44 protein-coding genes, 2 tRNA genes, 1 other RNA gene and 1 pseudogene are annotated in these 51,745 nt (G+C 44.6%); 1 reads left to right on the top strand and 47 read right to left on the bottom strand.

Features of this window, described 5'->3' with window-relative positions; translation table 11 throughout:
• The 22 genes from PHV44_04800 to gatC form a co-directional block, all read right to left on the bottom strand.
• On the bottom strand, positions 1-5,958 hold a 5,958-nt coding region (locus PHV44_04800), incomplete at its 3' end, for an autotransporter-associated beta strand repeat-containing protein (protein ID MDD5592597.1).
• A 145-nt stretch (positions 5,959-6,103) separates the two neighbouring features.
• Positions 6,104-6,907, bottom strand: a complete 804-nt coding sequence (locus tag PHV44_04795; GenBank protein MDD5592596.1) for a nucleotidyl transferase AbiEii/AbiGii toxin family protein — start codon at positions 6,905-6,907, stop codon at positions 6,104-6,106.
• Positions 6,904-7,542: a hypothetical protein gene (locus tag PHV44_04790; protein ID MDD5592595.1), complete on the bottom strand. Its 639-nt coding sequence runs from the start codon at positions 7,540-7,542 to the stop codon at positions 6,904-6,906. The genes PHV44_04795 and PHV44_04790 overlap by 4 nt, the downstream gene beginning before the upstream one ends.
• A 55-nt stretch (positions 7,543-7,597) precedes the next feature.
• On the bottom strand, positions 7,598-9,304 hold the full coding sequence (locus PHV44_04785; protein ID MDD5592594.1) for a POTRA domain-containing protein: 1,707 nt from the start codon (positions 9,302-9,304) through the stop codon (positions 7,598-7,600).
• A gap of 74 nt (positions 9,305-9,378) precedes the next feature.
• Positions 9,379-9,777, bottom strand: coding sequence for a POTRA domain-containing protein (locus PHV44_04780; GenBank protein MDD5592593.1), 399 nt, complete (start codon positions 9,775-9,777; stop codon positions 9,379-9,381).
• Complete coding sequence (locus tag PHV44_04775) at positions 9,765-10,163, bottom strand: diacylglycerol kinase family protein (protein ID MDD5592592.1); 399 nt, start codon at positions 10,161-10,163, stop codon at positions 9,765-9,767. The genes PHV44_04780 and PHV44_04775 overlap by 13 nt, the downstream gene beginning before the upstream one ends.
• Before the next feature lie 73 nt (positions 10,164-10,236).
• Positions 10,237-11,025 (bottom strand): dihydropteroate synthase, encoded by a 789-nt coding sequence (locus tag PHV44_04770; GenBank protein MDD5592591.1) that lies wholly within the window; start codon positions 11,023-11,025, stop codon positions 10,237-10,239.
• Between the two features lie 128 nt (positions 11,026-11,153).
• Positions 11,154-12,116, bottom strand: coding sequence for an acetyl-CoA decarbonylase/synthase complex subunit delta (locus PHV44_04765; GenBank protein MDD5592590.1), 963 nt, complete (start codon positions 12,114-12,116; stop codon positions 11,154-11,156).
• Positions 12,107-12,853 (bottom strand): AAA family ATPase, encoded by a 747-nt coding sequence (locus tag PHV44_04760; GenBank protein ID MDD5592589.1) that lies wholly within the window; start codon positions 12,851-12,853, stop codon positions 12,107-12,109. The genes PHV44_04765 and PHV44_04760 overlap by 10 nt, the downstream gene beginning before the upstream one ends.
• On the bottom strand, positions 12,850-14,778 hold the full coding sequence (locus PHV44_04755) for an ASKHA domain-containing protein (GenBank protein ID MDD5592588.1): 1,929 nt from the start codon (positions 14,776-14,778) through the stop codon (positions 12,850-12,852). Before PHV44_04755 ends, PHV44_04760 begins: the two co-directional genes overlap by 4 nt.
• Before the next feature lie 81 nt (positions 14,779-14,859).
• Complete coding sequence (gene acsC / locus PHV44_04750) at positions 14,860-16,188, bottom strand: acetyl-CoA decarbonylase/synthase complex subunit gamma (GenBank protein ID MDD5592587.1); 1,329 nt, start codon at positions 16,186-16,188, stop codon at positions 14,860-14,862.
• Between the two features lie 172 nt (positions 16,189-16,360).
• Complete coding sequence (locus PHV44_04745) at positions 16,361-16,783, bottom strand: formylmethanofuran dehydrogenase subunit E family protein (GenBank protein ID MDD5592586.1); 423 nt, start codon at positions 16,781-16,783, stop codon at positions 16,361-16,363.
• Positions 16,784-16,807: 24 nt separating this feature from the next.
• A complete protein-coding gene (gene larB / locus PHV44_04740; protein ID MDD5592585.1) occupies positions 16,808-17,476 on the bottom strand; it encodes a nickel pincer cofactor biosynthesis protein LarB in 669 nt (222 codons plus the stop codon).
• An 11-nt stretch (positions 17,477-17,487) separates the two neighbouring features.
• Positions 17,488-17,799: a helix-turn-helix domain-containing protein gene (locus PHV44_04735; protein ID MDD5592584.1), complete on the bottom strand. Its 312-nt coding sequence runs from the start codon at positions 17,797-17,799 to the stop codon at positions 17,488-17,490.
• Between the two features lie 35 nt (positions 17,800-17,834).
• Positions 17,835-18,338, bottom strand: a complete 504-nt coding sequence (locus tag PHV44_04730; GenBank protein MDD5592583.1) for a polymer-forming cytoskeletal protein — start codon at positions 18,336-18,338, stop codon at positions 17,835-17,837.
• Positions 18,339-18,359: 21 nt separating this feature from the next.
• On the bottom strand, positions 18,360-18,806 hold the full coding sequence (locus PHV44_04725; protein MDD5592582.1) for an MgtC/SapB family protein: 447 nt from the start codon (positions 18,804-18,806) through the stop codon (positions 18,360-18,362).
• 34 nt (positions 18,807-18,840) lie between these two features.
• Positions 18,841-19,839, bottom strand: a complete 999-nt coding sequence (gene tsaD / locus PHV44_04720) for a tRNA (adenosine(37)-N6)-threonylcarbamoyltransferase complex transferase subunit TsaD (GenBank protein MDD5592581.1) — start codon at positions 19,837-19,839, stop codon at positions 18,841-18,843.
• Entirely contained in the window at positions 19,839-20,624 is a 786-nt protein-coding gene (locus tag PHV44_04715) for a divergent polysaccharide deacetylase family protein (GenBank protein MDD5592580.1), read from the bottom strand. Before PHV44_04715 ends, tsaD begins: the two co-directional genes overlap by 1 nt.
• A gap of 36 nt (positions 20,625-20,660) precedes the next feature.
• Positions 20,661-21,917, bottom strand: a complete 1,257-nt coding sequence (locus PHV44_04710; GenBank protein ID MDD5592579.1) for a S41 family peptidase — start codon at positions 21,915-21,917, stop codon at positions 20,661-20,663.
• The gene (gene gatB, locus PHV44_04705; GenBank protein MDD5592578.1) at positions 21,910-23,340 is read right to left on the bottom strand and encodes an Asp-tRNA(Asn)/Glu-tRNA(Gln) amidotransferase subunit GatB; all 1,431 of its coding nucleotides are present in this window, start codon (positions 23,338-23,340) and stop codon (positions 21,910-21,912) included. Before gatB ends, PHV44_04710 begins: the two co-directional genes overlap by 8 nt.
• Positions 23,341-23,428: 88 nt before the next feature.
• Positions 23,429-24,889, bottom strand: a complete 1,461-nt coding sequence (gene gatA / locus PHV44_04700) for an Asp-tRNA(Asn)/Glu-tRNA(Gln) amidotransferase subunit GatA (protein MDD5592577.1) — start codon at positions 24,887-24,889, stop codon at positions 23,429-23,431.
• Between the two features lie 37 nt (positions 24,890-24,926).
• Positions 24,927-25,214 (bottom strand): Asp-tRNA(Asn)/Glu-tRNA(Gln) amidotransferase subunit GatC, encoded by a 288-nt coding sequence (gatC, locus tag PHV44_04695; protein ID MDD5592576.1) that lies wholly within the window; start codon positions 25,212-25,214, stop codon positions 24,927-24,929.
• A gap of 468 nt (positions 25,215-25,682) precedes the next feature.
• Here gatC and PHV44_04690 point away from each other — a divergent pair, with 468 nt between their 5' ends.
• Positions 25,683-28,985 (top strand): cellobiose phosphorylase, encoded by a 3,303-nt coding sequence (locus tag PHV44_04690; protein ID MDD5592575.1) that lies wholly within the window; start codon positions 25,683-25,685, stop codon positions 28,983-28,985.
• Between the two features lie 149 nt (positions 28,986-29,134).
• Here PHV44_04690 and PHV44_04685 read toward each other — a convergent pair whose 3' ends face one another.
• The 25 genes and pseudogenes from PHV44_04685 to PHV44_04565 form a co-directional block, all read right to left on the bottom strand.
• Positions 29,135-31,924, bottom strand: a complete 2,790-nt coding sequence (locus tag PHV44_04685; protein ID MDD5592574.1) for a tetratricopeptide repeat protein — start codon at positions 31,922-31,924, stop codon at positions 29,135-29,137.
• A 240-nt stretch (positions 31,925-32,164) separates the two neighbouring features.
• A complete protein-coding gene (locus PHV44_04680; GenBank protein ID MDD5592573.1) occupies positions 32,165-32,518 on the bottom strand; it encodes a PilZ domain-containing protein in 354 nt (117 codons plus the stop codon).
• Between the two features lie 34 nt (positions 32,519-32,552).
• Positions 32,553-32,888, bottom strand: coding sequence for a hypothetical protein (locus tag PHV44_04675; protein MDD5592572.1), 336 nt, complete (start codon positions 32,886-32,888; stop codon positions 32,553-32,555).
• A 347-nt stretch (positions 32,889-33,235) separates the two neighbouring features.
• Positions 33,236-33,880 carry a glycerol-3-phosphate 1-O-acyltransferase PlsY gene (gene plsY, locus PHV44_04670; protein ID MDD5592571.1) on the bottom strand — a complete coding sequence of 215 codons (645 nt, stop codon included), beginning with the start codon at positions 33,878-33,880 and terminating at the stop codon, positions 33,236-33,238.
• Complete coding sequence (locus PHV44_04665; GenBank protein ID MDD5592570.1) at positions 33,849-34,412, bottom strand: CDP-alcohol phosphatidyltransferase family protein; 564 nt, start codon at positions 34,410-34,412, stop codon at positions 33,849-33,851. Before PHV44_04665 ends, plsY begins: the two co-directional genes overlap by 32 nt.
• 89 nt (positions 34,413-34,501) lie before the next feature.
• A complete protein-coding gene (lepB, locus tag PHV44_04660) occupies positions 34,502-35,095 on the bottom strand; it encodes a signal peptidase I (protein MDD5592569.1) in 594 nt (197 codons plus the stop codon).
• A 37-nt stretch (positions 35,096-35,132) separates the two neighbouring features.
• Positions 35,133-36,929, bottom strand: coding sequence for a translation elongation factor 4 (gene lepA / locus PHV44_04655; GenBank protein ID MDD5592568.1), 1,797 nt, complete (start codon positions 36,927-36,929; stop codon positions 35,133-35,135).
• A gap of 151 nt (positions 36,930-37,080) precedes the next feature.
• The gene (gene cmk, locus PHV44_04650) at positions 37,081-37,731 is read right to left on the bottom strand and encodes a (d)CMP kinase (GenBank protein MDD5592567.1); all 651 of its coding nucleotides are present in this window, start codon (positions 37,729-37,731) and stop codon (positions 37,081-37,083) included.
• A gap of 82 nt (positions 37,732-37,813) precedes the next feature.
• On the bottom strand, positions 37,814-38,644 hold the full coding sequence (locus PHV44_04645; protein MDD5592566.1) for a prephenate dehydrogenase: 831 nt from the start codon (positions 38,642-38,644) through the stop codon (positions 37,814-37,816).
• Positions 38,645-38,706: 62 nt separating this feature from the next.
• The gene (gene aroF, locus PHV44_04640; GenBank protein MDD5592565.1) at positions 38,707-39,723 is read right to left on the bottom strand and encodes a 3-deoxy-7-phosphoheptulonate synthase; all 1,017 of its coding nucleotides are present in this window, start codon (positions 39,721-39,723) and stop codon (positions 38,707-38,709) included.
• Between the two features lie 65 nt (positions 39,724-39,788).
• Entirely contained in the window at positions 39,789-40,871 is a 1,083-nt protein-coding gene (hisC, locus tag PHV44_04635) for a histidinol-phosphate transaminase (GenBank protein ID MDD5592564.1), read from the bottom strand.
• Between the two features lies 1 nt (position 40,872).
• A complete protein-coding gene (gene pheA, locus PHV44_04630; protein MDD5592563.1) occupies positions 40,873-41,934 on the bottom strand; it encodes a prephenate dehydratase in 1,062 nt (353 codons plus the stop codon).
• Positions 41,912-42,532: an SMC-Scp complex subunit ScpB gene (gene scpB, locus PHV44_04625; protein MDD5592562.1), complete on the bottom strand. Its 621-nt coding sequence runs from the start codon at positions 42,530-42,532 to the stop codon at positions 41,912-41,914. Before scpB ends, pheA begins: the two co-directional genes overlap by 23 nt.
• Before the next feature lies 1 nt (position 42,533).
• Positions 42,534-43,160 (bottom strand): helix-hairpin-helix domain-containing protein, encoded by a 627-nt coding sequence (locus PHV44_04620; protein MDD5592561.1) that lies wholly within the window; start codon positions 43,158-43,160, stop codon positions 42,534-42,536.
• Positions 43,157-43,639: a crossover junction endodeoxyribonuclease RuvC gene (gene ruvC / locus PHV44_04615; GenBank protein MDD5592560.1), complete on the bottom strand. Its 483-nt coding sequence runs from the start codon at positions 43,637-43,639 to the stop codon at positions 43,157-43,159. Before ruvC ends, PHV44_04620 begins: the two co-directional genes overlap by 4 nt.
• A gap of 3 nt (positions 43,640-43,642) precedes the next feature.
• Complete coding sequence (locus PHV44_04610; GenBank protein ID MDD5592559.1) at positions 43,643-44,398, bottom strand: YebC/PmpR family DNA-binding transcriptional regulator; 756 nt, start codon at positions 44,396-44,398, stop codon at positions 43,643-43,645.
• 106 nt (positions 44,399-44,504) lie between these two features.
• Positions 44,505-44,937, bottom strand: an RNA gene (gene rnpB, locus PHV44_04605) — RNase P RNA component class A.
• Between the two features lie 35 nt (positions 44,938-44,972).
• A pseudogene (locus PHV44_04600) lies at positions 44,973-45,347 on the bottom strand (ribonuclease HI family protein).
• Positions 45,347-46,057: a C4-type zinc ribbon domain-containing protein gene (locus PHV44_04595; protein MDD5592558.1), complete on the bottom strand. Its 711-nt coding sequence runs from the start codon at positions 46,055-46,057 to the stop codon at positions 45,347-45,349. The pseudogene PHV44_04600 and the gene PHV44_04595 overlap by 1 nt, the downstream one beginning before the upstream one ends.
• Positions 46,058-46,182: 125 nt before the next feature.
• Positions 46,183-46,256: transfer RNA gene (locus PHV44_04590), tRNA-Val, on the bottom strand.
• Positions 46,257-46,264: 8 nt separating this feature from the next.
• A tRNA-Ile gene (locus tag PHV44_04585) sits at positions 46,265-46,338 on the bottom strand.
• A gap of 415 nt (positions 46,339-46,753) precedes the next feature.
• Complete coding sequence (gene rpoD, locus PHV44_04580; GenBank protein ID MDD5592557.1) at positions 46,754-48,313, bottom strand: RNA polymerase sigma factor RpoD; 1,560 nt, start codon at positions 48,311-48,313, stop codon at positions 46,754-46,756.
• A 5-nt stretch (positions 48,314-48,318) separates the two neighbouring features.
• Positions 48,319-50,082 carry a DNA primase gene (gene dnaG, locus PHV44_04575; protein ID MDD5592556.1) on the bottom strand — a complete coding sequence of 588 codons (1,764 nt, stop codon included), beginning with the start codon at positions 50,080-50,082 and terminating at the stop codon, positions 48,319-48,321.
• 2 nt (positions 50,083-50,084) lie between these two features.
• The gene (locus PHV44_04570) at positions 50,085-50,951 is read right to left on the bottom strand and encodes an NGG1p interacting factor NIF3 (GenBank protein ID MDD5592555.1); all 867 of its coding nucleotides are present in this window, start codon (positions 50,949-50,951) and stop codon (positions 50,085-50,087) included.
• A complete protein-coding gene (locus PHV44_04565) occupies positions 50,948-51,532 on the bottom strand; it encodes a CvpA family protein (GenBank protein MDD5592554.1) in 585 nt (194 codons plus the stop codon). The genes PHV44_04570 and PHV44_04565 overlap by 4 nt, the downstream gene beginning before the upstream one ends.
• Between the last annotated feature and the right edge of the window lie 213 nt (positions 51,533-51,745).

Genomic DNA, 51,745 nt, shown 5'->3' with positions numbered 1-51,745 from the left:
CAGAGTCACGGCATAGTTATTGCCGCCGTTGCCATCATTTATTGTCACAGCCGGGTTCAGGGTTTTGCCTGTGCCGGCATTTCTGTTGCTGAAGGTCTGGGTAATGGATGTGATGCTGTCGCCGGCTTGTATGGCGCCTGAGGTGACCGTAGGAATTCCGGCGGATGTGGTGTCGCCGTTATAGCCTTTGGTATCGGTAACCGCGGTGATGGTGATCGCTTCTTGGTTAATAACACCGGTAGTGTCAGCAACCAGAGTCACGGCATAGTTATTGCCGCCGTTGCCATCATTTATTGTCACAGCCGGGTTCAGGGTTTTGCCTGTGCCGGCATTTCTGTTGCTGAAGGTCTGGGTAATGGATGTGATGCTGTCGCCGGCTATCAGGTTACCGCTTGTGACCGTAGGCACGCCTGCCGAAACAGTAGTACCGTTATAGGGCTTACTATCAGTCACCGCTGTAACCGTGATCAAAAACTTACCGTTGGTTAAGGTGAGCGTGCCGCTAATCGTCGGACTGCTACTTAAAATGACGCCATTAATATTGTCAACAATAAGGTTAGGAATTATAGCCGCCAATTCCGGCCCTGTTGTTTGAACGGCGGTTCCTTTGTACTCTAACGTAGCAGAGCCACCATAGGTAAGAGTGTATGTGCTAAGCGCCAAACTGGCTGTACCCTGCATAGATAGCAGATCATTTACCGTAGTATTGCCGCCCAATGTCTTTGTGCCGTTGCCTGAAATAACCAAATTACTATAACCCGTAGGAGCCATATTATCTATTTCTTGATTACCGAGCCTGCAATAATTTACAGTTGAGCCGGACTCTAATGTCCCACCGCTAAATGCGTAATTATTGCCAAATAAATCTGCATCTACCTTAATCGTGCCGAAGATATCCGCGGTGCCGCTGCCGGTAAGAAGATTTCCAGCGGGATCAAATGTTGTATTGACTCCCACTATCACGTTGGTCACAGTAGCAGGCCCGCTAAGGGTCTTGGTACCGCTACCTGAAGTCTCTAAAGTTGCATTTGTATAGTCTAAGGTGCTATCAATGTCCTGATCAATAAGGCTGGAGGAATAATTTACGGTTGAGCCGACGTTAAAAGTTACGGTACTAAATCCTGAATAATTACCGGAAAAAGTTGCCGCATCTACCAAAATAGTCCCAGAAATATTAGCAATGCCGCTGCCGGTAAGATAATATCCATTGGGGTCAAAAGTCGTACCTGCGGACACGGTCAGATTGTTGGTTATTAAAGAATCATCGACAAGTAAATAAGTACCCCCTCCTGACAATACGAGGTTGTCATAAGTATATCCTGCTATCCAATTAAAATAAATGCCTGCATTATAGTATTCTACAGTGCCGGTGCTTATGCTGGAAAAAGTGCCATTACTACCCTCAAGCCTAATTGTGCCGTTATTAGTCACACTGGACACATCAAGATCATAAGTGCCCATATCTAAAGTTCCGGCATTTGTAAGGTCAGTGGCTGTGATTGCACCATTAGGAGTATATGTTGATATCGCAGTAAGATTAATGGTCTCGTATAGACCAGTGGCTACGGTTTGGTTTGTGCCGTAGTACTCCACTGTGCCGGTTGGTATGGCAAGGCCGTTAGATACCCCGGAGAAACGTATAGTGCCACCGGTGTTTACGATAGACCCGGCGCTGAGAGTATACCCAGCCATATCTAATGTAACAGAGTTGGTAAGAGTGCCGTTAACTGTAAGAGCACCACCTGCAGTCTTAGTGCCGCTGCCGGAGAGCGTAAGATTGTAGTAAGTAGTACTTATTATGGTCTGCGCGCCCGCAAGGCTGTAATTGACTGTATTGCCTACTGCTGTTGCTGTTAGGGCGCCTGTACCGAGCGCATTAGTATTATTAACACTCAGTGTACCGGCGTTAACCGTCGTGCCGCCTGCGTATGTATTGGAGCCGCTTAAGGCAAGTGCGCCTGTGCCATTTTTAGTGAGGCTATTATTGGCACTGCCCGAAATCACGCCGCTGATAACAGCATAATCAGCTGTAGTACTAGAATTATCATTGACGGTAATGGTACGAGTATTGGTGCCAATGGTACCTAAAGAGAAATTACTTATCCAAGTAACGACATTATCAGAAAGGGTGCTGTCGCCAAAAATTAACGGTGCCCCACTTTGAAGAAAGTTAGTAGAATTCCAAGTCAGAGTACCAGTAATGGTAACCGAAAGCGAACCACCATAGGCAGAAAAACCACCGCCGTTGGTGGTGTTGGTGAAGCGAACTTTACCGGTACCAGTGCTGCCAAGTGCGCGGCTGAAGGTGCCGTTTGTAGCAAGTACGCCACCGTCGAGTATGAGGTTACCGGACGGAATGACGCTAACACTACTAAAACCAAGCGCGCCTGCGGAGATCGTGGTAGTGCCAGTGTAAGTGTTAGTGGCTGAAAGGACTAAAGCGCCTGAACCATCTTTAGTGAGGCTACCGCTGGTGCCACTTGAAGAAATCACGCCGCTGATAATAGCATAATCATCAGTGGTATTGGGATTATCATTAACAGTGATGGTGCGGGCAGCATTACGCAGAGAGAAATCGTTTGTCCAGGTGACGACATCATTAGAAAGAGTGCTGTCACCAAAAATTAACGGTGCTCCGGACGGAAGAAAGTTAGTAGTGTTACTCCAGACTGGGGTACCAGTAAAGCCGGTAATTGAAAGCGCGCCACCGTAGGCAGAAAAACCGCCGCCATTGGCTCCAAACTGAACCTGGTTATCGCCAGTGCCAAGTGCGCGGCTGAAAGTGCCGTTTGTGGCAAGTACGCCACCATTAAGTATCAGGTTACCGGACGGAATGGCGCTAACGCTACTGAAACCAAGCGCGCCCGCGGAGATCGTGGTAGTGCCAGTGTAAGTGTTAGTGGCTGATAATATGAGGGCGCCCGTGCCTTTTTTAGTTAAACCGCCGGTATTACTATTGTCAATTACACTAGAAAAAGTAATAGTGTTTGCGCCGGTATCGATATTGACCGCGCTAGTGCTATTCTTTATACGACTAGAGATATCTTGTGTGCTGGCGCCTCCATACCTTAGCGTGCCGCCGCCAAAGGTGATGTTACCGCTACCGCCTAACGAGCTGTCGGCTAAATCTAACGTGCCTGCGGTCAGTGTAATAGTACCACTGATAGTATGCGTTCCTGTTCCAAGATTCAGCGTCCCACCGTTACCATTAATGGTCAGCGCACCAACGTTCATATCACCTGTGAATGTGACCGTGCCAGCAGTCTTGGTCATTGAAACTGTACCAGTGGTTATAAAACTGGCAATGTTATTCGTTGCAACATTCCCGCTAAGCGTTACATTATTAACACCAAAATCTAATGTCCCACCGCCTGTATTGGTAAGATCTCCTTGAATCGTTAATGTTCCATTTACATCTGCTGTACCTGCGCCGCTAAATTGTAAGTTTTGATAGGTCAAACTAGCGTCAATGGTAGGATTAGCATTCTGATAATCGATAGTACTCCCAGCATTGATGGTTCGAGTATCCCAATCTACATAGTTACCGGTGAATGTTACGGCATCAACTATTAACTTGCCTGTTACAGTCAACGTGTTTGTTCCGCTACCGGTAATCGTAAAACCATTAGGATCCAGGGTTCCGGCAGAAACAGTAAGGTTATGGGTTAGGGTAACATTATTGGTAATAATTTGCAGTATGCCTGCTCCCGAGTGAGTAATATCGTAGAACTGTTTTGCAGCAGCAGTACCACCTGAATTTAAGGTTTGTGTCCCTGATGCTTTGTTAAACTCTATTGCCCCGATATTGCGATTTAATATTCCCAGATTAGTATAATTCCCGGCCATAATCACCTTTTGTCCGGTTCTATTATCATCAAAGGTAAGCGTTCCGGAAGTACCTATATATAGGCCACCGGGACCGGCGTTACCGCCTATCGTATTATCCGTATCTACTATTGTCAAAGTTCTATTAGCATTGTCACTAAACAACAAGATCCCGTCTAATATCTCGAGTCCACCAATGGTAATATTGGCATTTAAAGTAACCGTTATGCCAGCGGTATTTATAACAGCGCGCTCATTAGCCGCATTAGGAACACCCGCGCTCCAGTTACTAGCGGTATTCCAGTTGCTACTACTAGGATTAATCCAGGTAGTTACGCTTTCATCTTCAGGATTGGTAATAACATCGTAGTCTATGGAGATAATGCGTCCGCCGCTTCCATCCATAAGCGTTGATGTCCATAAACGTACAGTTCCGTAGGGAGCTGAAATTAACCCATAGTTATTAATTATGCCTGTAGTTGCTTCAAGGTTAATATATCCTATTTCGGCAGCCACTATCGCATTCTGGCCACGCACATCAATCATGCCTGTGCCAGAATAAATATTTATATCGCCGTGGGCGCGGACTTCGCCTATTATATAGATATCAGAATTATTTGAATCTATATATATAGAGCTGTTATAGGATGTGACTTTGATTAGAGCGTTAGCTGTAAAATATACGTGTTGGTTAATCGACCCTATGTTTTGATTTGCTATCAAAGAAAGATTATTGGCACGAATAATGGCGGAATCATAAGTTGTTATACCTCCGGCTTGTGCCTCTAAGGTAAGATTTGTATCGCGGTTATAGACAATTGCGCCGAAGCCATCCGGAGGGCCGCGCAGCAATACGCTCGTTCCGATACCTAAACTCTCTAATATATTAATGTCACCTTGCGTCCTATATATATAGGTAAGGGCTGCGTTGATATTTAAAGGCGTGGTCCTGCTGCCAAACTGCTTGGCGATTATCTTAACTTCAGGCGCCTGGATAATTACTCCCGGGCTGATATTTAACAAGGGGTCAATTTCTAAAGCCAGTGGGCCGTCTAAAACTACCTCCACCCGCTCTGCTTCTACGGTCACTATTCTATCCGCGGAAATCAAGCCGCCCTGCACCAGGCTGCCTACCTGGATAGCAATCTTGCCGCTGTCAGGCAGGGTAGGTTCAGAGCCGGCAATAAGCTTACCTTTATTGATGAACGTTGTGTCTTGGGCATTGACCCTGATGGCGCCGGCTTCTAAAGTGCCGGTATTTACAATTGGTGCGCCGCTGGCGGTCAGCTCAATTACGCCGTTATGGTTAGCTACAGACTGAGCTTCAATGATTCCGGTATTATTAATGGCATAATTAAAGACATTGTTTAAGACCTTGGCGGTTAGAATTACCTTGCCGCCATTGGCGCTAATCGTGCCGCTATTTTTCACCGCGCTGACAATTCTTTCTCCGTTTTCTCCTAACACTACATCTTTTACTGCCTCATCAATGACTACGGAAATTTCATTGATGTCATCTAGCGCCAGAGTCATCTTTTCGCCAGATGCCAAAACTACCCTGCCTAAGTTTGCCAGGATCACTCCTTTATTTTCTACTGCCTGGGAGAGTAAAGCCACATACCCGCCATTACGCACAATAATTTTTCCGCGGTTGATGATGAATGCGTTGTTACCGGCTACTTTATAGAAATTATACCTGTCGTTTAAAAAATCATCATTGGAGATATTTAAGGTTGAGGCAATAAAAGAAGCGGCCTGAATGTTAGCATTCGGCCCGATGATGATACCGCGAGTATTAACTAATACTGTGTTGTAATTTGACTCGTATGTGCCGCCCCAGTACGAGGCATTGCCGCTGGTATCGCGTAATAGTGCCGCTGGGTCAGAGATACTTCCGGTGTAAGTAATTCTTAGCGTGTCGCCATCCGGGATATTCCAGCCTGCGCTGGATTCCAGGATTAATCTGGCTTGGTCGCTTTCAATGACTCTTTCTGCGGCATATAAAAAATGGGGAGAACATAATAGCACAGCTATTACGCTCGCCCAAATTTTCAGGTTTCTTTTATAAATAGGAGGAATCAAGTTTTTGAAGGTTATTTTAAAATAGGGGTTATTTATTTTACAATTAAGCATAACCGATAAATAAGGTTATGTCAAGGAAAATTTTTAAAAACTTTCAGAAACCTGCCCCGGGGCCGTAACCCTAACATTATCATATAGTTTTGCTCGTGAAAAAATAACCTTTATATCCCTGAATAGGTAGTGCAGAAATCTTTTATTAATGCTGCAGGAGCTGCATTACATTTTCCCTGGTAACAATATTCAAATCCGATGGGTTTTCTAGAAACTGCTCAACATCCTGTTTAATCTTTTTCCAATCCGCACGCTCAACAACCTTATAAATTAACCCTCTCCAGTTATTTTTATCAGGCAGCTCACTACTCCATCCTGTCTGCTGGAGGCCGTTTTTAAAAAGTAAAAAATTCGGTTCTATTCCTTTCCATTTTGATAAATACCAGCCAAGGTCAAAATAGTCCCTGCCTTTTGCATATTTTCTGCATAGCAACGCATGCAGTTTTCCGGTAAATAGCGACTTGGTATCATAAGACAAAAACGAAATAGGGAAGTATTTATTTACCAGCTGGGTTTCAAGGACAGCCCCTTGTGGAGGATTGTTATCAATCTCAATCTTAATAGAAAATTTCTGGCTTTTTAAAGGCGAAACCCCCGCTTCAAACATCAGGTTTGAGAATTTAATAAAAGCTGAATTTACGGCCTTCTTATCGTTATAACTGAACGTAGTATCATATCCGGCTGAGGATAATTCCAGCATAATCTTCTTAAGTAATGCCTCAAACCTAACCTGTGGTTTTTGGACCAAAGAAAAATCAAGGTCCTCGGAAAATCTCGGCAGGCCATGCAGGAATCTAAGCGCTGTGCCGCCCAAGAATGCAACCGAACGGAATACGCCTTCGTCGTGCATTACTCTTAAAATATATGCCTGCAGGTATTCCCGCATAATATTAAGCTTAGCGTTGTACCCTTCTTTGCCGGATACCAGTTCCAATACATAATCTTTCATAAATGCTTTTCCTCACTTCTGCGCTTAACAGCGTATTTCTTAATGACCAAAGCGGCCCTTAGAATCCCGGGGCCTTGGAATTTCTTGGCGTATTCTATTAGCTTGTTGAAATTGATTTTTCTCGTATTTTGCAAACGCATTTCTTCCAAATAGCCGTCATCAACCTGCAAACCCTCTAAATAAAAAAAATCAAGAAGTGCCTTTTCAGGGCTAGCGATAAATGCCAGCTGTTTATTCACCGTAAATGAATCGTACCCCCAAAAAAGGCTATTTTTAATATGCCGGTAGTCAAATGTGCCGATTGGAGTAATAATTTTCCCGGGGCGCTTAGTGGTAACGCAGGTATAAACCGGCACCCCCTCAGGAATGAGCCCGTGATATTCAAATGCCTTCTGGAGGCTGATATACGAAGGTTTCTTAAGCACTGAAGCGATATAGGGCTCATAAATATCCACCTTACGGAAACTTTCGGCTAATAGATAAATATTATTTTTGAGCTTAATCAGTTTGCCGGATTTACGCCAACGGCTCAATTGCACTTTGACCGCCGCCGGGTTAGTGACGCCGGCAAGTAAATTCTCGGCGTCTATTACCGACAGACCCCGTACGCGTTTAATGAACTCTTCTAGTTTCATAGCAAAAGTTTAACATATTTGTTAATAAATTGCAATATAAATTTTTGGCTGAATTTTAGAAGGTCTTAGAGACTTGCACCCAGGTGTGCGCGTGGTCGCCGTCAGAAGGAGTATTATCTAACGGCCAGGCAATATCTAAACGCAGGGAAAAATCTTCCGGCAGGTTAAAACGCAGGCCGCAGCCTAATGAACTTAAGGTCTTATTCTTCTCTTCGGTTGTAGAAGGCCTCTTCAGGCGTGTATTCGCCAAATCATAAAACATCGCAAGCCTAAGGGCATCATAGAGCTTTGCCTGCGATAAAGGGACTTTTATCTCTTTGGGGCAGGGATAAAAAGGAAATGACCACTCAAATGTCGTAGCATAGCCCCTGTCGCCTACTGCCTCTGCAGGCGGATATCCGCGCACATTGGCAATGCCGCCGATCTGAAATTCTTCAGCAGAAGTCAGGATATTAGGGCTAAACTGAATCTGATTCTTCCATAATAGCTGCGAGGAAAAAGGCATCTTCTGCAGCCTGATCAGATTAACGACGTCTTTGATAAAAGTCCCGCCAGAGCCGCTGCGGCTGGCTTGGGTGTCCTGTTTTTTTAAGCCGCCCATAATATTGGGGATACCAAAATCCAGTTCATTAGTGAACACTGTGCGGCCGAAATTATCCGTTAAGTCTGTATCCAGGCCAAAGCGGGCAACCCTTAACTTATCGTGGCTGGTAATGGTACTGGCCTGGTAATTGGCGATGTCTTTGTAATCAAACCCGAAGCTGATGTTGAAATTAAAGTTCTCCTCATCTACCAGCGACTGGTTAGCGAATAAACTGTAAATCTGGGTTTTACCAAAGACGCCTGAATCTTCCAGTTCCTGCCCTAATTTCACGCGGCTAAATGCCGCGTAAGCGCCGGCTTCCAAATCAGAAGTTACGGGGAACAGATAACGTATGCTTTTAAAAAAATACCTGCTCGCCTGGCCGAGCTGATATTGAAAAGCCAGTTTATCATCAAGCCCGAGAAGGTTATTGTGGGTAAACCTGACGCTATAACGCTGCTTATCGATATAACGCGAGCCGAAATTGTCCCCGTCAAAACCCACATGTATAGGCAGCTTATCTTTTACCTCCAAGACTACGTCTGTTGCCCCGGGTTCCCTGCCCGGAGTAAGCACTGTGCGCGCGAACCTGTCCGGCTGCTCATTGATTTTGGTTAAGCCCTTCCTCAAAATATTATAATTAAAAGGCTCGCCTTTCTTCAGGGCAATCTTACGCTTCAGGAGCGCGGTTTTAAAATAACGGTTGCCTCTTACCTCTATATCTCCGGTAGTACCTTCCATTACCCGGACTTCTACTACGCCCTGCTCAATCCTCTGCGGGGGCAGGTAGGCGCGCGAAGTGATGTAGCCTCTTTGACGGTAAATATCGGTAATCAAATCCGCAGCCCTCTGTAATTCTCTTAGGCTAAGGTCCTGATTTTCAAAAGGCAGGACTATCTTATTGATTTCTTTTTGGGCAATCAGGGTTACGCCGGTAACATTAATCTTTTTGACGGAGACTTTTTCGGTAGATGTGGGGGCAGCGGGAGGCGCTGGTAGTTCTTCTTTAACTTCCGGGGCTTTCCTGGGGGTTTCTATTTTCTCCCTGAGCGCCTGATCTTTTTCCTGCAGTTCCTGCGAGCGCATCTCCTGTTCAGGAGTAGTAGCTGCCCAGGCATAACTCTTCGGGAAAAAGAGTAAGCACGCTAAGAATAAATAAATAGAAATCTTACTTGCCATAGTTAGTTTATTATGCCCCAACCTAATGTTATTGTCAAGTATTTTATAGACGAAAATATTGTAAAATGAATAAATTATTTATCTTCTAAAACGTGGATTTTTAAAGTATTATTCTTTATCCGGAACGCAGTTTTACGGGGTTGCTGAGGATAACCTTTCTCCCTATAAGCTGTTTTCAATAAATCGATGATTGCCTGTATATCGCTCTTAGAGAGCCAGTGGTTTTCATAAGCCAGGGTCATCTTTTTTATTTCCTCCGGAGCCAGTAAATCCGCGCCTTCAACAATAATTTTTTTGATGAGGAATTTTTTTTCCTGCCCTATCCGGTTTCTTAATGCCTCTTCGTCCTGGATAATCTCCTGCGACCTTTCTATCTGGCCGGGGTTAACTTGGGCAAAACAAACGCCCTTAAGCACTGTTATGAAATAAAGGAAGATTATAGACAAAAGAAGGATTTTTTTTAATTCTGCCATTTAAAGAGTTTTCTGATAAAAAGAATGTAGCCTATGGCAACGGCGTTTAGCGAGGCGAGTAAGACTACTGCTGCGGCAATATCTTTGACCAGCTTGATTAAGGTGTGGTATTTGACCTTGACCATATCCATGGTCATCTCAATGGCGGTATTGAATATCTCCGCCACAAATACTAATGTAATGGTGATGCACAGCGCCACCAGCTCAATAGCGCTCAACTTAAAAAAATATAAGCCCAGGATAAAAGCAAAAATACCCAGTGTGAAAATGATGCGCATGTTGCGATGGTATAAGAAAAGATAGGCAATACCGTTTATGGCAAGTTTGAAGCTCTCCGCAAAACCGCGGAACCGAAAGATATGCCTGAGGATTTTTCTGGGCGTCATAATCTTGATTTCGCACCAGGTGCAAACCCAATCTCGCACCTGGTGCGAAACTGAGATTGTACCTGTCCCTTTTCTACTTTTTCCTGTATGCCTCTAAAAAAGAATCACAATAGATGTGTTTATTCAAAATCAATTCCGCGGTAATAGCCGCGTCCATCAGGTCTTTATCATTCGGGTCAAGTATGGCTGCGTCTAGGCCGGAAGCTATAGCCATAGTCAGGAAGGTGCGGTTGACTAAGCTGCGCACGCAAGTGCCCTGGGAGACATTGCTTAAACCGACAATACTCTTAGGCGCGGGTTCGGAAATAATCTTGAATTCACGGATGACCTCTAAGATATCTGCCATCTGCGCCTGGGCCACATTTACCGGAAGCACTATAGGGTCAAGGTAAAGGTCTGCGACGGGAAATTCCTGCTCGCTACAGCTGGCAACAATAGCAGCTGCTAATTCCAGGCGCTGGTCCTTATTCTGCGGGATGCCTTTGGCGCTAATGGTCAAGCCGATCAGTTTGGTATGGTATTTTTTTGCCAGGGGCACTAATATATCCAACTTCTCGGGGTCAGCAGTAGTGGAATTGATAATCGCCTTATTTTTAATAATTTCCAGGCCTGATTCAATAACCTGCGGCTTGCTGGAATCTAAAACCAGGGGTTTGTCGGTTACCTCCTGAATGGTTTGCACCAGCCACTGGATATCATCTATGGGTTTACGCGATGCCGGGCCGCAATTGACATCCAGAGCGTCTGCCCCTGCCTGAATCTGCTCCAGCGCGCACTTCTGGATTGTGGCCTTATCCTTTTCTTGAATGGCCTTACCTATATTCTGATACATCCCGTTGATTAATTCGCCAATAATAAACATTACCCTCGCTCCTTCTGTCGCTCGGGAGTTATTTGAGTTTGTTGAGTTGCTTGAGTTTGTTGAGTTTTTTGAGTTAAACCATAGATAACTCAATGAACTCTACGAACTCAATAAACTCAATGAACTAATTATAAATTAACCATCAGTCTCTTAATATAACCATCTACTTTCTCTATCGCCTTGGGATGGCGCATCACAAGGATATCCGCTCCTGCTTGAATCAAAGCAGTAGCAGTAATGGCTTCCCAAACTATACCGCGTTCAGCTTCCGGGCCCCATGCCGGAAATTCAACCGCTGTTGCTTTTGCTTCCTTTGCCCGCCAGGCCTCCTGCCCGATTAAACAGATAAAAGGCGAGGCCACGGTTTTGTCGCCGGCTAAAGCAGCGAGGCGCGCGCGCTCCATAATGGAATAAGCATATTCCAGGCCATAACCCAAAGCGCCGATGGTCGGATTAATCACAATGCGCTCTAAAGGCAAGCCCATATCGGAAATTAAAATATTCAATTGTTTGGCGATATTTATATCAATGGGCGATTCGGCAATGATATTATGCCCGTCGGCTAAAACCGCGGCAGTCAGGGTCTTATAATTATCCTGTACAGCGCTTCCGATAAGGCAGCGTTCTCCTTTGGCTGCCTGAGAACAGGCAGGTAAAATCAGATTATCTTTCGTGTCGTCTCCACAGCCTAAAATAATCAAGGGCACATCTACTTTCTTTAAGAGCTGGCTGATAAATTTTGCCTCTGCATCAGGCGATTTATTCGCGAAATCCGGGTGCGCCCCTTGCAATTTCACGCATAAGAGCTCGGCTTTATATTCTTTTACGCACATCTGTGCCCAGGCAAAGGGATCGCCGAAAACATCTCCGTAAGATTTATTTAATTCCTGCGGCCAATCATTGGGCGCCACATCCCAGATTTCAAAAGCCACTACCGGCTTATGGGGCAGAGCGCCTTCGGCAAATAAAAAAGGCAGGGTTGCCTGTCCGCCGACTTGGATGGTTTTAGAGCGCGTCCCGCCCTCTTGGCGAGTTGCGCCGATATTAACTACTGAAACCGCGCCTGACCATTTCTCTAACATTAACTCCATATTTTTTCTCCCAATTTACGCAATGCACTTAAACTCGGCGCATCATTTTTAAGCGCCATTAAAGAAGCGCCGTTTAAACTGATTTTTTCAACCTGCGGATCTTCGGGCATATTACCGATATAATCCAGGCCCGTCTTCTTTATCTTTTCCGCTTCTATTTTTTTATCGCAATGATTGATAACCAGAAGGCTCTTTTTAGCTTTTATCTCTAACTCCTCAATCAAATCGCTTATTCTCTTTGCCGCCTTCAGGCCCACGGCTGTATCGTCGGAAACCACAATTAAAGTATCGCAGGCGCGGGTAGTGCGCCGCGATAAATGTTCAAAACCTGCCTCATTATCAATGACAATGTAATCATAATCCGCGATGAGTTTGCCCACGATGTTCCTTAGAATATTATTTACGTAACAATAACACCCCGGGCCTTCGGGCCTGCCCATGGACAAAACATCAAAACCTTCTCCCTCGGCAACCGAAGTCTGCACGCGGTATTCGATGAATCTATCTTTAGACATTCCGGCGGGGATTTTATCCAGATGACGAGAAACATCATCGATTATTGAGCCGATGGTTTCTTTGGTTTCTATGCCTAACGCCTCAGCCAGATTATTATTCGGGTCAGCATCCACGGCTAATATGGAACCGGCCTTATTTTCTTTAAGTAACCTTACGGTAAGCGCGGCAATAGTAGTCTTTCCTGTGCCGCCCTTGCCTGCGATTGCAATCGTATAGCTCATATTTTCACAGTTGGGAACTTATTCAAATCCGTATGCGGAAAAAAAAGCGCTGCTATATATTCGTCCATATAACCCGGCTCAACGGATAATTCAAAATAAGTAATCTTTTTGGCTATTTCATCGGCTTTCTTCATTGCCTCATAAGATAAAAGTATCTGACGGGCGCCGGCCAAGGAACTATTGCCCACAAAAATAAACCTCGAGCGCTCTAAATCCGGCAGTAAACCTATGGTGACAGCATTATCCACGTCAATATAGGTACCGAACCCTCCGGCAATAAAAATCTTCTTTATTCGGGAAAAATCCAGGTCCATATGCCTGACTAAGGCCGCTACGGCAGAATAAATCGCTGCCTTTGCCCGCTTAAGGTTTTCAATGTCTGTTTCGGTAATGACAATATCAGCGCCTGTGTCGGTTTCTCTTTTAAAGGCAATGATGAATTCGCTGCCTTCCTGCCCTTCGCGGATACGTTCATGCTTTATCTTCTTTATCTTGCCGTTTTTATCCAGGAGGCCTGCGCGTAACATCTGGGCGAGGATATCAATGTATCCTGAGCCGCAGATACCGCGCGGCTTTGTCTCTGCAATACAATTATAGGTAACTGTAAAATCCTTGGGTGTAACCTTTACTTTTTGGATTGCGCCGCGGCTGGAACGCATACCGCAGCTTACCCCTGAACCCTCAAAAGCAGGCCCGGCAGAGGCAGAGGCAGAAATCAGGAAATCGCGGCTGCCTAAAACTATCTCTCCGTTTGTGCCGACATCAATTAATAAGCTTAAATCCTCCGTGCTATCCAGGCCACAGGACAAGACTCCGGCGGTAACGTCTCCGCCGGCGTAACTGGCCACACCCGGCACACAAGACAGGAGCCCGCGCGGATTTATTTTAATGCCTGCCTCGGCAGCGCGGATAGTCGGGACAAAATTAGCCGTGGAGACATACGGCTCCCTCCTGATATAGGTAGGGTCAACGCGTAAAAGCAGGTGTATCATCGTTGTATTACCGGCGCAGAGTATGCAATTTACATCGTTTAAATCTATATTATGCTCCTGAGTGAGCTCATGAATCATCTGGTTCATTTCATCCACCACGGCATGATGCAATTTCTCCAGGCCATCCTCTTCCTGCGCGTAAATAATGCGGGTGATGATATCGCTGCCGAAACTTGCCTGCTTATTATAGCTGGCTTTTGTGCCCAGGACTTTCTTAGTGTTTAAATCCACTAACTGGCCTGAGATAGTGGTTGTGCCGATATCAAAAGAGAACCCGAAATTTTTACTTGAGGTATCACCCGGCTCAATCAGGACAATCTCGGCGGTGCCGTTTCTGTCGCCTAAGGTCACCGTAACTTTCCAATCCGCAGAGCGCAATAATTCTCCCAGCCGCCTGATATTACTTAAGCCGGTTTGCATTACCGGTATCTTTTGAATACGGTTTATCTGGCGATAAAGCCTCTCTAAATCGCTGATTTTATCTTCCAGATCCGGCGGCGGTAATTCCAAATATAATTTTGTGGCTAAGGGCGAATGCGTAAAGATTTCTTCACCCAGCACAGAAGCTACGGATTCTATCTCTTCGGATTCTGAATAAAGCCCCTTTAACCTTAAGCTGATTTCTTCGGGGCTTAATTTATCCAAATCCATCCTTGACTCTGCGGGGATCTCTACTCCCAGATCGCTCTGTATAGTAGTAAGGCAGGCCAGATAAACCCCCTGCCTTTTCTCTTCATGGCTTATCCTGCCGCTGGGCTGGGTAATGACCTGGCCTTGTTTTAAAATGACCTTGCACCTGCCGCATACGCCATCGCCCCCGCAGCTGGAATTAAGATAGGCCCCGGCAGAAATAGCCGCAGAAAGGATAGTCGTATCCTTGGCCACCTCTACGCTCTTATTTTCCGGATAAAATGTAACCTTGAATTTTTCCATCTCCCCTGTCAGGGACGGTTCTTAACTACGGTTAAAAGTGTCCCTCTTGGGGACAGTTCTGTGCTCGTTTGAGAACCGTCCCTAAAGATTTTTTAAGAATGATGGTATGCCGGCGGCTTCTTTCGGCCCCACTACTACCTGCCAGCCGGATTTCTCTTCCAGATCTCCGCTCATTACTGCCACGTAACCGGGGATAACCAGCCTGTTGTGCGCTACCGCGTCTTTCACGGAAAACTTATTTAACGTGTCCGCGACTTTTTCCGGCGTAAATTTCTCCGCTGCCCAGGCAGTCAATACTGACATACCTTCAGTATCCACGCTTAAGATATAAGAAGGCACCTTGCTTGCCTCCACTTCGCCCAGCACCGTATAATAGGTAAGCGAGAAATTAGTAGTTACCAATACCGGTGATTTTTTATCAGCCGCGCCCACAGGATAAAGTTTAGGCTCAATCTGGAGGGGCTTCTGGGGGTCAGTATAAATATTTTGCCTTAAGGTTAAAAGCGATAAAATCTGCCAGGCCTCTATCCCCCGCATCAAGACAATACCGGCATATTTAGAAATATAGGTAGCTGCCTCTATCGCCTCTTCATAGGGGTCCTTAGAATCTATAATTGCCAAAACAGGATAACCTAAACTGCGGTTTGATTTTTTTAATGCCTGCCTTCTGATCTGGGTAAAATCCCAAATTTTATCTTTAGCCGGTTTTGCGCCGACATCCAGAATAAGTCCGCTTACTCCCTGGCTGCTCAATTCCTTAGTCAAGTTTGATAGCGTTTCTAAATCCCCGTCCGAAACCACAAGAGCCGCCTGATACTCTTTGGCTAATTTTGAAAACTCCGTAAGGTTATCTTTGGTCGCAGAACAGATTAACGGCCTTCTCTGTTTAGAAATTTCCAATGCCTCTTTCAGCGCCTCGGCGTCATTACTCATCAGCGTAAGCGCAAGCGGCGTATTATTTAAAACTATCTGTATTGCGGCAGCAAATTTATTTTTATCGCCCGCCTGCTTTACGGCGATAAGGTTGACATTCAACTCTTGGCCGATGCGTTCAAACTTCAGCTGATTAATTCTATGCAGTTTCTCCTTGATTTCTTTCTCCGATAGATTATCTTCAATAATAAAACCTATGCCGGTAGGGCGATGGAATTTTTCTTCGTGCCGAAAGAGCACGGTCTCGTTACCCGTCTCCAGCTTGTTTTCGCCTTCGCCGATACTCACCAGTTTTATAGGCGGCTGGCTTGAGGCCTCTAACGCCCTTTTGGACTCATCGCTTAAGTAAGGGCATTTATCGATGCTGACTGCCTTTTTGGCCAGCTGCATGGCAAAGGCCAGGCAGGTGACAAATCCGCACTCGCGGCAATTTGTTTTAGGCAACAATTTATAGATGTCTAATCCGGAAAGCGCCATTGTTTTAGTCTCCAGTTGTTTCGCACCAGGTGCGAAATCTCTCTTGTACCGTCTGCGGATTCAATCTTGTACCTGGTACAATCTTAAAAATAGGACAGGTACAATCTTAAATTCACACCAGGTGCCCGATTGGGTTTGCACCAGGTGCTAAGTAATTCTCCAGCTATAAGCTTTAAGTTATAAGCTTTAAGTTAAAAAGTTTAGAATAGCCTATTTTATATAATTCTTTTGCTAATAATTCTGAATCTTTATGAGTCTTTGCTTCATTTAATTTCTTAATAAGCTGATTATTAAATGTTAGTGTAATTTTTTTTTGATTTATCTGATTTTGGAATTCAATCTTCATTTTAGAGCCATTTAATTTATTTATATTTCCCTTACCATAGGTTGCTCCTGTGGACAACTGTAAGCCATCTATAAGGCAAGATTTTGGCTTCTCATGCGCTTGCCAAATTCTAACATTCAAACCAAAATACTTTTTACATCTCAATTTTTTTAATGCTAATTCCCCTGCTAAAATTCCCAATACTAAATATGGACCCAGGTGCCCGTGAAACTTTACTGCCTCTTTTAATGTTACCCTATTTTTGTCCATAGCTTACAGCTTACGGCTTACAGCTTATTTATTAATCAGGCCGGCGAAATACCCGGCTCCGAAACCATTGTCAATGTTGACCACTGATACGCCCGCAGAGCAACTATTCAACATAGTTAATAATGCCGACAGCCCGCCGAAATTCGCGCCATAGCCGCAGCTGGTGGGCACGGCAATTACCGGAGAGCTTACCAGGCCGCTGACTAAACTTGCCAATGCCCCCTCCATACCCGCGACTACGATAATCACCTTTGCCTTTCTTAAAACGCCCATATTGCCCATAATGCGGTGTACGCCGGCTACACCCACGTCATAGAGCTTGACCACGCGGTTACCCATTGCCTCTAAAGTAACCACTGCCTCTTCAGCCACGGGTATATCCGAGGTGCCCGCGGAGACTACCGCCACTAAACCTTTTTTAGGCGCCTTCTGCTTCTTTAACAGATAACCTATTTTGGCCAAGGCATTATATTTTAACCCCGGGAGCGATTTCTTAAGATAACTAAAAATCCCCTTCTCTAACCTGGTCAAGAGCAGGTCCTGTTTGCCTTTGATTAATTCCCGGGCAATCTTTTTAAGCTGCTCTTTTGTCTTACCCGGGCAATAGATTACTTCCGAATAGCCCCTGCGCGTTTTCCTCTCCATATCCAGATGCGCAAACCTAAGGCTACAAGCTTCATTTTTATAACGCATATATTGGGGGCCTACCACCGGAATATAATAATGAGAATCAACAGTATAACCAGAATAGATAATATATAGAAATCATAAAAATACAATAAATCGCCCAACCTATCTCTAAACGGATATTTATGCGGGGTATTAATTTTATCGGGGAACTGCCTTTTCAGGGATTTCTTAAACTCATCTATATGCTCGCGCTTAAACCTTAAATATACGCCGCCGACCTTATAAGCAATGAGCTTGCCGTTTTCTACCAGGTCCATAACCTCTCTTTCGGAAACGCCTAAAATCAGAGAGGCATCCCTTATGGTTAAAAGTTTTATTTCTGCCATGAATTAGTTATTGGTCGTTGGTTATTAGTCGTTAGTTATTTGCCGACTTTGCCTGCGGCTACCCAGGAATCAATGGTCTTTCTTTCAAACCTCCACTTATCCCCTTCTTTCAACCCCGGTATCTTGCCGGAATTGGCCCATTCCATGACTGAATTTAAATCCACTTCCAGGTAATGCGCTAATTCGTCGGCGCTCATAAAATCACGGAGCATGGAACACCTGCCTTCCAGTATCGCGCCTTCGGCCACATTCAGTTTTGCCGGATATATCTCTCCCTCGACAACCGCTGAAGGCAAAAGCGTCAGCCGCTCCTTGGCCACTATTTTTCCTCTGACCTTGCCGTCAATAATAATATTATCGCCCATAATATCCGCAGCCACCACGGCAGTAGCGGCGATAGTGAGGTTGCCTCTTGTTTCCAAAATCCCTTCGAATTTACCGTTGATGCGAAGGTTTACGGGGTCTTTAAAAACCAGGTTGCCCTGCATAGCTACATCCACATCCAGGACCTTTTCTTCTAATTTCTTTTTAAAAGCCATGGTTTGCCACCCCCTTTCTCCCTATTGTACATGTTCTTCTTTACCAAACATCATATCTTCTATATGCCTTAAAAAGAAAAGCGTCATCAATGCCAGCAGGGTAGTGACAACAGCTGCGCTGTATAAACCGCAGCCCGTGCTCAAACCAATACCCGCAACTACCCAAAGGCTGGCTGCCGTAGTCAGTCCCTTCACCCCGGCCCTGTCCCTGATAATAGTCCCGGCACCCAGAAAACCTATACCGGTGATTACTCCTGCGGCAATACGCGCCGGATCAACCGGGGCCTCATTTTTATATATAGCAAAAATGTATATTGATGTCAACATGATAAGGCAGGAACCCAGGCTCACCAGGATGTGCGTGCGTAACCCTGCGTTGCGGCGGTGCATCTGGCGTTCCAACCCGATAAAACCGCCCAATATGACCGATAAAACTAAACGTATAACCACCTGCATGTTACTTACCATCCTCCTACCTCCCTGCCTGCTTAGTAGACAGGCTTTAATGCGACAGGTTCAACTCTAAACCTGCCCTGTGCCCTTTCTTGAACAACTGGTATCCTAAGCCAGCGACCATTGCGGCATTATCCAGACAAAATTCTTTAGGAGGAAAATAAATCTCCAGGTTCCCTTTCTCTGCCTCCCGATAAAAACTCTGCCTTAACCTGTTATTTGCCGCTACGCCGCCGCCGATTACAAGCCGGTTTATCTTTTTTAACTTACAGGCTAAAAAAGATTTTCTAATTAACGCATCGATTACTGCTTCCTGAAAGGATGCGGCTATATCTTCTGTTTGCCTATTCTGTAACCGGCGAACCGGCCAACCGGCCAACCGGCGAACATAATACAACACTGCCGTCTTTATGCCGCTAAAACTAAAATCCAGGGGTTTTTCGGTATTAGAGCAGCTGAATTTTATTTTCTGCGGATTGCCTGACCTGGCTATGCGTTCAATCACCGGCCCTCCGGGATAACCCAGGCTTAAAATCTTGGCCACCTTATCAAATGCCTCGCCGCAGGCATCATCAGAGGTAGCGCCTAAAGTTTTTATTTTATCGAAATCCTGCACGTAGAATAAACTCGTATGCCCTCCGGAAATAACTAAAGCTACAAAAGGCAATTTCGGCCCCGAATGATTTAAAAAACTGGCATAGATGTGGGCATAGAGGTGGTTAATTCCTAATAAAGGTATGCCGGAACTTAAATTAACGGCTTTAGCAAAAGATAAACCTACCAGCAGAGAACCTGTAAGGCCCGGCCCGGATGTTACGCTCAATAGATTTATTTTCCTTAATCCCAACCCTGCTTTTTTCAGGGCAGAATCCGTAACCTCGCTAATAGTTTCCAATTGTTGACGGAAAGCTACCTCCGGGATAATCCCCCCGTATTTCTTGTGTTCATTAAGGCTTGAGCTCACTACGTTAGAAAGGACCTCCTCACCGTCTTTTACTATGGAGGCAGCGGTCTCATCGCAGGAAGTTTCTATGCCTAAAACATACATTATTTTATTAACTCCGAAAGGAAAACGAACTTATACCCTTGTTTTTCTAATTCCGGCATTACTTCCTTTAAAACCTCCAGTGTAACCTGCCGGTCATGCCCGATACCTATGGCCTCACCGTAAGCCTTTGCCCTTGCCTTTAATTTATAAATCTGCTGTTTTATGTATCCGGGTTCTTCCTTATTATCTAAAAACACATCTCTCCTGGCAAAACCAATGCGCATCTTACGGGCCAAAGGAAAGCAGACGGTCTTAGGGGATACAAAACTATCCAGAAAAAAAAGGTTTCTTTTCTTTAATTCTTCAAAGACGATAGTCATTGTCCTTGAATCCTCGGTAGCCTTAGAACCCATGTGGTTAGAAACGCCCTTAGCATAATATATATCGTCTAAATCCCGGTTGATGATTCCCCTTATAGCCGGCCCATCCATAGTGGTCAGGATAGTATCTTTTTCCAGCCTTATTTTTTCGCGCGGCTCCATCGGCAGATGCAGGATTACTTCTATGCCGCGCTTATTCAGCATTGCGGCAATGGTCCGGGAATAAGCTAAATCCGGCAGTATAGACATAGTCAGGGGATACTTTATCTGGTCTAAAATATAGAGGTTATTTAAATTATACCCCCAGTCGTCGATGACGATGGCTATCTTTCCCTCAACCCTAAGGGGCTTCTTGGCTATTTTTCTGGGCCGGCCGAGCCATAGATAAATAACCAACGCGGTTTCTATTATTACTACGGCCGCTAAAATTAAAACTGCTATTTTATACCCTTGCCATTTTTTCATAACATTGAAACATTACAACATTAAAACATTCAAACATTATTTAACCCCTTTATATATCTTGATTGCCTTTAAAATATCCACTGCCCGCATCAACTGGTTATCGGATTTATAATCTAAGGGTTTATTTTCCTTGTTTACATTTGCCTTTTCGTCCTTATCTAATTTTTCAAATATGTCCTGTGCCTTCTGCGTAATCTCTATCTTGCCTTCTTCCACGACTACATCCGGGATCACGCCTTTTCCGTGGATCTCCTTACCCAAAGGCGTAAAATATTTGCTCGTGGTCAAACGGATGGCCGAACCGTCGCTTAAAGGGATAACCGTCTGCACCGAACCCTTGCCGAATGACTTTACGCCTACGACGATGGCGCGTTTATAATCCTGCAGGCACCCGGCGACTATCTCGCTGCCGGAAGCCGAGCCCTCATTGATTAAAACCACCATGGGCAGGTTAACCAGAGGCTGCCCCGCAGAAGAAATAAATTCTAAATTCTGGGAGCTAAGCCTGCCCTTGGTATAAACCACCATCTTCCCTTTTTCTATAAATCTTTCCGCTACCCTTACTGCCACATCCAATAATCCTCCGGGGTTATTGCGTAAATCCAGGATGATGGCGCTCATTCCTGCCCTGGATAAATTCTGTAATGCTGCGTTGATATCCTGGGGCGTGTTCTCCCTGAATTCAATCAGGCGGATATAACCGATACCGTCTTCTAATATCCGCGCTTCTTTGACGTCCTTAACCTTGATGATATCACGCACAATCTTGAATTCTAAAAGCTTGTTTTCGGATTCCCTTAAGACCGTGATATTTACTGCCTCACCCGGCCTACCCCGCATTTTTTTTACGGCATCAGTAAGGCTCATATCCCGCGTTAATTCATTATTTATTTTTACGATCCGGTCATTGGCTTTGATGCCTGCCTTCCAGGCCGGGGTATCTTCTATGGGTGTAACCACAGTCAAAAGGCTGTCCTTAATGGTAATCTCAATCCCCAGTCCGCCGAATTTTCCTTCTGTATCAACTTTGAGTTCATTGTAGGTATCGGGATCCATAAACTGGCTGTGCGGGTCTAAAGATGAAAGCATGCCTTTGAGCGCACCGTAAATCAAATCTTTGGGTTTTGTCTCATCTACATAATCCGTCTCTATAATGGCTAAGGTGTCTGAGAAAAGTTGTACCTCGCGGAAGAGTTCATTCTTTTTATTTTTATCTATGGCTGAAATCGCCAATGAAGTAGAAACAGAAACTACTAATACTATGGCGAAAACGAAAATAAGTTTTTTACGCATGATCAAGCCTCCCCTTTAATATCTCCTGGACCACCTGCGGGTTTGCCCTGCTCTTGGTCTTACGCATGACCTGGCCGACCAAAAACATCAGGGCATTACTTTTACCCTGTTTATAATCATTCACGGATTTGGCATTTTCCTTAATCGCCTCTTCTACCGCGTCATTCAAGCCGGCGGAGTCGGAAATCTGCACCAGGTTCTTTTCCTGGATTATGGCTGCCGGCGATTTCTTCGTTTCAACCATTTCTGTCAAAACCGATTTTGCCGTGAGGTTTGAAATCTGACCGTTCTCTAAAAAATTAACCAATTCCGTTAAATATTCCGGGCTCACCTTTAAATCTACCAGGGCGCAATTGCGGGTGTTCGCCTCTCTAAGTAAAGGCCCAATCAGCCAGTTGGCTATGGGTTTCTTATCTTTACCTGGATACTTTTTAAAGCACTCTTCGGCATAATCCGCGCCCTGCCGGGAGGCGACTAAAATCCCGGCGTCATATTCCGATAACCCGTAATCTTTTATAAAACGCAGCAGTTTTTCCTGCGGTAACTCGGGTATTGACTCTCTTAGTTCTTCGATTTTCTCCTGCGTAATCACAAAGGTGGTGAGGTCCGGCTCAGGAAAATAACGGTAATCCTGCGCCTCTTCTTTTGCGCGCATAGAAGATGTCTTTAATTCCTTAGCATCCCAGAGCCGCGTCTCCTGGATAATGGCCCTGCCTTTATTTAATAATCCTATCTGGCGCTCTATCTCAAAACCCAGGGCTTCTTTTACGCCTTTAAAGGAATTCATATTCTTTACTTCTGTTTTTACGCCCAGCTCCTTGGCGCCTTTTTTTCTTATAGAGACATTGGCATCACAGCGTAAGGACCCTTTCTCCATATCGCAATCAGAAACCCCCAGATACTCAATGATACTTTTTAGTTTGGTCAGGTATGCATAGGCCTCATCAGGAGAATTTATATCCGGCTCAGTGACTATTTCTAAAAGGGGCATGCCGGAACGGTTAAAATCTACGAGGCTCTCCTCTTGCTGGTGGATAAGCTTCCCCGCATCCTCTTCTAAATGCGCTCGGCGGATCTTGATATGTTTAGTTTTGCCTTCCAAATCTATATCCAGGAACCCGTCTTTGGCAATAGGCAAATCGTATTGAGAAATCTGATAATTCTTAGGCAAATCCGGATAAAAATAATTCTTCCGGTCAAACTTTGTATATTCCTGCACCCGGCAGTTCAAGGCCAGGGCGACTTTGATAGCGTAATCAAAAGCTACTTTATTTAAGACAGGAAGAGACCCCGGAAACCCTAAGCACACCGGACAAGTCTGGGAATTCGGCTCCTGGCCGAATTCGGTAGAACAACCGCAGAATGCCTTAGTCTGCGTTTTTAAATGCACATGAACTTCTAAACCAATTATTGTTTCATACATGTCTTGTTGTTTTAATGTTAGAATGTTTTAATGTTAGAATGTTATCTATAACATTTAAACTTTTTAACTTTCGAACATTTAAACAAAATTAAATTTTAGGTTTCATTCTATGCCAGGGCGTATTCTGCTCATAGGCATAAGCTACCCTAAAGAGCATTTCTTCGTTAAAAGGCTTAGCTAGAATCTGCAAGCCCACCGGTAATCCCTTTTTAGTAAATCCACAAGGGACAGATATCGCGGGGATACCTGCCAGGTTTGCGGAAATAGTATAGATATCCGAAAGATACATTTTTAAAGGGTCCTCTATCTTTTCCCCGATTTTAAATGCCGGCGTAGGAGAAGTAGGCGTAACAATACAATCAAAATCCTGAAACACCGCATCAAAATCCTGCTTTATCAGGGTCCGCACCTTCAATGCCCCGAGATAATAAGCGTCGTAATAACCGTGGGATAAAACAAAGGTCCCTAAAATAACCCTTCTCTTCGCCTCTTCGCCAAAACCTTCGCCGCGTGTCTTCTTATACATATTGATCAATTGGTCGTTGGTCGTTGGTCGTTGGTCGTTGGTCCTAAAACCATACTGCACGCCGTCAAACCTGGCCAAGTTAGAGCTGGCTTCTGCGGTAGCAATAATATAATAAACCGGCACGGCGTAATCAGCGTTCGGCAGAGAAACCGGTTTATAACTGGCGCCTAAATCTTTCAATTTATCTATGGCTTCTTCTACTATTACCCTGACTTCTTTATCCATACCCTCGATAAAATACTCTTTAGGTATGCCTACCTTAATGCCTTTAATATCATTAACCAATGCCCTGGCATAATCCGGCGTTTCAATATTTACGGAAGTAGAATCGTTCGGATCATAGCCCGAAATAATATTCATCGCCAGGGCGCAGTCCCGCACATCTTTAGCGAGGGGCCCGATCTGGTCTAAACTCGAGGCAAAGGCAATTAAACCATAACGGGAGACCCTTCCGTACGTAGGCTTAAGCCCGACTACGCCGCAAAATGCCGCAGGCTGGCGGATGGAACCGCCGGTATCCGAGCCTAAGGCAAAAATAGCTTCATCTGCAGCTACGCTGGCAGCAGAACCTCCGGAAGAGCCGCCGGGGACACACTCTAAATTCCAGGGATTATGCGTGGGCCCAAAACAGGAGTTCTCCGTAGATGAGCCGAAGGCAAACTCATCCATATTGGTCTTAAGGCTAAAAATTGAAGCGCCTGCTTCTTTTAATTTACGGATTACCGTAGCGTCATAAGGCGGCTTAAAACCTTCCAGAATTTTAGAGCAGCATTCGGTATGATAACCTTCGGTGCAGATGTTGTCTTTTATCGAAACGGGAATACCTTTTAAAGGAAGCTGTAAGCTGTAAGCTGTAAGCTGTAAGTTTAAGGAATTAGAATCCGAAAGTCTCACATAGGCTTTAACTTTAGAATCTACTTCTTTCGTCCTTTTTCTTAAAGAATCAAGTATCTCCTGGGGCGTAATTTCTTTCTTATTTTGCTTCTCGATTAATTCATGCGCAGATAACGTATTAATTTCCATTTTTTTACCGCTTATAGCTTAAAACTTAAAGCTTGAATTATTCAATTACCTTCGGCACACCGAAGAAATTGCCCTCTTTTCGGGGAGCATTTTCAAGGGCCTTGCCGCTGGATAAAGATTTACGCGCGGCATCCTCCCTAAAGACATTCTTAAGGGGTAAGATGTGGCTGGTCGGTTGGACCTCTTTTACATCCGCTTCCTTAAGTTTATCGATAAACTTAAGGATATCCCGAAGCTGATGGGATAGTTTTTCTAACTCCTTTGGTTTTAGGTCGATACGCGCCAAATGCGCCACATATTTTACCGTATCTTTAGTTATTCCCATGATTAATTCTCCTCAATTAGCTTTTAATCATAACACTCTTTATCCCAAAAGTCAAACACAATCCCCCCGTACTCATCTTGTGTAAATTCCCATGAGGCAGCGGGTCCTGCCGCGGGGGCGCCTCTCGTCAAATTTTCCTCGAGGCATCCCCCGCGTCACCCGCTGAACATCATAAATAAAATTACTCTCCCTTTTCGATTCGATATTGTCGATACTATGGTCTAGTGGTGGCAAGGCTGTTTTCGAACAGCATGTAGTTTATGCGAGCGGCCAGGGTTCACCGGCTAATACGAAGTCAGTGAGAGCGAGCAAAAACTTCAAGCGAGAAATTCCTCGGTGGGGAATTTCGAGCGGTGCTGTGAGAAAATAGCCTTGACAGGACCCACTACCTTGGAAAAGAAAATAAAATTCTGTGGACAAATGCAGGAAAATATGTAGAATATCTTAGATAATATAAAAGGAGTATCTATGGCTAGCTGTTTCCGGAACAAACAACCGAAGTATTACCTCAACCCCAAAGGCAAGGAATTCGTTATTGAGAATTATAACTTTGCCAAACCCTTTGCCAACTTCTTCCCCGGCATTGCCGGTAAATACGGCATACCCATGTGGGTCTTCTATGTCAACCGCGGGCAAGGGATAGCCAGTTTCGGCACTAAGGACAAGGACCATGCGATATTAGAATTCTTCCCGGCGAATAAGGCCTGGCAGTTAGTGCCTCTGCAGGGATTCCGTACCTTCATAAAAATATACACGGGTAAAAAATTTACACTCTACGAACCCTTCCATAACGGTTTTACTAATTCAGGTTTCTCCCTCACTAACCGCATGCGCATCACCTCTTCTGGCTTAACCCTGGAGGAAGAAAACTTATCTCTGGGCCTTAAGGTCACAGTAGAATATTTCACCATCCCTCAAGATTCTTATGCCGCCCTAAGCAGAACAGTCACTGTCAAAAACACAAAATCAAAACTTAAGGATATCCAGCTTATAGACGGCCTGCCGCAAATCATTCCTTACGGCGTAAGTAATCTATTTTTGAAGAAACTAAGCCGCACTATTGAAGCCTGGATGAATATAGAAAACCTGGATAAGGGCGTGCCCTTCTATAAACTTGACATTGACCCTGCTGACAGGCCGGAAGTAATCCATATAGAAGAAGGCAATTTTTATCTGGCGTTTCATTATGAAGGAAACAGGCCAAAAATCATCAAACCCATAGTTGATCCGCAATCCGTATTCGGGCCGGTCACCGACTTCTCCTGTCCCCGCGAATTTCTCACCCGTAAGAATTTCACTCTCCCGCGCAATAACCTCACTAAAAATAAAACCCCCTGCGCCATGAGCCTCTTGAATTTCAAGCTCGGAAAAAACAGCGAAAAAAAGTTTTACTCCCTCATCGGTTATATGCGTAGCAGAGAGATATTGAATTCCTCGGTCCCGCGGATCATCAAACCGGAGTACCTCTTGGCTAAAAAAGAAGAAAACAGAAAGATTATCGAGGATTTAGAATCTGAGATTACTACCCTAAGCAGCTGTGATGAATTCAACCTTTATGCCCGGCAGACCTATCTGGATAATATCATGCGCGGCGGCTATCCCGTCATCTTTGAGTCCGGCGCCTCGGAATCCGTATTCTATCTCTATGGCCGTAAACACGGCGACTTAGAAAGGGATTACAATAAATTCCACATCCAGGCGGCATATTTTTCCCAAGGTAACGGCAATTACCGCGATATAAACCAAAACCGCAGGTGCGATACCTGGTTTAACCCCGAGATTAAAGATGAGAATGTAATTAACTTCTTTAACCTTATCCAGGCCGACGGCTTCAATCCGCTGGTAGTCAAAGGGATAAGCTTTACGCTTAAGGACAGGGAAAAACTCAAAACAGTATTAAACGCTTTTATGGCAACCGAAGATATCCCTGGCCTTATTTCCTTTTTAAGCAAACCTTTCACTCCGGGAGATGTTATCCTTTTTATTAAAGAAAACAAAATTAAACTTCTGCCGAAGGCAGATCCGCCTCTGGCGAAGGCAGACCAGCCTGTGGCTGATGCGGCGGAAAAGCCATCGTACGATGAATTCCTGAACGTGCTGCTTTCGCATTCCCTGAAGAACCAGGAGGCTGAGCACGGCGAAGGTTTCTGGACAGACCACTGGACTTATAACCTGGACCTCTTGGAAAATTATCTGGCTGTTTATCCGGAAAAATTAAAAGAAATAATCTTTGAGAAAAAGGCCTTTACCTTTTACGATAACACCGAAACGGTTAAGCCGCGACAGGAAAAGTACCTGCTTAAAGACGGCAAAATAAGGCAATTGCATTCGGTTTCACCCTGTAATGCCAAAAGAGAGATGATTAAAAAACGCCCATTGCAGCAACATCTGGTGAGGACACAATACGGCCAAGGTTCAATCTATCAAACGACTCTCATCAATAAACTTTTTTGCCTATTGGTTAATAAACTGGCATCTCTTGACCCTTTTGGCTGCGGCATCGAGATGGAAGCGAATAAACCTAACTGGTTTGACGCGCTCAATGGCCTGCCCGGATTATTCGGCTCTTCATTAAATGAGACCCTGGAATTAAAAAGGCTGGTCATCCTGATAAAAGAGGCGATAGAAAAATGCGCCATAGAAAAAATCTACGTCACCGAAGAAATATACGCCTTTTTGATTAACCTGGGGAAATTAATTCAGGAAAATACCAGCGTTGATTCTGACGAAAAAAATTACAAATACTGGGATAAGAGTTATGCCTTGAAAGAAGATTACCGCCAGAAAACGCGCATGGGTTTCAGCGGAGGCGAAGTAGAAGCTGCCGTTGAACAGCTGATTACTATCTTAAATAATGCATTAAAAAAAATAGGCTCGGGAATCGAAAAGGCATATGATAAGAAAAAGAATATTTATTACGCTTATTTCATAAACGAGCCTAAGGAATGGATACCGCAGGGCGCATCCTTTGCGAAGCCGACAAGATTTGCGCAGATAAAACTGCCCTTCTTCCTGGAAGCGCAGGTGCATGCCTTAAAATTAACCGATAACGTAAACAAAGCGCGGGTATTGTATAGGGCCATCAAGAAGAGCAGCCTTTACGATAAAAAACTGAAGATGTATAAGTCCACAGTTTCTTTAAAAAGCATGCCCGAGGAGATCGGCAGGTGCCGCGTATTTACTCCGGGGTGGCTGGAGCATGAGTCAATATGGCTGCATATGGAATATAAATATATGCTGGAGATTTTAAAGAGCGGGCTCTATGAAGAATTTTATGCGGATTTTAAGAACGTGCTTATCCCCTTCCAGAGGCCCGAAAGGTATGGCCGCAGCATCCTGGAGAATTCCTCGTTTTTGGTCAGCAGCGCCTTCCCGGATAAAAACCTGCATGGGAACGGTTTTGTCGCACGGCTCTCCGGTTCTACGGCAGAATTTTTACAGCTCTGGCTGGTGATGAACACGGGTCTAGAACCCTTTATCCTGAATGACAAGGGCGAACTCAATCTACAGTTTAAGCCAATATTGGCGTGTTGGCTCTTTAACGCAAAAAATAAGAGTTATGCTTTTAATTTCTTAAGTAAGGTCAGGGTTATCTATCATAACCCTAAAAGAAAAAATACCTTCGGTAAAGATGCGGCGCAAATACAAAGGATTATCTTTAACGATAAAGATGGCAATTCCGTTGAAATTCCCCAAGGTACTATTCCCTCACCCTATGCCCAACAAGTAAGGGCCGGACAAATAAAACAAATCGATATATACCTTCAATGAGCACATAACTTACGAACACGATAGTGTGAGTAAGTTATTGTGCGAATTGAACCCTTGACATTTTTATATTTTATTTCTCTTGAAAATGTCAAGGGTAAGTTCGTGCAGACAATTTACGTCATTGTCGTTTCCGTAAATTGTGCACTCACTTAGAATTTCCTGCGGTAATATAAGCGGACGATATGCTGGGTATCTATTGTCCTAAGGCTTCCGCCATAAGGATCCCAGCCTATATCAAGCACTCCGCCCATATAGGGGTCGCGGCTGGCCTCGCCGTATTGGAAGGTAAAATCTTCACTGTCGGATTTACGGTAGATCAATTCAGTAAAGAAATTATGGTGGCCGAATACTTTGGTAATACCCTTAGTCAGTTTATCCAAATCCTGCCAGCGGGAATAGCTGTACTTAAAAAAGAGGCTTAACTTCTCGGTCGGCAGATACCCGATCTGAAAACCCATGTGGTTCATATTATCATCAACCTGGCCGGCTTTTTCATAAGGGTTACGCGTATAATCCAGATAAATCTCTATTTTTTCTGCAGGGTTAAACCTTAAGCCGGTTTTAAATATATTATAATAGGGATAAGGCGGCTTAGGAAAATAATTCTGGCTATAAAGGAATTGCCTGATATCTCGGTATTTATTATTATTCTCGTAATAGGTATAATTACGTGTAGTGTCATTTAATAATACCCCCCGAGGAAAATTATCATAACCCAGCGTAATATCATTGGTGTATTCCCATACGCCGTTTAAAGCGAGCCAATCAAAAAACTTATATTCCGCGCCTAAAGAACCGGTTGCTATTGAAGGATCTTTATTGCCTTCTATCTGGTCGTTATCAACATAGCGCCTTGAGCGCGGGTCAAAAATAAAGGGGTCAGTCCCTGCCTTTGTCTTCGGCAGGCGATGGTATATCCCCAGGAGTTTAGTGGTCAACCGCTCGTTCATATTCCAGGCGAATTCTTCGCGGCTTACGTTTTCTATGAATTTACCGTTAGTCCCGTGGACATTGCGCACATCAAAAAGGTTATCTATGGTTTTATCCCATAGCGAAGATTCTACGCGTAGCGACAATACGTTGCGGCCGATATCAATGCCGTTTCCTATCCTGAAAGATTTGATATCGTCCCAGCTTAATAACTGGCCTTCACCCTGATAATAATATTTAAAAGGCGTGCGAAAATGCAGATGCCTGGACCAGAACTCATCGTCGCGCGTTTCTACATAAGAAGAAAGGGGCTGATCAAAAGACTCATCCATACGGGAAGCGGTAAACTTGAATTTGTTAAATGAAGTATCGTATTCTCCGGGCTTTAAGCTGTCATAGTTATAATTTGCTTCGGAAACAGTCTGAAAAGGAAACCTTCCGAAAACAGAAACATTATAGGCATTGCCGCGCCCTTTGGTCTCATAATCAGAATTAGTCAGGTCATATTCTGACTGCGAATACGCGATTTCCGCGGTAGCCCTTAGGCCGTCTATGATCTCATACCCTAAGTCTGTCCCTAATACGTAATTCTTGGCGTCAATTTTATCTCTATTTTCCGTATTATAGCCCATACGCGTGGTAGCAGTCAGGCCTAACATTAAATCCTGTGTTAAATTCTGTTTTATGCGGGTAGCGGAAAGAAAATTATCAACCTCTGCGTAATCCTGCCAGAGGTTCTTAGGAGTGGCAACGCTTGTAGCTATAGAGGTCTCTTCCAGAGGGTTGAATTCCAAAGAAAAGCCGCGTAGGGCAGTTAAACGCTGGCCTTCGCTGTCTCTGGTAGAAAAAGACAAACTATTATCCCAGTAACCCTTGGTAAAATCAGCGGGTATTGCGGCTAAATTGTATATTCCCTGTTGCCAACCATGTAACCACGGGCTATCCTCCCACCAGGTACGGTTATTGGATAATCGTAAAGGGTCATCAAAAGTCAAAGCCTGATTTTCATAGGCCATGGGATACACCACCAATTTTAAGCCATCCTGCTTATAATCAAACATAAGTTCGCGTACCGGCTGGAATTGACGGGAAATTTTTGTTTCCGGCAGAGTAAAAATATTATTATAAGCAGATTTTACGGAAACCGGGGTTGAGGTGTGGCCGTCTACTACTTTTATTTCCGGCAGGTTAAAAGAATCGCCGTTTTCATAGGTACTGATAGTTTGATTCAGGGTATAGCCTGTATTAGACCAATATTTTAATTCTACCTGCGCAACATCCCCTCCGGAACCCTTTAAATTCACCTTTTCGCTCTTTCCGGTAAAACTCCAGGGGTCAACGGTAATATTACTATGAAAACCCAGCCCTGTCTCGTTATCAGTATCCAGGTTGACCCTTAATCTATCGTAAATCCTTGGGTCATAACTATTTTCGCGCCTGTTTAAGGCATCGTTAGAAGTTGTACGCCAATTCTTTTCATTCAAATCCCAGTTCGCCCGTTTCCAATAAGTGTCCTTCGGAGCTATTCCTAACCGGGCCTGTGCTTCACCCGTTATCTTTACTCCCGCGATTTCCATCCCGGAAGCAGCTTTTTCTTTAGGCTCCTCTCTTTTATCAAAAACATTCAAAGCCTGATTTATGATTTCTTCCCTATTTGACCTTTGTTTGGGCTGTTTGTATTTTGGCGCGGCAGGAGGAACCTCTGTATGAACAGGAGCAATAACTTTTTTAGTTATCGGCCTGGTAGAAGGAACTCCTGTAACTGGCTGGATAGGCTTGTCCTTAAGAAAGATAACGGTGATATAATTTTTGGCCACCGCATTATTCGGGTCTACTATTAACGCCTTATTAAATTCCCGCAAGGCCTCGTCGTATCTGCCGTTACGATAAAAATTGACCCCTGTTTCGCACAAGTATTCTACTGTCCGCATAGCGCAAAAGGCAGGCGCGGTATTTACAAACAGGAATAATACGCAGAAGAAAGACACCCCTATGCTATTTTTTTTCACTAAGTTATGCATACCTTATTAATTATAAACCAAATACCATAAATTACAATATTAATTTATTAAAAAAATAGAAAAAGCCGGACTGACCCTTTTATCGTCAATCCGGCTTTCAAATTTACCGTGGCAGTTCCGATACCCCCTCCCTAGCTTATATTTCTTATCGGACAATGCCGGACCTAAAATTTACAAATAAGTATACCCTATTATTTAAGTTATGTCAAGGTTAAATCTTATCGGGAATTACTGGATGGAAGGTTTATTTGCCTGCGAGCGGGTCTCCTGGAACAACCAAACCCGGCCCAATTCCATAAGCTTTTCTTTCCCTAGCTGGATCCCTACGCGTTTTAGGCCGTTCTCGCCTAAATCTTTAGACCAAACGACCCTTCCCGTAAGATGAATGGGCCCATGATGATCAGGTAGATTAATCCATATATCTAAAGGTGTCTTGACCGCAATATTTTCTTTAGTTATAAAACCTATGCCAGTGGCACTGATATCTACCGCTTCTGCCTCTTTTGCCGTATCGCTGCCGGACTTGAGGAATTTTAAGGGAATTTTTATCTTGATCCTGGCGAATACCCTGCGCTCCTGCATATCTTACGCCCTTTCTTTTAAGCGTATTTATGGCTTATATTTCACTGACCCCTTGAGGCACAGGAACAAGGCTTATCCTTAAAGAATGCATAAAGAGAATAAGAAATAACCTCCCGTTATTTACGGCGCATAAACTCCCTTTTACACGGCAAAAAAACTTCTCTTCTTGTTCTTTACTGTCCCGTTTTCTTAAAACATACATATAAGGTGAAGGCTTAGCGACTTGTTTATCCTTAATCTCTCTGACAATACAGACAAAATGGCGGTGGATAATGTTGCGCACGCCATCCTTATCTACTACCTCTGAACTGGCCAGGATCCTTCTTTGTTTCTGCGGCGAAGTGATATTCCTGAAAACCAAGTCGCGCATTATCTACCTCCTAAAATACCTGATTTTATCCAATAATAAGAAGCCGGGCTGCCTATAAAGTTTTTTATTCCTCCTATTTCTTTCGGCAACCCGGCTATCCCCTTTGCCTTCCTTTCGTGCCTGCCTATCGGCAGGCAGGGCTGGTGGGGATCCTATGGGCTTTGCCCTCCTATATTTCTATAAGAGAGCCCTTATCGGGAAAAGGCCGTTATTAATACTTTGATAAATTTTTCAGAAAGAGCTCAAAAAAATAAATTTCACCTCTATACTACGTAAAGTATAACACTCTAACTTACTTGTTTTCAAGGCTATAAAAGGATTTTAGGAAAGCGTTTTCTTGGTAACTTTTAAGCGGATTTTCGAAAACTCAGGCGGGGTTCTTTACCCTGGAATAATCTTTTGAGGTTATTTTTATGCCGCAGGAGAATGAATATACAAAGGAGGATACTGGCGGCAACCAGAATGGCGGATTCTTTGGGGCCAAATAAAAGCATATATACCGGCAGGCCGATAGCCGTAAAAATTGAGGATAGAGAAACTATCCTGGCCATAATAAATACTACGAGCCAGGTAAGGACCAATAAAACGAATATTAATTTTAAACCCGCTACTTTAAAGGCGAGGCCTAATAATACGCCCAGGGTCGTAGCCATACCCTTGCCGCCTTTAAATCTTAAAAAAACTGTCCAATTATGCCCACAGATACAACTCAATCCCAGAAGGATGCGTGTTGCCGTATCCGGAATGGCCCCTGCTTTTAGTAGAATGATGTTACCTAAAAAAACTACTGCCACGAATCCTTTCAGGACATCCAGGGCTAATACGGTTATCCCCGGGGCCTTGCCTAAAACCCTTAAGGCATTCGTGGCGCCGACATTGCCTGAACCAAACTGGCGGATATCTATACCCTTTAAGAGACGGCCGAATATATAAGCCGTAGGTATTGACCCGATAAGATAGCTAACGAGGATTCCGGGAATTATCCAAAGCATAGAGCGTCCTTGACCCCCTTCTTACGTAATCTACCCCTGAGATAATGGTAAAAAATACTGCCAACCACCACAGGATTACTGAAATGCGTAACTGTAAAAGCACTCCCATCACCGAGAGCATCTGGAAGGTAGTGGTAAGTTTACCCCATCTGGTCGGAGCGATATTCATATCCTGCCTGACGATATAAATTATCAAGGCCCCTAAAAGTATAATCAAGTCTCGGCTGATTACAATTAAAGTAACCCAGAGGGGAAAATGTAAAGGAAACCCGCTCATAAAGGTAAGGCAGATAAAAGCGCTCATCAAGAGCAATTTATCCCCCAGCGGGTCTAAGACCAGCCCTGCCTTGGAGTATTGCTTAGATTTTCTGGCAATATAGCCGTCAACCGCATCCGAAATAACCCCGAGGCCGAAAATAACCAAAGCTACGAACCTCAAATAGTTCCTCTCAGGAGAATAATAGATTAAGGTAGCGACAAAAAAAGGCACGGTTAAAATCCTGAAAGTAGAAACTTTATTGGCGAAATTCATATTTGTCTAACGTTAAACGAATAGTTTGTGTCAAAGTATCAAAGTTTTTTCTTTGACACATTGATACCTTGATACTTTGATACGCCTTATCACTTTATAATACGAATGCGTTGCGGCGGCCAATAGATGACTATGGCCTTACCTAATACATTTTTATACGGCACGAACCCCCAGTAGCGGCTATCCTGCGAAGAGGCGGAATTATCGCCCAGGACAAAAAAACTATCTGACGGGACTTTAATCTTCTGGCCTTCCTTGGCAAATTCTCCGCGGTTATAATAATATCTCTGGTTAAAAACAGGCTCAAGCAAGGGGGCTTCGTTGACATATATCGTGCCGCCTTTAATCTCTACTGTATCACCCGGCAGGCCGATTAACCTTTTGATAAAATCTTTTTTGGGGTTCTCGGGGTAAATAAAAACAATGACATCCCCCCTCAAGGGCTGCCTAAGGCCAGGCAGATTCCAGTTGCTAAGGGGCACCTTTGCGCCATAGATAAATTTATTTACTAAAATCAGGTCTCCCTCCAAAAGCGTAGGCCGCATAGAACCCGTGGGGATCTTGAAGGCCTGTATTACAAAGGTGCGGATAAACATTGCCAGGATAAAAGCCACAACAATTGACTCTACCCATTCCCGAATTACTGATTTTTTATTATGTTTAACTTTTAAATTTTTAAACATTTAAACTTTCAAATATTTTAACATTCAAACATTCAAACTATATTCTCAAGACTTCTAAGAAGGCTTCCTGCGGAATTTCTACTTTCCCAAACTGTTTCAGCCGTTTCTTGCCTTCCTTCTGCCCCTCCCAGAGTTTACGCTTACGCGTAATATCGCCGCCGTAGCATTTACTCGTCACATGCTTGCCCACGCTCCGCACTCTTTCGGAGGCAATAACCTGTGCGCCTATCTTTGCCTGTATCGCCACCTCGAATAATTGCCGCGGTATCAACTCCTTGAGCCTGGATACCAACGCATGCGCCTTATGCGCTGCCTTATCTTTATGTATCAGGCAAGAGAAGGCATCGCAGGTTACGCCGTTAAACATGATGTCCAATTTTACCATATTGGCCGGGAGATAACCTTTAAATTCATAATCCAGCGAACCATACCCTTTAGTAAGGGATTTCATCCGGTCATAAAAATCTACGATAATCTCAGAAAGCGGGATCTCAAAAACCAATTTCACTCTATCTACGCCCAGATATTCGCTGGATTTAAAAGTCCCCCTCCTGGCCTTAGTCATTTCGCATACCGGGTCAATGGTGTCTACGGGGATAATCATCAACAGGCTGACATAAGGCTCCTGAGATTCCTGTATATCCTGCGGGGCAGGAAATTTTGCCGGCGTATCTACGTCCAGAATCTCACCGTCTCTTTTTCTTACCCTATAGACGACATTGGGCACGGTCAATATCAGGTTTAAATCATATTCCCTTTCTAAACGCTCCTGCACTATCTCCATATGCAAAAGCCCCAGGAAACCGCAGCGAAAACCCGAACCAAAAGACTGGCTGTTTTCCGGCTCAAACACAAATGAGGCGTCAGAGAGTTTCAGTTTATCCATCGCGTCGCGTAAATTCGGAAAATCTCCCGGGTTGACAGGATATATACCGCAGAATACCAATGGTTTTAAGGTACGGTATCCGGGTAAGGCCTCCTGGCAAGGGTTCTTTGCGTCAGTCAAAGTATCTCCGATAATAATCTCACGGGGGTCGCGGATATTCGCGGTCAGATAACCTACTTCGCCGCAGGACAAGCCTTCTACGGCAAAATATTTTAAATTTTTAAATACCCCCAACTCCTCTATTTTATAGGTCTTGCCTGAATGCATCATTTTTAACTGCGTATGCGGATCGATTTTACCGTCCATAATCCTGACAAAGACCACTACGCCCTTGAATATATCAAAACGGCAGTCAAAGACGAGCGCCCTTAAAGGATGCGTGTCTTCTCCGGAAGGCGCAGGAACGGCTTCCACAATCCTCTCCAGTATTTCTCTAACACCGGTGCCTTCCTTGGCAGAAGCCAGGATTATTTCTTCTTCCTGAAAACCCAGGATGCCGGTAATCTGATTTTTGGTGCGCGGGATATCTACCTGAGATAAATCAATTTTATTTATCACCGGTATAATTTTTAATTTATTATCTTTGGCTAAATGATAATTAGCCACGGTCTGGGCCTCTATGCCCTGGCCGGCATCTACCACCAAGAGTGCTCCCTCGCAGGCAGCGAGGGACTTAGAGACTTCATAGGTAAAATCAACGTGGCCCGGGGTATCAATTAGATTTAAGGCGTAGTCTTTACCGTCTTTGGCGCGATAGGACAACCTCACCATGGAGGCCTTAATAGTTATACCCCTTTCCCTCTCTAAATCCATATCATCAAGTAACTGGTCGCGGCTGTGCTTCTTATCCACTGCGCCGGTTATCTCCAGTATCCTGTCGGCCAGGGTGGATTTGCCGTGGTCGATATGGGCGATGATTGAAAAATTACGAATTAAGGATTTATCCATCTAATATTTCGTATTTCGCACCTGGTGCAAAGCTAATCTCCTACCGTTTCTAAATCCGATCTTGTACCTGTCCCTTAATTATATCCGATTAAAACGGGACAGGTACAATCTCAATTCCGCACCAGGTGCCCGATTGGATTTGCACCTGGTGCTATATATAGCTAGAGATTTTATTTACTACTTCCTCTATAGTCAAATTGGTAGTATCTATATAAATTGCATCATCTGCTTTTTTCAGGGGCGCGAATTCCCGGGTAGAATCAATGGTATCGCGGTTACGCAGGTCAGCGTCTACTTCTTCAGGAGTAATCTCCTGCCCGGATTCTCTCAATTCTTTATGCCGCCGCTTCACCCTCTCTGAGAATTGCGCATCTAGATAGAATTTCTTATCCGCATCCGGGAAAACTACGGTCCCTATATCGCGGCCGTCTAAAACGCTATTTTCCGCCTCACCCAGTTTTCTTTGCAGGCCCAGCATCACCTGCCTTACTTCCTTAATTTTAGCGATATCGGAAACCAGTCTGGTGATACGCGGCTGCCTGATCTCTGCGGTCACATCCTCTCTATCTAAAAATATTTTTAAAGACCCATCCGGGTTATTGATCAAATCAATGCCGGCATTATGCGCCATTTCGATAAGGCCAGCGGTATTTTCTATTTTTATTTTTTCCTTCAGGGCTTTTAAGGTCAATGCCCGGTACATCGCTCCGGTATCGATATAAAGAAAGCCCAGTTTCTGGGCTATTAATCTGGCGACAGTGCTTTTGCCTGCGCCAGCCGGGCCGTCAATAGCGATAATCATATTAAAGTATCATAGTGTCAGGGTATCATAGTGTCAGGGTAAAATCTTTGATACTCTGACACTTGACACATTGACACAAATCCTAATTTAAGATATCTCTTTTTTTCTTTGCCTCTTTTAGGATTTTAATCAACATTTTCCTATCTTTTTTCTGAATTGCCGACTTTATCCTAAAGAGGCTGCCCTGAAAAGATTCTATGGCTTCCAGCATATTTTTCCTGTTACTCAAAAAGATATCCGCCCAAAGGCAGCTGTCTGAAAGGGCAATGCGGGTAGTATCCTTTAGGCTATTTGCGCCCAACTTTAAATATTCGCCGGGTATAGCACCGATTAAAGAAAAAGCAATAGCATGCGGCAGGTGGCTGACAAAGGCAAGGGCCTTATCGTGAATATCGGGCCGTAAAAAAACTATCCTTGCCCCTAACTCATGCCATAATCTTCCTATCTTTTTTAATGCCTTCGGGTTCGTTTTACCTGTAGGAGTCAGTATACAGAGGGAATTTTTAAAAATACCGGCGCAGGCGTTATTCACCCCGCGTTTTTCCGAACCGGCCAAAGGATGGCTGGCCACATAATTAGGAAAAATCTTACTCAAGCAGGCAGCTATCTCCTTTTTTGTGCTGCCTACATCCGTAACGATAGAGCCCGCAGGGATAAGCCGGAAAATATCCGGCGCTAGCCTTAAGATGGTATTTACCGGCGTAGCTAAAATCACTAAGTCCGCGCCTTTAATAATATCTAAACCCTGCGAACCCCTATCTATTACCCTGTTCTTTTTGGCTAACGATAAAGTGCTCTTATGGCGGCTCACCCCCACCACCTCACGGGCCAGGCCCTTCCTTTTTATAGCCAAGGCCATAGAGCCGCCTATCAAACCTACCCCCACTATCGCCACTTTATTAAACAATTTCATCTTCTATCCACCACCTAACCTTTAACATTAAAACATTAAAACATTTAAACATTCAAACAAAACTAAACCTCTCTCCCTATTGCTTTTGCAATTACCCTCAGTTCATCCATGAGTTGTGCGAAATTATCCGGTATCAATGATTGCGCGCCGTCTGAAGCAGCATCTTCGGGATGGCTGTGCACCTCAATAATCAGGCCATCTGCGCCGGAGGCGACTGCTGCCTTAGAAAGCGCAGGCACCATCCCCCATTTACCCGCAGCGTGGCTGGGGTCTACAACTATAGGCAGGTGCGAAAGTTGCTCCGCGGCAGGCACTGCGCTTATATCCAGGGTATTACGCGTAAAATCTTCGAATGTCCTGATGCCGCGTTCGCATAATATGACGTTGAAATTGCCCCCTGACAAAATATATTCCGCAGACATAAGCAATTCCTTAATGGTAGAGGACATGCCGCGTTTTAATAAAACCGGTTTTCTCGTCTGCCCTACCTCCTTAAGCAGGTTGAAATTCTGCATATTGCGGCAGCCGATCTGTAAAACATCCGCATATTTAGCGACTAATTCTACGTCGCGCGGATCCATTACTTCGGTTATGGTAGCTAACCCTAATTCATTGCCTACCTTGTTTAATATCTTCAAACCTTCCTCGCCTAACCCCTGAAAACTGTAAGGCGAAGTCCGCGGTTTAAATGCCCCGCCGCGCAAAACCGTTGCCCCTGCTTTTTTTACTTCTTTGGCTACTTCGTATAAGGTGTCCAGATTTTCTATCGTGCAGGGGCCAGCCATAACCACAATTTTTTTACCGCCCAATTTTATGCCTTTGCTTAAATCAATAACTGAATCCTCTGCCTTGAATTCCCGCGAAACTAACTTGTAGGGCGCTAACACCGCTATGACTTTTTCTACGCCCTGGAATACTTCCAAAGGAGTGACGCGTAATACATCTTCCGGCCCGATGACCCCGATGATGGTACGCTCGGTACCCTTAGAGACATGGGGCTTTAACCCTAATTTCTGGACTTTTTCAATAATATGATTTATCTGTTCGTCTGTAGCATCCGGCCTTAGTACAATAATCATCTTCCCCTCATCTTTATTTTATATTTAAACATTCTAACATTTCAACATTAAAACATTCAAACAAACTACAACACTTTCTTTAAGACTTTAATGAACCTCTCGTTTTCTTTTTTTGTTCCGATGGTTACCCGGATAAAGTTTTTCAGGCCGTATTGTTTTAACTCTCTGATAATGACGCCGTATCTGAGCATCTCTTTAAAAACAGCGCTGCCGTCTCTGCCGACGTCCAGAAGAATAAAATTAGCTACAGAAGGCACATAGGCTACGCCCAGTTTATTCAGGTTATCGTAGATGTAGTTTTTTCCTTCTAAAACGGCTTTGCGGGTTCTGCTCAGGAATTTTTTATCTTCCAGGGCCGCTATTGCCGCTGCCTGGGCCAGGGAATTTGTATTAAACGGCTGCCTGGCGGTCTCCATATAAGAAATCAATTCCTGCCCGGCGACAGCATAACCTATCCTTAATCCCGCAAGGCCGTAAGTCTTAGAGAAGGTCCTCAGGAGAATCACATTATTTTTGCCTATATAACTTAAGCTTCCCGGGAAGTCATCGACATCTATAAAGGCATCGTACGCCTCATCCAAAACCAAAATTACATTCTCCGGGAGGTCTCTAAGGAAATCTTCTATTTCATATTTAGTAACGTATGTGCCCGTAGGGTTATTCGGATTGGAAATAAAGACTACCTTGGTTTTTGCGTCGATTCTTTTCCTGATGGCCTCTAAGTCATATTTAAAATATTTTAAAGGCACGGTCACGACAATGCGGCCCTTCACGTGAGAAATAATTTTATACTCCAGGAAGGTAAAATCCGCGGTGATGATATGCTCATCCTCCTCCACGAAGGTCTTAACGATAATCTCGATAAGCTCATCGGAGCCATTGCCTAAGACCAAATTTTGCGGTTTAACATTGAGGAATTTAGAGAGTTTATTCTTCAGGTAAAAACCACTGGAGTCAGGATAACGGTTAAGCGTAGCCAAATTCTTCCTGATTGCCTCTAATGCCTTAGGGGATGGACCCAGTGGGTTCTCATTAGAAGCAAGCTTTATCACCTGCTTAAGCCCCAGTTGCCTCTTAATCTCCTCTATAGGCTTACCGGCTTCATAGGGGACGATGTTGACTATGTGTTTTCTTACTAAAGAACTCATTTTATTCTCCGATAGGATACGAACCCAAAACCTTCAGGAACCTGCATTTATTCTCTAACGCCGAAAGCGCCTTTTTTATGCGCGGGTCGTCTTTATGGCCTTCTAAGTCCACAAAGAAGTAATAATCCCAGGCCTTCTTTTTAGAAGGGCGAGATTCGATTTTGGTCAGGTTAATCCTGTTTTTCTTAAAAGGTATGAGCATATCATGCAAAGCACCCATCTTATCCTTGATGGAAAACATAATAGACGTGCGGTCTCTTCCGGTAGCAGGCACATCGTTATTGCCGATGACCAGAAAGCGCGTAATATTATGCGGCGAGTCTTCAATATGCGCGGCGATTACTTTTAATTTATAAACCTTTGCCGCTAATAACGAAGCAATGGAGGCGCTGTATTTTTCCTTTGCGGCGATCTGCGCAGCGCGGGTAGTGCTGGAGACCTCGATTTCTTCTATGCCCGGCAGGTTCTCCTGCAGCCAGAGACGGCACTGCCCAAAGACCTGCGGGTTAGAATAAACAAGCTTAATCTTATTTTTAGGGCAGTTGGCTAACAGATAGTGCGCCACATCCAGGATTATCTGGCTGCAGATTTTTAATTCCGAATCCACAAACATATCCAAGGTATGGCTCACTGCTCCTTCCACGGAATTCTCTATAGGCACTACGCCGTAATCCGTATTTCCTTTCTCTACATCAAGGAAGATATCAGCAATATTATTGCAGGCGATATATTCCACCTGTGAACCAAATCTCTTCAAAGCAGCTAAGTGCGTAAAACTGGCCTGCGGCCCTAAATAAGCTACTCTCAAAGGGCCCTCCAGGGAAAGGCTGCAAGACATAATCTCGCGGTATATCGCCTCGAGGGCATCAGAAGTCAAAGGGCCTTTATTGATGCTGGCTATTCTCTTTAAAACCTCCCTTTCGCGCTCAGGCGAATAAACGCTCTTACCACCCTCCCGTTTTAGCCTGGCGATATCTAAGGTAGTCTCAGCGCGCGTATTCAAAAGCCGGATTATTTTTTTATCTATGTCATCTACTGCATCACGCAGATTCTTTAAGCCCATCTTTCTCCTCCTTTACCCCCGCCTCCGCAAGCGCTACGGCCCTGTTATTTGCGTCAGATTTTTCTTCTTTAGACTGCGAAGCTATAAAATCTTCTATTTTAGGCAGCTCATCCAAAGACTTTAAACCAAAATGCTCTAAGAACTGGCGCGTTGTCCCGTAGACCTTCGGCCTTCCGGGGGCTTTTTTTCTGCCTGCCACGCGGATGAGGTTTTTTTCCAAGAGGCCGCTGACCATACCATCCACATTTACGTTCCTGATGGATTCTATTTCCAGCCTGGTCACAGGCTGTTTATATGCCACTATCGCCAATGTCTCAAGCGCTTGTAGGGATAATTTCTCCGCGCGTTGTTTTTTATATAGTTTTTTCAGAAAAGTTACGAATACGGGCGCGGTAATCATTTGAAAACCGCCGGCTATTTCAATAATACGTATGCCGCGGTTATCTCTTTCATATCCCCTGCTCAATCCTGCTATGTTTTTGCGTATTTCATCCGCGCCGATATTATCCAGCGCCCCCCTGATCTGCTCTAAGGCCAGGGGCTTTTCACTGGCAAAAAGCAGGGCCTCTATCGCTGCCTGTATATTATTTTCCGTCATCTTACTTCAATCTCTTCTGCTTATAAACTTCATTCAACAATTCTTCCGTGGTCTGTATATGAGAATCCCTCTCCAGCGCTTTTTTTATCATAGAGTGCGCTTCGGATTTTTTATATTCTAACTGCGCCAGCACAGCCAATGCTTCTGCTTCGATATCGCTGGTTTTAATTTTTTGCTCTCCTATTTTATCATCCTGTATCAAACCGAACTTACCTACTTTATTCTGGAGCTTTGCCACGATCTCCTTTGCCCTCTGCTGGCCTATCCCGGGGAGGGATTGCAGGAAAACGATGTCTGCCTCGTCTATTGCCCTGGCCACCTGCGATATGGGTTTATTCAATGCCTTCAATGCTGCCCGGGGGCCGATACCGGAAACAGTGATAAAGGCCTCAAAGAACTCTTTTTCCACTTCATTCAAAAAACCGATTAGGATAGGAGTGCTCTTTGCCGGCTCCACCTGAAAATAATGATAAGTTATGAGATTGATCCTGCCGTCTTCGGAAATATTCTCCTCTAACCTTTGCATTACTGCCACAGGAATAAATATTTTGTATGTAAGGCCGTTGATATCAATAAACAGGAAATTAGTGCCTTTCTCGGTTACCTTCCCGCAAATACGCGCGATCATATTCTGACTCTCATAATATAACTATGGGCAATGGCTAAAGCCAGGGCATCGGTCACATCAGTATATTTAGGCAAGGTATTCAGATTAAGGATGCCTGCTACCATGCGTTGCACCTGATATTTAGAAGCTAACCCGCGCCCCACAATCGCCTTTTTAACGCGGGTAGCGGCGTATTCGGCTAATAGGATATTTTCTTTTGCGCAGGCAAGGCAGATCACGCCGCGCGCCTGGCCTAAAAGATAAGCAGTAGTAGGATGGCGGTAATGCGCGTATAATTTTTCCAGGACCATCACCTGCGGCTTAGTATCCCGGATTAACTTCGTTACTGAACCGTATATTTTATCTAACCGTTTAGTTATTGCCTCTTGGGATTGAGTCGTAATTATCCCTGCCTCCAAAAGTAAGGGTTTGCCATTTTTTATATCGATTACGCCGTATCCGGTAACGATTAAGGCCGGGTCAATGCCCAATATCCGCATATTTTATTCGCTGGCGGCGATCTGCTCCATAATTTCATCCGGTATATCAAAATTAGCATAGACCTGCTGCACGTCATCGTGTTCTTCCAGCGCATCTATCAACGCCAATAATTGCTTTGCATCGCCACCCGTTAATTTGATGGTTGAAGATGGTATCATGGTCAATTCGGCATCCTGCCATTTTATGCCCTTACTCTCTATGGCCTGCTTTACTTTTTCAAAGTCCTGTACGGAAGTTGTAATTTCGTAGTTCTTATCGTCTGACTTAAAATCTTCTGCCCCGGCATCCAAGGCAATAGTCATCAGCGCTTCTTCTTCGGCCTGGCTCCTTTCAATAAGGAGATAGCCCTTTTTGGTAAACATCCAACTCACCGCACCTGCGCCCGCGAGGTTACCGTTTTTCTTGGACATGATATTGCGCAACTCCGCAGTAGTGCGGTTTTTATTATCGGTGAACGCCTCTATCATAATAGCTACACCGCCGGGCCCGTATGCCTCATAGGTCACATTTTCGTAAACTATACCCGGCACTTCTCCGGTACCGCGTTTTACGGCCATCTTCACGTTATCAGAAGGCATATTTGCTTCCTTGGCCCTGGCCATAGCTGTGCGCAGCCTGATATTGGTATCGGGGTTGCCGCCGCCTTCGCGCGCCACCATGGTAATTTCTTTTATAAGCTTGGTGTAGGCAGCGCCTTTCTTGGCGTCTGCAGCCATCTTCTTGCCTTTATTCGTCTTCCATTTTGAATGACCGGACATTTTCGTTCCTCCTTAAGTATTATAGTTTTGTGTCAGGGTGTCAATGTGTCAGAGTATCAAAGAAAAACTTTGACGCTTCGATACCCTGATACTTTGACACTTTTTTAGATGGGCAGGCAGAATAAGCCGAGTTTTGTTTTCGATACGAATACGCGCATCTAGTGGCCATTCCTCTCGACCCTGGCGTTACCGCCAAAGCTCAAGCAGCTTACCCGGGACTTATAACGCGCCGGACCAGCGCTTATCCCCTATTTTACCTTGCTCCGCGTAGAGATTACCTCGTTTCACTTCGAGGCCGTAGGCCGAGAAGTGATCCTGAGGATGCTGAAAGCATCCGAAGGATCTTCGGGTTACATCCTTTAGCCTCTACTCGTCTCTGTGGCTCTCCCGCCAAAAAGATTGGCGGGTCCGCCAAAATTTATGGCGGAAATCCTCCGCGTACATTACATACGCAGGATGGGTATTACCCATTACGTTGTCCTCTGGAGCCCGGACTTTCCTCCCCGCTTAATTACGGGGCGGCCACCTTCTGCCTGCCCTGTTTTTTAAAGAACGCTTGTTTTACCGCCTGATTCGCTAATTTATCCGCGCCTTTATTATTTTCCCGCGGGATATGATTGATGGAAAACTCTTTAAAAGCCGAAATAAGCCGTATTGCCTGGTTGTATAGGCCCAGGATATTAGGATTCTTTATTTTATAAATTTTTTTTACCTGCCGGTAAAGAAGCTGGCTATCGGTATTTATCCTAATACTCTCTGCGCGTAGCATAAGCCCTGCCTCCAGGCCGTGGATTAAGGCGGTATATTCAGCAATATTATTAGTGGCATTGCCGATAAAGTTAGATATGTTTTTAATAGTCTGGCCGTCTTGACAGATAACTACGCCGACACCGCTTGGGCCGGGATTACCTTTGGAGGCACCGTCAATATATAATTCAAGTTTCTGCATCATTCGATATATAATATCCTGTTACAGACCTCGCAGGTAATGATGCGCTCGTACATCTTTATCAGGTTTATTACCTGGGGAGGCACAAACATATTACACCCCCCGCAGGAATTATCCTTGACGCTGACTATGGCTAAGCCGTCTCGGTTCTGCAATATCCTCTCATATTGAGCGAGCATCTTACGCTCCACATTCGGCAGGACCTGCTTTCTCTGCGCCTCCAGCTGAACGAGCCGCTCCTCTATTTCTTTTGACCTGTCCTGTATAGCCTTCTTCTGCTCTTGGCTGGACTTTTCTTCCTCCTGGAGCTTCTCTTTTTCCCGGGTAATATCATTTTTTATTTTATCCGACTGCTCAAAAATCCCTAAAATACCGTCTTCTATCACCGAGCTGTTTGCCTTTTCACCCGCTATCTGCTGCAGCATGGCCTGATAATCTTTATTTGTTTTGAGTTGATAAAGCTGGCCCTGCAATTTCTTGATACCTTCTTCTTTAGAGGCCAATTCCAGCTCTTTATCTTTTCTCTGTTTTTGTAAGTTTAACAGGTTTGCCTCAAGCCCGGCCAGATGCTGTTTCTTTTCTGCAAAAGCAGCATCAATAACTTCGATCTCTTTAGGCTTTGATGCTAATTCGTTCTTCAGGGTATAGATCTCACTGTCTATTGTCTGTAAATTAACCAGGCAACCTATCTGTGTCTTTAAATCAATCACCGTCTTCCTTTTGGCAGCATCTTTTAGCCTCTACTCGTTATCTGGTGGGCGCAGAAGGATTCTCCCGCCATTGTTCCTAATACACGTGCGGGAGGACATTTACGTCAGCCCACTTGTCTTAAATATGGGCGATACAGGATTCGAACCTGTGGCCTTTGCGATGTGAACGCAACGCTCTAACCAACTGAGCCAATCGCCCCGACTAACTGGGCCCACAGGGATTCGAACCCCGGACCAATTGATTATGAGTCAACTGCTCTGACCAGCTGAGCTATGGGCCCGCAAAGTAATATTATATATTACTATTTTAAAGGGTTTTTGGCAAGGGAAAATTAAGCGGGAAACGCAGAGTTCATAGACTTAGGATAACGCTTTAGCGGCTGCCTTGTCTTAGTTTCTCACAGCACCGCTCGATTTTCCCCGCCGAGGAAAATCTCGCTTGAAGTTTCTGCTCGCTCTCACCAATATCCTTATAGCGGGTGAACCCTGGCCGCTCGCATAAACTACATGCTGTTCGAAACCAAGCCAAGCCATCCGTTAAAATAACCTGTCAATTCACAAATGAATCTGGCGGTTTTCGAGCTGACACGAGAGTTTAGCGGGTGGCTTGGGTGTTTTTGAGCCGCGGTGTGCGGCGAAAAAATACCCAAGACAGGACCCGCTACCTTGTAAGCGAGAAAAGCGGCGGAATGACACTTACTCCCTCTGGTGTACCAGGGTCATATCCAGGAAGCTGCGCAGCCTGCGCGAGCGCGTAGGATGGCGTAACTTCTTTAAGGCCTTGGCTTCAATCTGGCGCACTCTTTCGCGGGTAACCTTAAAAACATTGCCCACCTCTTCGAGGGTGCGCGGGCAGCCGTCGGTTATGCCAAAACGCAGGACCAGTATCTTCTTTTCTTTATCCGTAAGCGTGCCTAAAACCGAACCCATCTCTTCTTTTAACATGGTGCGCACTGTGGCGTTTGCCGGAGAGACTGCTTTTTTATCCTGGATAAAATCCCCGAAATGCGTGTCGCCTTCGTCTCCGATAGGCATCTGTAAAGATATAGGTTCCTGGGCAATCTTCAATATACCCTTTACCTTCTCCTGGGGCAGCCGCATCTTCTGGGCGATCTCTTCGGGCGTGGGCTCACGGCCATTCTCCTGGACGAAGATACGCGAAAGCCGGATGATTTTATTGATGGTCTCGGTCATATGCACGGGTATCCTGATGGTGCGTGCCTGGTCAGCGATAGAACGGGTGATCGCCTGCCTGATCCACCAGGTAGCATAAGTAGAAAATTTATAACCTCTCTTATATTCAAATTTTTCTACTGCGCGCATCAGTCCAATATTGCCCTCCTGGATTAAATCCAGAAAAGATAAGCCCCTGTTGGTATATTTTTTAGCGATGCTCACTACCAGCCTTAAATTTGCCTCCACCAGCAGTTTTTTAGTGCGGTTAAATTTCAGGTGCGCCGATTTTATTAACTTCATCTGCTCTTTTATCTTCGGGTAGGGCTCGCCGATACGCCTTAAAATAAGGCGCCTGCGGGAATCCAGCTGGGCGCGCTTTTTTCTTGTGCCAAAACGCCCTGATATCTTCTGGCGCTCGATATGATCCAGTTCCCGCGCCAGGCCCATTAACCGGCGTAAAACTACTTCAATTACCGACGTGGTGAAATTAAACTGCAATATCAGGTTGACTGCTTTGGATTCGCTGCGGGTAATCTTTAAGCGCCGGGTGATCTTTTTAATCTTCCTGAGGATATCATTCCTCTTTACTTTTATCCCTTCTTTGACCACCTCTTCCAGATTTACCTTCTCATCCAGGATGTCATCGACCACCAATAATATTTCCCTGCGCACAAACTTATTAGCTAATACCGCTATCTTAAATTTCTCCTCGGCTGCCTCAATTTTTTTAGCTAATTCTATTTCGTTTTCCCGGGAGAGCAATGATATGGAACCCATCTGCTTAAGGTACATCTTTACCGGGTCATCCAAAGGCAGGAACCTCTCTTCTATCTTCAGCTGTTCGCTTAAAAGGTCGTCTTTAGACTGCGCGGCCCGTTTTTCCGCCTCCTTCTCATCCTCGCTCTCTATAACCTGTATATCCTCGTTTCCCAAGAGGTCAAGGATCTTGTCAATATCTTCGGAAGAAGAAACCCCTTCAGGCAGAAGGTCGTTTACCTCATCATAGGTAAGGAAACCTTTTTGCCTGCCGAGGGTAATAATTTTCTCCACATCTTTCTTGGTATATTCTCTTTTCGCCATTTTATCTACCTCTCTTTAATTAGAGAATGAAATTCCTGCGTCAGCCTGTGCAGCTGCTTCTCGTCCCTTAACGCCTGGGCGGCTTTTATCTGCTCATGCAGGCGTTGTTTCCTGAGTTTTAATCTCTCGCCTTTGATGCGCTGTATGCAATCGTTGATTATATTTTCTTTATTCTCCGAAGGTATCCGGGGCAATAAAGTTGATTCGCAGATAACCTGCGCGATATTTTTATCGTGAAGGTGGTTTATAAGCTTGCTTGGCTCTATGCCCTTGCCCTGCTCCATAAGCTCAAACATAAGCGAGACTATTTGGTGAGCCCTCTCGTCCTGAAAATCCCCCGGCTCTATTCTTTCCCTGAGCTGATTGATAAGCTCTGTTTCTTCCAGCATTAATTTTATCAATAATTTCTCTGTAGGGTTTATATTTAACGCCTTCTTATGCGTATCCTTAGCGTTTAAATCCTGGTAAGGCCTCTCCTCTTTTACCTTCTTCAATTCCTGCAGTAAGGCCTCCTCTTTTATGTCCAATTCCTGGGCCAGTTTCTTAATATACTCGGCTCTTAAAATGGCATTTTTAAACCTGTTGATGGTAGGCAGCATCTCGGAGCAAATCGAGGCCTTGCCCTGTATATCTTTTTTACTATAGCGCGATTTTAAAATACCGAGCTTATAATCAAAAAGGTCTTCTGCTTGGCGGACCCTTTCCTGAAAACTGCCGATATCGTTTTTACGCACGAATAAATCCGGGTCAAAACCCTTAGGCAGCGATACGACCCGCACATTCATCTCCTCTTCGATAAATATATCCAGCGTCCTTAAAGTAGCCATCTGCCCGGCATCGTCGGAATCATAGACCATGACTACATTACGGGTATGGCGTTTTATCAGACGCGCCTGCTCAATGGTCAGGGCAGTGCCCAGCGATGCCACGATATTCCCAAAACCCGCCTGATAGGGCATAATAAAGTCCAGGTATCCTTCTACCACTACCACGCAATCGTTTTGCCTGATGGCATCGCGGCTAAAATTCAGCCCGTAGAGATTCCTCCCCTTTACGTATATGGGCGTTTCCGGGGAATTGACATATTTAGGCGTAGTTGCATCGAGCACCCGCGCCCCGAAAGCAAGCGGCCTTGACTTTATATCAAATATGGGAAAAATAATCCGGTTACGGAACCTGTCATAATAACCGCCCCCTTCTTTACTAAGAATCAGGCCGGCCTTTTCTAACAAAGAAAGGTTTATATTCTTGCTCCTTAAATCATTAAGAAGCGCATCCCATCTATCATGGGCAAAGCCCAACTTGAATAATTTTATAGTTGCCTCGTTTATGCCGCGTTTTAAAAGATAATTCCTGGCCCCTAATCCGGCCGCAGAATTCAAAGTATTAGCATAAAAGAGCGCGGCTAATTCATTGATTTTATAGAGCTGCGTATTGAGGCTGGCTGCCTTATAATCCTCTTTTTGCTCTTCGGGCAGAGCCACCCCGGCTTTTTTGGCCAAAGTCTCTACTGCCTCCGGGAATTCCAGGCGTTCATATTGCATAAGGAAATTAAAGGCGTTCCCCCCGGCACCGCATCCGAAACAATGGTAAATCTGCCGGTCAGGAGAAATCATGAAAGAAGGGGTCTTCTCCTGATGAAAAGGGCACAGGGCCCTAAAATTCCTTCCCGCGCGTTTTAAGGGGATAAAACTGGAAATTAATTCCACGATATCCACGCGGCTTAAGATATCTTCCAATATATTCTCTGGGATACGGCCTGTTGCCATTTTTAGCGCCTGATTCTGCGAAACCCGGAACAACCGGTTATCTCTAATCTCTCTTCTTTTTCCACCCTGTCCAAAAGCAGATTAAGGCCGAGGGTATCCGAAGAGATATGGCCGGCAATAACCACATTGAGGTTGGCGTCTTTGACTTTCTTGAAATGCTCCTCGCTTAAATGCATGGAGACTAAGGTCCGCACGCCCAGCTTACGCATCTTCTCAAATGCGTCTTTCGGGCCCTCGGTACCGCCGGTCATCTCCATAAAAATCTCACCTGCATGGCGCTTGGGGCTGCCTAAAATAATACGCGGCCCGCAGAGATTCTTCCCTGCCTCTTTATATTCGGGGATTCCATTTAAAATATCCAGTATATATTCTACCCTTGCAGGTTTTTCTTTCTTAAATAAGGCCTCTAAAAAATGCGAGACGTGGTTATCCGCCGGGGTATGCACGCACATAAAAGGCATACCCAGAAGGCGCGCCGCGTCTACCGCGCGCATATGGTTTGCGGACAGCACCCTTCTTTCTACTTCGCGCTTGCGCTCATCCACCAGTTCCTGCGCTACTTTTTTAGGTATGCCTACCCTTGCCAGCATATCCACCTGCAATTGCATCACCTCATAAAAAGCAGCGTGAGCCCTGCCCTCAGGGTGGTGCGCCAACACTAAATCCAGGCCTTTTTCCCGACGGATTTTATCCGCCAGTAATAATTCAGCTACCTCGATATCTATGCCTACCAGTATCTTTTTTACATCGGTATCGGGGCTGCCGTGTAAAATAGCGGTGTCCGCATAAGAATTTATGCGCGCTTTTCTGCGCGGGTCATATTCCCTGCCGAATTGTACGGCCTTATGATAAATACGGGAGAGTTTCATTTTCCGGCCTCGAGGTTCTTAGGGGCATCTAATATTGCCTTGTTGAATTTATCCCGGGAGATAAACTTAGAGGCTATACCGTCCCACAAACTACCGTATACGGCGGGCGCAATTTTAAAAATATATTTTCCCGAATAGGCATGGGATACGCTATCTTTCAGATAACCAAAAGGCGAGGTCACCATAATAAATATCATCAGGCTGGCGGCCAGTGCCCCCCTGGATAAACCCAGGATCACGGCTCCCCACTTGTTCAAATTAGGCACTGCCTCCATCTTCATAAAACGGTAAAAAACCTTGCGTAAAACTACAAAGATAAAATAACCCAGAAAACCCAAAACAATAGAAATAACAGAAGTCAGATATTCCAAAGGTATATTATTCACTCCTATGTGGCTGCCGATATAATCCGAGAAAATTATATAATAATGCAGGGATAAAAAGATAGCCAGGATAGTCCCTAAGAACTTAAAGAGTTCCAGGAAAAACTCGCTGCGCATTGCTACGTAACCTATTCGCAATAAAAGAATTAAGACAAAAATATCCAGCCAGTTAAATTGCTTTAAAGTACTTAGCAACATAGCTCACCTGCCTTTTTTATAAGTGGAAATAATGGAAGATGCTAAAGTATAACATATAAAGAAAGGGGTGTCAAGGAAAGCGCTTTCTTTGTTATTGCAAGGCAAAAATGTCCTGTTTCTAGCAAAGCAAGAATGTCCGGTTTTCATGTTATTGTTAATAGTAGTTCTTTTTCTTTTGGGACGGACTTTTCTTTTTGTTCATACTGTGAATAT

The organism is Candidatus Omnitrophota bacterium, from assembly GCA_028717245.1.
Classification (GTDB): Bacteria; Omnitrophota; Gorgyraeia; order Gygaellales; family Profunditerraquicolaceae; genus JAGUYA01.
Note: the sequence above shows the minus strand (reverse complement) of the source record. Positions and strands in the feature narration are given on the sequence as shown.

What these genes read in the sequence shown, in the direction of transcription:
- rpoD (MDD5592557.1), bottom strand. Translation starts at nt 48,313, where the DNA reads ATGGCGAAAAGAGAATATACCAAGAAAGATGTGGAGAAAATTATTACC.
- PHV44_04735 (MDD5592584.1), bottom strand. Translation starts at nt 17,799, where the DNA reads ATGGCAGAAATAAAACTTTTAACCATAAGGGATGCCTCTCTGATTTTA.
- PHV44_04570 (MDD5592555.1), bottom strand. Translation starts at nt 50,951, where the DNA reads ATGAAACTCTCCCGTATTTATCATAAGGCCGTACAATTCGGCAGGGAA.
- tsaD (MDD5592581.1), bottom strand. Translation starts at nt 19,839, where the DNA reads ATGTATGTTTTAGGCATAGAAACTTCCTGCGATGAGACCGCTGCCTCC.
- lepB (MDD5592569.1), bottom strand. Translation starts at nt 35,095, where the DNA reads ATGTTTAAAAATTTAAAAGTTAAACATAATAAAAAATCAGTAATTCGG.
- PHV44_04565 (MDD5592554.1), bottom strand. Translation starts at nt 51,532, where the DNA reads ATGTTGCTAAGTACTTTAAAGCAATTTAACTGGCTGGATATTTTTGTC.
- PHV44_04730 (MDD5592583.1), bottom strand. Translation starts at nt 18,338, where the DNA reads ATGGCTTTTAAAAAGAAATTAGAAGAAAAGGTCCTGGATGTGGATGTA.
- pheA (MDD5592563.1), bottom strand. Translation starts at nt 41,934, where the DNA reads ATGGGCTTAAAGAATCTGCGTGATGCAGTAGATGACATAGATAAAAAA.
- gatC (MDD5592576.1), bottom strand. Translation starts at nt 25,214, where the DNA reads ATGGGAATAACTAAAGATACGGTAAAATATGTGGCGCATTTGGCGCGT.
- PHV44_04675 (MDD5592572.1), bottom strand. Translation starts at nt 32,888, where the DNA reads ATGCGCGACTTGGTTTTCAGGAATATCACTTCGCCGCAGAAACAAAGA.
- PHV44_04780 (MDD5592593.1), bottom strand. Translation starts at nt 9,777, where the DNA reads ATGGCAGAATTAAAAAAAATCCTTCTTTTGTCTATAATCTTCCTTTAT.
- PHV44_04645 (MDD5592566.1), bottom strand. Translation starts at nt 38,644, where the DNA reads ATGAAATTGTTTAATAAAGTGGCGATAGTGGGGGTAGGTTTGATAGGC.
- PHV44_04785 (MDD5592594.1), bottom strand. Translation starts at nt 9,304, where the DNA reads ATGGCAAGTAAGATTTCTATTTATTTATTCTTAGCGTGCTTACTCTTT.
- PHV44_04760 (MDD5592589.1), bottom strand. Translation starts at nt 12,853, where the DNA reads ATGAGCTATACGATTGCAATCGCAGGCAAGGGCGGCACAGGAAAGACT.
- hisC (MDD5592564.1), bottom strand. Translation starts at nt 40,871, where the DNA reads ATGAGTTCTTTAGTAAGAAAACACATAGTCAACATCGTCCCCTATGAA.
- lepA (MDD5592568.1), bottom strand. Translation starts at nt 36,929, where the DNA reads ATGGATAAATCCTTAATTCGTAATTTTTCAATCATCGCCCATATCGAC.
- PHV44_04770 (MDD5592591.1), bottom strand. Translation starts at nt 11,025, where the DNA reads ATGTTTATTATTGGCGAATTAATCAACGGGATGTATCAGAATATAGGT.
- larB (MDD5592585.1), bottom strand. Translation starts at nt 17,476, where the DNA reads ATGCGTTATAAAAATGAAGCTTGTAGCCTTAGGTTTGCGCATCTGGAT.
- PHV44_04790 (MDD5592595.1), bottom strand. Translation starts at nt 7,542, where the DNA reads ATGAAACTAGAAGAGTTCATTAAACGCGTACGGGGTCTGTCGGTAATA.
- scpB (MDD5592562.1), bottom strand. Translation starts at nt 42,532, where the DNA reads ATGACGGAAAATAATATACAGGCAGCGATAGAGGCCCTGCTTTTTGCC.
- gatB (MDD5592578.1), bottom strand. Translation starts at nt 23,340, where the DNA reads ATGTATGAAACAATAATTGGTTTAGAAGTTCATGTGCATTTAAAAACG.
- PHV44_04755 (MDD5592588.1), bottom strand. Translation starts at nt 14,778, where the DNA reads ATGGAAAAATTCAAGGTTACATTTTATCCGGAAAATAAGAGCGTAGAG.
- PHV44_04690 (MDD5592575.1), top strand. Translation starts at nt 25,683, where the DNA reads ATGGCTAGCTGTTTCCGGAACAAACAACCGAAGTATTACCTCAACCCC.
- dnaG (MDD5592556.1), bottom strand. Translation starts at nt 50,082, where the DNA reads ATGGCAACAGGCCGTATCCCAGAGAATATATTGGAAGATATCTTAAGC.
- PHV44_04775 (MDD5592592.1), bottom strand. Translation starts at nt 10,163, where the DNA reads ATGACGCCCAGAAAAATCCTCAGGCATATCTTTCGGTTCCGCGGTTTT.
- PHV44_04765 (MDD5592590.1), bottom strand. Translation starts at nt 12,116, where the DNA reads ATGGAGTTAATGTTAGAGAAATGGTCAGGCGCGGTTTCAGTAGTTAAT.
- gatA (MDD5592577.1), bottom strand. Translation starts at nt 24,889, where the DNA reads ATGGAAATTAATACGTTATCTGCGCATGAATTAATCGAGAAGCAAAAT.
- PHV44_04715 (MDD5592580.1), bottom strand. Translation starts at nt 20,624, where the DNA reads ATGAAAAAATGGCAAGGGTATAAAATAGCAGTTTTAATTTTAGCGGCC.
- cmk (MDD5592567.1), bottom strand. Translation starts at nt 37,731, where the DNA reads ATGATTATCGCTATTGACGGCCCGGCTGGCGCAGGCAAAAGCACTGTC.
- aroF (MDD5592565.1), bottom strand. Translation starts at nt 39,723, where the DNA reads ATGATTATTGTACTAAGGCCGGATGCTACAGACGAACAGATAAATCAT.
- ruvC (MDD5592560.1), bottom strand. Translation starts at nt 43,639, where the DNA reads ATGCGGATATTGGGCATTGACCCGGCCTTAATCGTTACCGGATACGGC.
- plsY (MDD5592571.1), bottom strand. Translation starts at nt 33,880, where the DNA reads ATGCTTTGGATAATTCCCGGAATCCTCGTTAGCTATCTTATCGGGTCA.
- PHV44_04745 (MDD5592586.1), bottom strand. Translation starts at nt 16,783, where the DNA reads ATGGACAAAAATAGGGTAACATTAAAAGAGGCAGTAAAGTTTCACGGG.
- PHV44_04795 (MDD5592596.1), bottom strand. Translation starts at nt 6,907, where the DNA reads ATGAAAGATTATGTATTGGAACTGGTATCCGGCAAAGAAGGGTACAAC.
- PHV44_04725 (MDD5592582.1), bottom strand. Translation starts at nt 18,806, where the DNA reads ATGGTAAGTAACATGCAGGTGGTTATACGTTTAGTTTTATCGGTCATA.
- PHV44_04610 (MDD5592559.1), bottom strand. Translation starts at nt 44,398, where the DNA reads ATGTCCGGTCATTCAAAATGGAAGACGAATAAAGGCAAGAAGATGGCT.
- PHV44_04665 (MDD5592570.1), bottom strand. Translation starts at nt 34,412, where the DNA reads ATGAATTTCGCCAATAAAGTTTCTACTTTCAGGATTTTAACCGTGCCT.
- PHV44_04680 (MDD5592573.1), bottom strand. Translation starts at nt 32,518, where the DNA reads ATGCAGGAGCGCAGGGTATTCGCCAGGATCAAGATAAAAATTCCCTTA.
- acsC (MDD5592587.1), bottom strand. Translation starts at nt 16,188, where the DNA reads ATGGCGCTTTCCGGATTAGACATCTATAAATTGTTGCCTAAAACAAAT.
- PHV44_04710 (MDD5592579.1), bottom strand. Translation starts at nt 21,917, where the DNA reads ATGCGTAAAAAACTTATTTTCGTTTTCGCCATAGTATTAGTAGTTTCT.
- PHV44_04620 (MDD5592561.1), bottom strand. Translation starts at nt 43,160, where the DNA reads ATGATCGCGCGTATTTGCGGGAAGGTAACCGAGAAAGGCACTAATTTC.